At 38.9% G+C, this 57,671-nt stretch carries 58 protein-coding genes (1 of these 58 running past the window's edge); 23 read left to right on the forward strand and 35 right to left on the reverse strand.

The features are described 5' to 3' along the window. Positions 1–278: 278 nt before the first annotated feature. Positions 279–1,361, forward strand: coding sequence for a hypothetical protein (locus WIW52_RS05045; protein WP_337709026.1), 1,083 nt, complete (start codon positions 279–281; stop codon positions 1,359–1,361). 698 nt (positions 1,362–2,059) lie between these two features. Here the strand turns inward: WIW52_RS05045 and WIW52_RS05050 are convergent. From WIW52_RS05050 to WIW52_RS05070, 5 genes are all read right to left on the reverse strand, one after another. After that, entirely contained in the window at positions 2,060–4,207 is a 2,148-nt protein-coding gene (locus WIW52_RS05050) for a fibronectin type III domain-containing protein (protein WP_337709027.1), read from the reverse strand. Between the two features lie 92 nt (positions 4,208–4,299). Further along, positions 4,300–5,046, reverse strand: a complete 747-nt coding sequence (locus WIW52_RS05055; protein WP_337709028.1) for an SDR family NAD(P)-dependent oxidoreductase — start codon at positions 5,044–5,046, stop codon at positions 4,300–4,302. Between the two features lie 36 nt (positions 5,047–5,082). Further along, complete coding sequence (locus WIW52_RS05060) at positions 5,083–5,784, reverse strand: TatD family hydrolase (protein ID WP_337709030.1); 702 nt, start codon at positions 5,782–5,784, stop codon at positions 5,083–5,085. Between the two features lie 31 nt (positions 5,785–5,815). Next, positions 5,816–6,289 carry a hypothetical protein gene (locus tag WIW52_RS05065; protein WP_337700015.1) on the reverse strand — a complete coding sequence of 158 codons (474 nt, stop codon included), beginning with the start codon at positions 6,287–6,289 and terminating at the stop codon, positions 5,816–5,818. Positions 6,290–6,351: 62 nt separating this feature from the next. Continuing rightward, on the reverse strand, positions 6,352–7,470 hold the full coding sequence (locus tag WIW52_RS05070) for an MFS transporter (RefSeq protein WP_337709032.1): 1,119 nt from the start codon (positions 7,468–7,470) through the stop codon (positions 6,352–6,354). A gap of 133 nt (positions 7,471–7,603) precedes the next feature. Between WIW52_RS05070 and WIW52_RS05075 the strand changes: the two genes are divergently transcribed. Further along, a complete protein-coding gene (locus WIW52_RS05075) occupies positions 7,604–9,259 on the forward strand; it encodes a hypothetical protein (RefSeq protein WP_337709033.1) in 1,656 nt (551 codons plus the stop codon). A 144-nt stretch (positions 9,260–9,403) separates the two neighbouring features. Next, positions 9,404–12,001: a hypothetical protein gene (locus tag WIW52_RS05080; protein WP_337709034.1), complete on the forward strand. Its 2,598-nt coding sequence runs from the start codon at positions 9,404–9,406 to the stop codon at positions 11,999–12,001. Here WIW52_RS05080 and WIW52_RS05085 read toward each other — a convergent pair. Further along, positions 11,990–13,423, reverse strand: a complete 1,434-nt coding sequence (locus WIW52_RS05085; protein ID WP_337709036.1) for an MFS transporter — start codon at positions 13,421–13,423, stop codon at positions 11,990–11,992. The two genes, WIW52_RS05080 and WIW52_RS05085, sit on opposite strands and share 12 nt — an antisense overlap. 51 nt (positions 13,424–13,474) lie before the next feature. After that, positions 13,475–14,245 (reverse strand): MBL fold metallo-hydrolase, encoded by a 771-nt coding sequence (locus tag WIW52_RS05090; RefSeq protein ID WP_337709038.1) that lies wholly within the window; start codon positions 14,243–14,245, stop codon positions 13,475–13,477. Positions 14,246–14,516: 271 nt separating this feature from the next. Here WIW52_RS05090 and WIW52_RS05095 point away from each other — a divergent pair, with 271 nt between their 5' ends. The 4 genes from WIW52_RS05095 (at position 14,517) to WIW52_RS05110 (ending at position 18,838) form a co-directional block, all read left to right on the forward strand. Beyond that, complete coding sequence (locus tag WIW52_RS05095) at positions 14,517–15,251, forward strand: glycosyltransferase (RefSeq protein WP_337709040.1); 735 nt, start codon at positions 14,517–14,519, stop codon at positions 15,249–15,251. 51 nt (positions 15,252–15,302) lie between these two features. Beyond that, positions 15,303–17,366 (forward strand): hypothetical protein, encoded by a 2,064-nt coding sequence (locus tag WIW52_RS05100; RefSeq protein ID WP_337709041.1) that lies wholly within the window; start codon positions 15,303–15,305, stop codon positions 17,364–17,366. A 31-nt stretch (positions 17,367–17,397) separates the two neighbouring features. Then, complete coding sequence (locus WIW52_RS05105; RefSeq protein WP_337700000.1) at positions 17,398–17,739, forward strand: DsrE family protein; 342 nt, start codon at positions 17,398–17,400, stop codon at positions 17,737–17,739. Between the two features lie 67 nt (positions 17,740–17,806). Next, entirely contained in the window at positions 17,807–18,838 is a 1,032-nt protein-coding gene (locus WIW52_RS05110) for a hypothetical protein (RefSeq protein WP_337709042.1), read from the forward strand. A gap of 692 nt (positions 18,839–19,530) precedes the next feature. Here the strand turns inward: WIW52_RS05110 and WIW52_RS05115 are convergent. Together WIW52_RS05115 and WIW52_RS05120 are read right to left on the reverse strand one after the other, a co-directional pair. Further along, on the reverse strand, positions 19,531–20,868 hold the full coding sequence (locus WIW52_RS05115) for a DUF711 family protein (protein ID WP_337709044.1): 1,338 nt from the start codon (positions 20,866–20,868) through the stop codon (positions 19,531–19,533). A gap of 3 nt (positions 20,869–20,871) precedes the next feature. Next, positions 20,872–21,144 carry an ACT domain-containing protein gene (locus WIW52_RS05120; protein ID WP_337699994.1) on the reverse strand — a complete coding sequence of 91 codons (273 nt, stop codon included), beginning with the start codon at positions 21,142–21,144 and terminating at the stop codon, positions 20,872–20,874. A gap of 230 nt (positions 21,145–21,374) precedes the next feature. On the opposite strand from WIW52_RS05120, the gene WIW52_RS05125 reads away from it, so the two are divergent. The 3 genes from WIW52_RS05125 (at position 21,375) to WIW52_RS05135 (ending at position 23,715) form a co-directional block, all read left to right on the forward strand. Continuing rightward, complete coding sequence (locus tag WIW52_RS05125) at positions 21,375–22,469, forward strand: hypothetical protein (protein ID WP_337709045.1); 1,095 nt, start codon at positions 21,375–21,377, stop codon at positions 22,467–22,469. A gap of 180 nt (positions 22,470–22,649) precedes the next feature. Continuing rightward, on the forward strand, positions 22,650–23,201 hold the full coding sequence (locus tag WIW52_RS05130; RefSeq protein ID WP_337709047.1) for a hypothetical protein: 552 nt from the start codon (positions 22,650–22,652) through the stop codon (positions 23,199–23,201). A 34-nt stretch (positions 23,202–23,235) separates the two neighbouring features. Beyond that, positions 23,236–23,715 carry a dCTP deaminase gene (locus WIW52_RS05135; protein ID WP_337709049.1) on the forward strand — a complete coding sequence of 160 codons (480 nt, stop codon included), beginning with the start codon at positions 23,236–23,238 and terminating at the stop codon, positions 23,713–23,715. Between the two features lie 6 nt (positions 23,716–23,721). Here the strand turns inward: WIW52_RS05135 and WIW52_RS05140 are convergent, their stop codons facing one another. Further along, positions 23,722–23,919, reverse strand: a complete 198-nt coding sequence (locus WIW52_RS05140; RefSeq protein WP_337699987.1) for a hypothetical protein — start codon at positions 23,917–23,919, stop codon at positions 23,722–23,724. Between the two features lie 371 nt (positions 23,920–24,290). Further along, entirely contained in the window at positions 24,291–24,446 is a 156-nt protein-coding gene (locus WIW52_RS05145) for a hypothetical protein (RefSeq protein WP_337699985.1), read from the reverse strand. 544 nt (positions 24,447–24,990) lie between these two features. Between WIW52_RS05145 and WIW52_RS05150 the strand changes: the two genes are divergently transcribed. From WIW52_RS05150 to WIW52_RS05170, 5 genes are all read left to right on the forward strand, one after another. Further along, positions 24,991–26,904, forward strand: coding sequence for a hydantoinase/oxoprolinase family protein (locus tag WIW52_RS05150; RefSeq protein ID WP_337709051.1), 1,914 nt, complete (start codon positions 24,991–24,993; stop codon positions 26,902–26,904). 2 nt (positions 26,905–26,906) lie between these two features. Continuing rightward, positions 26,907–28,403 (forward strand): hydantoinase B/oxoprolinase family protein, encoded by a 1,497-nt coding sequence (locus tag WIW52_RS05155; protein WP_337709053.1) that lies wholly within the window; start codon positions 26,907–26,909, stop codon positions 28,401–28,403. 59 nt (positions 28,404–28,462) lie between these two features. Beyond that, on the forward strand, positions 28,463–28,879 hold the full coding sequence (locus WIW52_RS05160) for a hypothetical protein (RefSeq protein WP_337709054.1): 417 nt from the start codon (positions 28,463–28,465) through the stop codon (positions 28,877–28,879). A gap of 229 nt (positions 28,880–29,108) precedes the next feature. Next, complete coding sequence (locus WIW52_RS05165) at positions 29,109–29,633, forward strand: LOG family protein (protein WP_337709055.1); 525 nt, start codon at positions 29,109–29,111, stop codon at positions 29,631–29,633. Positions 29,634–29,668: 35 nt separating this feature from the next. Then, complete coding sequence (locus tag WIW52_RS05170) at positions 29,669–30,085, forward strand: hypothetical protein (protein ID WP_337709056.1); 417 nt, start codon at positions 29,669–29,671, stop codon at positions 30,083–30,085. Between the two features lie 92 nt (positions 30,086–30,177). On the opposite strand, the gene WIW52_RS05175 is transcribed toward WIW52_RS05170, so the two are convergent. From WIW52_RS05175 to WIW52_RS05185, 3 genes are all read right to left on the reverse strand, one after another. After that, positions 30,178–31,410, reverse strand: coding sequence for an amidohydrolase family protein (locus tag WIW52_RS05175; protein WP_337709108.1), 1,233 nt, complete (start codon positions 31,408–31,410; stop codon positions 30,178–30,180). Between the two features lie 51 nt (positions 31,411–31,461). Then, a complete protein-coding gene (locus WIW52_RS05180) occupies positions 31,462–31,665 on the reverse strand; it encodes a hypothetical protein (RefSeq protein WP_337709058.1) in 204 nt (67 codons plus the stop codon). Between the two features lie 166 nt (positions 31,666–31,831). Next, positions 31,832–32,005 (reverse strand): hypothetical protein, encoded by a 174-nt coding sequence (locus WIW52_RS05185; protein WP_337699970.1) that lies wholly within the window; start codon positions 32,003–32,005, stop codon positions 31,832–31,834. Positions 32,006–32,332: 327 nt separating this feature from the next. Here WIW52_RS05185 and WIW52_RS05190 point away from each other — a divergent pair, with 327 nt between their 5' ends. Next, on the forward strand, positions 32,333–33,184 hold the full coding sequence (locus tag WIW52_RS05190) for a sulfite exporter TauE/SafE family protein (protein ID WP_337709060.1): 852 nt from the start codon (positions 32,333–32,335) through the stop codon (positions 33,182–33,184). Here the strand turns inward: WIW52_RS05190 and WIW52_RS05195 are convergent. Further along, positions 33,163–33,936, reverse strand: a complete 774-nt coding sequence (locus WIW52_RS05195) for a hypothetical protein (RefSeq protein ID WP_337709062.1) — start codon at positions 33,934–33,936, stop codon at positions 33,163–33,165. The two genes, WIW52_RS05190 and WIW52_RS05195, sit on opposite strands and share 22 nt — an antisense overlap. A gap of 122 nt (positions 33,937–34,058) precedes the next feature. On the opposite strand from WIW52_RS05195, the gene WIW52_RS05200 reads away from it, so the two are divergent. After that, the gene (locus WIW52_RS05200) at positions 34,059–35,273 is read left to right on the forward strand and encodes an MFS transporter (RefSeq protein ID WP_337709064.1); all 1,215 of its coding nucleotides are present in this window, start codon (positions 34,059–34,061) and stop codon (positions 35,271–35,273) included. Here WIW52_RS05200 and WIW52_RS05205 read toward each other — a convergent pair. The 7 genes from WIW52_RS05205 to WIW52_RS05235 all read right to left on the reverse strand — a co-directional run bounded on the left by WIW52_RS05205 (position 35,259) and on the right by WIW52_RS05235 (position 39,835). After that, on the reverse strand, positions 35,259–35,483 hold the full coding sequence (locus WIW52_RS05205; RefSeq protein WP_337709066.1) for a hypothetical protein: 225 nt from the start codon (positions 35,481–35,483) through the stop codon (positions 35,259–35,261). The two genes, WIW52_RS05200 and WIW52_RS05205, sit on opposite strands and share 15 nt — an antisense overlap. Before the next feature lie 2 nt (positions 35,484–35,485). Continuing rightward, positions 35,486–35,626, reverse strand: coding sequence for a zinc ribbon domain-containing protein (locus WIW52_RS05210; protein WP_337709068.1), 141 nt, complete (start codon positions 35,624–35,626; stop codon positions 35,486–35,488). A 33-nt stretch (positions 35,627–35,659) separates the two neighbouring features. After that, the gene (locus WIW52_RS05215; protein WP_337709069.1) at positions 35,660–37,048 is read right to left on the reverse strand and encodes a SelD-related putative sulfur metabolism protein; all 1,389 of its coding nucleotides are present in this window, start codon (positions 37,046–37,048) and stop codon (positions 35,660–35,662) included. A gap of 101 nt (positions 37,049–37,149) precedes the next feature. Beyond that, positions 37,150–38,046 (reverse strand): DUF1641 domain-containing protein, encoded by an 897-nt coding sequence (locus WIW52_RS05220; protein ID WP_337709070.1) that lies wholly within the window; start codon positions 38,044–38,046, stop codon positions 37,150–37,152. 12 nt (positions 38,047–38,058) lie between these two features. Continuing rightward, positions 38,059–38,436, reverse strand: coding sequence for a DsrE family protein (locus tag WIW52_RS05225; protein WP_337700071.1), 378 nt, complete (start codon positions 38,434–38,436; stop codon positions 38,059–38,061). A gap of 5 nt (positions 38,437–38,441) precedes the next feature. Then, the gene (locus tag WIW52_RS05230) at positions 38,442–39,596 is read right to left on the reverse strand and encodes an NAD(P)/FAD-dependent oxidoreductase (protein WP_337709071.1); all 1,155 of its coding nucleotides are present in this window, start codon (positions 39,594–39,596) and stop codon (positions 38,442–38,444) included. A gap of 5 nt (positions 39,597–39,601) precedes the next feature. Then, entirely contained in the window at positions 39,602–39,835 is a 234-nt protein-coding gene (locus WIW52_RS05235) for a sulfurtransferase TusA family protein (RefSeq protein WP_156004804.1), read from the reverse strand. Between the two features lie 191 nt (positions 39,836–40,026). Between WIW52_RS05235 and WIW52_RS05240 the strand changes: the two genes are divergently transcribed. Then, complete coding sequence (locus WIW52_RS05240) at positions 40,027–40,434, forward strand: rhodanese-like domain-containing protein (protein WP_337709072.1); 408 nt, start codon at positions 40,027–40,029, stop codon at positions 40,432–40,434. 173 nt (positions 40,435–40,607) lie between these two features. Here the strand turns inward: WIW52_RS05240 and WIW52_RS05245 are convergent, their stop codons facing one another. From WIW52_RS05245 to cutA, 11 genes are all read right to left on the reverse strand, one after another. Next, complete coding sequence (locus tag WIW52_RS05245; RefSeq protein ID WP_337699950.1) at positions 40,608–40,877, reverse strand: ferredoxin family protein; 270 nt, start codon at positions 40,875–40,877, stop codon at positions 40,608–40,610. Then, a complete protein-coding gene (locus WIW52_RS05250) occupies positions 40,874–42,088 on the reverse strand; it encodes an FAD-dependent oxidoreductase (protein WP_337709074.1) in 1,215 nt (404 codons plus the stop codon). Before WIW52_RS05250 ends, WIW52_RS05245 begins: the two co-directional genes overlap by 4 nt. After that, positions 42,085–42,936: an electron transfer flavoprotein subunit alpha/FixB family protein gene (locus WIW52_RS05255; protein WP_337709076.1), complete on the reverse strand. Its 852-nt coding sequence runs from the start codon at positions 42,934–42,936 to the stop codon at positions 42,085–42,087. Before WIW52_RS05255 ends, WIW52_RS05250 begins: the two co-directional genes overlap by 4 nt. After that, positions 42,933–43,661 (reverse strand): electron transfer flavoprotein subunit beta/FixA family protein, encoded by a 729-nt coding sequence (locus WIW52_RS05260; RefSeq protein ID WP_337709078.1) that lies wholly within the window; start codon positions 43,659–43,661, stop codon positions 42,933–42,935. Before WIW52_RS05260 ends, WIW52_RS05255 begins: the two co-directional genes overlap by 4 nt. A gap of 149 nt (positions 43,662–43,810) precedes the next feature. Further along, positions 43,811–44,008, reverse strand: a complete 198-nt coding sequence (gene sul7d, locus WIW52_RS05265; protein ID WP_156007647.1) for a Sul7d family chromatin protein — start codon at positions 44,006–44,008, stop codon at positions 43,811–43,813. A gap of 100 nt (positions 44,009–44,108) precedes the next feature. Further along, positions 44,109–45,857, reverse strand: a complete 1,749-nt coding sequence (locus tag WIW52_RS05270) for a molybdopterin-dependent oxidoreductase (protein WP_337709080.1) — start codon at positions 45,855–45,857, stop codon at positions 44,109–44,111. A 36-nt stretch (positions 45,858–45,893) separates the two neighbouring features. Continuing rightward, positions 45,894–47,486: a tetratricopeptide repeat protein gene (locus WIW52_RS05275; protein WP_337709081.1), complete on the reverse strand. Its 1,593-nt coding sequence runs from the start codon at positions 47,484–47,486 to the stop codon at positions 45,894–45,896. 137 nt (positions 47,487–47,623) lie between these two features. After that, the gene (locus WIW52_RS05280) at positions 47,624–48,148 is read right to left on the reverse strand and encodes a DUF1286 domain-containing protein (protein WP_337709082.1); all 525 of its coding nucleotides are present in this window, start codon (positions 48,146–48,148) and stop codon (positions 47,624–47,626) included. A 43-nt stretch (positions 48,149–48,191) separates the two neighbouring features. Then, positions 48,192–49,046: a DUF1641 domain-containing protein gene (locus WIW52_RS05285; RefSeq protein ID WP_337709083.1), complete on the reverse strand. Its 855-nt coding sequence runs from the start codon at positions 49,044–49,046 to the stop codon at positions 48,192–48,194. Continuing rightward, positions 49,046–50,275 (reverse strand): NAD(P)/FAD-dependent oxidoreductase, encoded by a 1,230-nt coding sequence (locus tag WIW52_RS05290; protein WP_337709084.1) that lies wholly within the window; start codon positions 50,273–50,275, stop codon positions 49,046–49,048. Before WIW52_RS05290 ends, WIW52_RS05285 begins: the two co-directional genes overlap by 1 nt. Positions 50,276–50,343: 68 nt before the next feature. Then, entirely contained in the window at positions 50,344–52,533 is a 2,190-nt protein-coding gene (gene cutA / locus WIW52_RS05295) for a glyceraldehyde dehydrogenase subunit alpha (protein ID WP_337709086.1), read from the reverse strand. 145 nt (positions 52,534–52,678) lie between these two features. Here cutA and WIW52_RS05300 point away from each other — a divergent pair, with 145 nt between their 5' ends. Next, positions 52,679–54,181, forward strand: coding sequence for an APC family permease (locus WIW52_RS05300; RefSeq protein ID WP_337709088.1), 1,503 nt, complete (start codon positions 52,679–52,681; stop codon positions 54,179–54,181). 70 nt (positions 54,182–54,251) lie between these two features. On the opposite strand, the gene WIW52_RS05305 is transcribed toward WIW52_RS05300, so the two are convergent. After that, entirely contained in the window at positions 54,252–54,929 is a 678-nt protein-coding gene (locus tag WIW52_RS05305; protein WP_337709090.1) for a hypothetical protein, read from the reverse strand. Between the two features lie 52 nt (positions 54,930–54,981). On the opposite strand from WIW52_RS05305, the gene WIW52_RS05310 reads away from it, so the two are divergent. The 3 genes from WIW52_RS05310 to WIW52_RS05320 are packed head-to-tail and all read left to right on the forward strand — an operon-like array spanning position 54,982 to position 56,626. Next, a complete protein-coding gene (locus WIW52_RS05310; protein WP_337709092.1) occupies positions 54,982–55,935 on the forward strand; it encodes a TIGR00269 family protein in 954 nt (317 codons plus the stop codon). Continuing rightward, entirely contained in the window at positions 55,922–56,389 is a 468-nt protein-coding gene (priX, locus tag WIW52_RS05315; RefSeq protein WP_337709094.1) for a DNA primase noncatalytic subunit PriX, read from the forward strand. Before WIW52_RS05310 ends, priX begins: the two co-directional genes overlap by 14 nt. 9 nt (positions 56,390–56,398) lie before the next feature. Continuing rightward, complete coding sequence (locus WIW52_RS05320; protein ID WP_337709096.1) at positions 56,399–56,626, forward strand: hypothetical protein; 228 nt, start codon at positions 56,399–56,401, stop codon at positions 56,624–56,626. On the opposite strand, the gene WIW52_RS05325 is transcribed toward WIW52_RS05320, so the two are convergent. After that, positions 56,623–57,030 carry a metal-dependent transcriptional regulator gene (locus WIW52_RS05325; RefSeq protein WP_337700069.1) on the reverse strand — a complete coding sequence of 136 codons (408 nt, stop codon included), beginning with the start codon at positions 57,028–57,030 and terminating at the stop codon, positions 56,623–56,625. The genes WIW52_RS05320 and WIW52_RS05325 overlap by 4 nt on opposite strands. Before the next feature lie 49 nt (positions 57,031–57,079). Here WIW52_RS05325 and WIW52_RS05330 point away from each other — a divergent pair, with 49 nt between their 5' ends. Then, on the forward strand, positions 57,080–57,671 hold the 5' portion of the coding sequence (locus WIW52_RS05330) for a dihydrodipicolinate synthase family protein (RefSeq protein WP_337709097.1). Its footprint extends 266 nt past the window's final position; the window shows 592 of its 858 coding nt (coding positions 1–592); its start codon is at positions 57,080–57,082; the stop codon falls past the right edge of the window.

Genomic DNA, 57,671 nt, shown 5'->3' on the forward strand with positions numbered 1-57,671 from the left:
TAACTCGATTTGTCCTTTTCCGTTTGACATCTTTTCAGTATGAAGACGTCTAAAATTAAAAACTTCTCGCTAATACCGACTTCTTGGTATTACCTCCCTAAGATTCCCATAACTGCTGTAAATTTAAAAGAATTAAGTAAAAACGAGAATAATAAGAAATTTGAACCAACTCTAATTCCAAAGACGTGTTCAATGTGACCCAGTATCTGCAGAAGCTGTAGAAACGGGAAGGGGATTATAAAGCATGCAACTAGAATATACGAAAAGGTTAGTAGTAAATGGATTCCCATAAAAACTTCTTCAGATTCATAGCCTCTACTTTAGTAATTAAGGACTTTCTTTTAGGATTTCAGTTCTTAGGCTATCCCTTGTACATGTACTTATTTGGTATAAGTCCTTATGAAATTGGTATAATATATTCGCTCGAGTTTTTATCTAAAATTACATTTATTCCAATTCTTCATTATTTTAAGGGCAAAGAGAGGCTAAGCTATACTTTGTCTTTTTTATTTTCATCCATAGTGTTCCTTAATTTGGCTTTATATCCCTCTCTGTTTACTTTCCTGGCAAATGCTCTACTGATAGGTCTTTCAAGTTCTCTAGGTTCTTCGGTTACTGTATTCTTGGGAGATTTAGATAGATCTAAATTTTCCGCACTAGGTTTTTTGAGGAGAGTATTCGCAGCCCTTGGTTTCCTTGCCTTTTATCTTACTAAGTACATTCCATTCTCTACTTTTTACCTTTCTTTCTCTCTCGTTGCGATCGTTCCTATAGTTCTGTCACAGTTTATTGAAATGAAGCCGGTTGCTGTAAAATACACCCTATCAATTGAGTTTGTTAGGAGAAGTTTGAGGGAGTTTTCTTGGTACTTAACCTATATTATAGGCATCTCACTCTTTACCAACATGATACCGATAGTAATTCACTACTACACCGGTTTATCAGTATATGATGAGGTGTTTTATTTCGTCATTGTATTTGTTATCTCTTCGATAGGTGCTTATTTTTCCAAGTTTATCAAAGGCAGATTACTTATCATGAGCTTTATGCTTTCATTGCTGATTTTGGCTCTCATGGGAACTGGATATTATGGCGGTGTCATGTACATCGCTTATTCTTTTCTCTATGCGATCGTATCCCCTAACGTGTCTTATCTTTACGCCAGGACTATAAATAAGGACATTGATAAAGTGGCTGTAATATCATTAGTCGGCACTATAATTACCGCTCTGGACAACTTTATGGAAGGACTAATTATAAACCTTGGCTTAACGTCTTTAATCTTTCCCTTAGCATCACTTTTAATGTTCCTCGGAGTGTTCAGCAAACTTAAGGGGTTAAGCTCAGAAAATAAACCATAACTTTAGAATTCTGTGTATCTTTTTCCCCATTTAACATTGCAAATTACATTTTGGAGATTCAGGGATCCTTTATGAATTGTAATATCTCAGTTGATTTAGCTTATTCAATGAAGAAATTATTGAATATATTTGATTGTTTGATAAGGAAATAAGGATATATGTAATATTATTACGAAGGATAAGATAGTAGATGAGAGGTTGTAGTTAATAGCTATGGCACGGACGATCTAGTCCTCCACGCGTAGTAGCGATTGCTAACCTACCTTTAGGGACGAGTTGAAGGACTCGGCCGTGAAGAAGAGGAGGTTCAGCATGCCCTTCACTCTACCCTCTATGAGTCCGAGAACGATCATGATCACAGCCTTCCCGCATCCCCTCATCTTTACTTAATTCCCGTTCACAATCAAATACTTGAACTCCCCTCCCCCACCTCCAGATCGGAGTCCAGAGCTTGGCGTTCAGCTTCCCTTTCAGTACCGAGTAATGCGGGAGGAGAGGGTGATGTTCAGGGCCTCCCACCCTGGATAATTCTTCCATCATTCCAGTCCTCAGTCTCTCCCCTGCACAGGACGGGTAACCTTACCATGATCTGCTCCAGCCCGTACATTACGTCCCTAGAGGGAGATGTTGAAACCCTCGGGTGTACTTAGCATAACCCTTCCTCCTCATCTCCTCTCCCTAGCTAGCCAGTTTTTCAATCATTTGGTTCTTTCTAATATCACAAGTACAACCGCTAATGATAGCAAGAATAAACTAATGACAACTATCGCCGTTGTTAAGTTTACACTCACATCCGTTACTGACGTGGTAGGTGGTGTTATACTCTGAATTAACGTGAAGTTACTATTAACATCGGTCGAAGTAACGTTAATTTGAGAAATATCTGCAGAATAGTCTATCTCCTCGACATACGGGGTCGACTCCTCTCCTGCGTTAGCGGCAATTACTTTTATCACTAGATATCCGTCGCTTAATGGTATTAATACCGATGTATTTGTGGTATTTGTTACAAGGGTATTGTTAACATATACCAAGTAGTATTGAGCATATGGTGAGGATGGCCAACTCACGTTTATGTAATTATTCTCAATCGTCACTGTAACGTCTGGTACTGCGGGTTTTATGTAATACGATACCAATGCACTCGTCGTAGTAACGCCAGCTTGGTTTATAGCCTTCAAAGTTACATTATAGACTCCGAAGGGTATCTTAAGTAGCACTGAGTAATTAGTTAACGTAAGGTTTGCAATGACTTTACCTCCTGAGGTCACAGTAAGGATGAACTTTGAGGGTTGGGTTGAATTCCATGATACTAATAAACCTTCAGCTAATTTACTAACTACGAAAAGTACCGATGCTTTCTCGACAGCAACAAATTCTACCTCGGCTTCGCTGCTGTTCCCTATCTGATTATAGGCTATGACCCCGACAGTGTAAGTCTTACCCGGAGTTAAATTAGTGAAAATATAAGACGTTATATTCCCTAAGTTTTTAGCAAACGTAATATTTCCTCCCTTCATGAACAGATAATATCCAAGGATGGGTAACCCACCGTTAAAAGTTGTTTTCCATGATACTGTAGCATTTTTATCTCCTAACTTTACGTGAAGTATTGGAGGGTTTGGAACTGAAAATGGAGTCAAGACTATTATCTGTGAGGGTGTACCGTTACCTTGTTGGTTGAAAGGGATTATTTGGAAATAGTATTTTACCCCGTCAGTTAGATTAGTGAATGTATAAGAAGTAGAATAGGTCATAACAGAGCCCTTCTGACCGTCGCTGCTCCAATAATTTATGTAGTAACCAGTAGAAGCGTTATCAGACCATACGATCGTCGCTGTTTCGTTTCCTGCTGAGAAATACACTATTTTAGGGGCTGGAGGTGGTAATATTATTTTCACAGACTGAAACACGTCCGTAGGTACTTGTGATGGTAATAAAGCTCCTCCTACTATATACAACGTATTGCCTAATTGTACGTAACCGCTGGACTCAGTAGGAACATTTTCAGTATACGTTGTGTAATGCCATGTATTGTTGTACAAATATGCAATAACGCCGGGTTGTATAATGCCGTAACTAAAATAATAACCTCCTACAAAAAATAACGTACCTTCGTAATAACCTACAGCTTCTCCCTCAATACCTGAAGCCAATGAAGGTAATGATACCCATGAATTATTGGAGGGGAAATACTCGTAAACTGATGCAGTAGTTGAGGCATACCCAATATATCCTCCTATTACGAACAATACTGACCCGTTGAAGTAATAACCAAAGTTAGAGAGGGGCTGGGGTGTCTTTCCTATTATTTTCCAACTTCCGTCTGAAAACGAGTAGACTTGTATTAGGTTTGAGGGAGGAGCTAAGTCAAGCCCGGTGAAATTAGCTCCTCCTATTACATAGAGCTGATTATCATAAACAAAGACTCCCTCGTCATAAACCGGTCGTGGCATAGAGTTAGAGACTATTACCCACTGATCTCCCTGAAGTTTCAATATGCCCCCGAATATCCCAGATATGTTAAGCCCTCCTACTACATAAATACTTCCGTTATATACTACAGCCCTAGCACCTATTAAAGGGAAAGGTAGACTAGGACCTTGAGTCCACCTCCCGTGCGAGTAAATAAATACCGCTGAAGAGTATGAGGGACCTTGCGCCATTCCTCCTATAACATATATTGAATTATTGAAGTAAACCACGGCCGGATCTTGAACTGCAATAGGCAAGCTAGGGAGGTCTTGGCACCTAAAGCCCACGTCAGAATGGGTTATAATAACCATATATATTGTTGGTATCAACAGTGAGAGAATTAAAAGAAAGGTTACTTGTCGTTTCCGCATTACTCGTTATATATTACCATGCTAATAATAAAATCACCCGTAAATTCCTGAGTTAAAACATATAATAAAGAGAATTTAGGTCTTACTCAAGCTTAAAAGATTTTAGAAATGATATAGTAAGTTAAGTTCTGCATTACCATTGCTAATTTTAGGAAATAAGGATCCATCATCAATTTAGAAGAGACATATATTTCCCTCTTTCCAGTTCTGATGGCTTTAACAACGGCGTTTGCTACTTTTTCCGGTTCGACTGCATATTTATCGAATATTGTCTCCTTAACATTCTTAAACGAAGGGTGAGAAGTGAAATTCGTTTTCACTGGCCCAGGGTACACACCACTCACCTTAACGTTATACTTCCTCATGTCAGCCCATAAGGCATTCGTGAAATGGGCTAGAGCCGCTTTAGATGCGGAATAAACTATGAGTTTAGGAGAGGCAACGTAAGCCGCCTCCGACACTATATTTACGATTGCTCCTCCTCTCCTCTTAACCATATCCGGTAGAACTGCCTTTGTAAAATAAAGAGGGGCAAGAAATAAGGTTCTGACCATATATTCCTCTTCCTCTAAAGAGGTCTCCAAGAAAGAACCATAAACCCCAAAACCAGCATTGTTTACTAGAACGTCTATTTTCCCGAACTTCTCCTTTACTTCTTTGACGACCCTAAAGTCTTCATCCTTATTGCTCACATCTATTTGGTATTTCACATCACCTACATCTGGTTGACTTCTAGATACGGAGATAACAGTATAACCTAGTTGCTTTAGTTTAATTGCAGTAGCCTTACCTATTCCCTTACTTGCCCCCGTAACGATCGCTATTTTCCGTTCTTCCACACTGATACTTTGAAGGTTAAGATGAAAAACTTTTACCTAAATTTTCAAGTTGAACGCATTCCTGAAGTTATTCTGTATAATTTTTGATAACTCCTCTACATCTATATCCTTAAGCTGTGCCACGAATGGGATAGTGTTAATTATATCAGTAGGCTCTAGGAGCTTACCCCTATATTCATAACCGCCATCGCTTTCCGTTAGTAAGATCTCCACTGGAGCTTTTTCTATAAGCCTTCTGTGCTTCTGTTGAAACGTCACCGACGGGTTAACGGTTATGTAGAAACCAGCACCTTCAATGTCTTTTAGTAAGTCCTCGGGTCCTGAATACCAGTGGAAGATTGCCCTCTTAACGCCTCCATTAATTAGTACGTTGAATGCGTCCCTCCATGCGTCTAAAGCATGAACGTTAATCAACATATCATTCTCAGCTGCCTTTCTCACAAAGAAAGTAAAATAGGAGAGCTGTAACTCCTTGTTCGCTTTCGCAAATCTGTAGTCCAACCCTACCTCTCCTATAAAATCTGCTTTACCTATTAATTCTTCTATTTTCTCTAACTTCTCTTCATGGACTTTCCAAGGATGGATACCCACTCCAGTGAGTACGTTTTCTGACTTTAACGACAACGTTTCAACGGAAGACGCATAGTCCATAGATACACCTGCAATCACAAAGCCTTCATAATTTTTCTTTAGGTAGGAGTAGTGGCAATGAGCATCATAAAAACGTACTGCCTTCATAATTTAGATTGCGAAGATAAGGGATAAATACCTAACTTGTGCCAGAAAAAGAATACATTGTAACGTTTAGGTCTAGCTCTGAGGAGATGTTGAATATCTCAATCTTTAACGGTGATGAGATGTTGTATGCTCTAAAGTCCGAAAGCTTTACCCCCATCTTGTTGTAAATTACCTCTCCGTCACTTATGTTTATTATCTCAATAGAGAAAGGCTCCTGAGAGTATGAGCGGATCTCTACGTTATACACTCCTGATAATGGGTTTACTTTGTATACGTATGTGAAATTGGAAGAGTTCGAGTACAACAAGAGGGTCGAACTCTTCTCGAGGAAGTGTGAATACTTGACTTCCGTTAAATTGTTAACAATTGTCATATACGTAGACACCTTTGAAGGTAGTGATATGACTAGTTTATCTCCAATTACTTTTATGAAATGAAAGTATATACCAAAAGCCGTTAGCGAGGTTAAAATAACTAAAGTTATTCCAATTACTTTTCCTATCATGAAAAAATTGGTTAGACATGAACAGTTTATAAGTTAGACTTCACCTTATTACCAGCTTGATGTCATGTAATTAAAGTAAGGAAAACGATTAATAAAGTTGCATATCCCATTATCATTCCCCACTGGGACGTAGACCTTATTCCGTATAAAGTGACCAAGTATCCCATAGTAATACTACCTATTCCACCTATTATGCTACCCAGATTGTATGCGAGGCCTGTCATTGCACCTCTGGCTTCGATCGGAACCGACTCAACAATTAGTAACGGTGCCAAAGGCCAAAACCCGGTAGATATCGTGTAAATCATTAAACCTAACGCTACATAGCCGTGAATTATATCTAACATTAAAGGTAAACCTATCATTTCGCCTATAACTCCGACAATAATCAACGACCTTTTACTGATAACGTCCGAAGCCCTACCGAATACTATAAATGAAATACCTAAGGCTATGTTAGAGACAGTCATCAAAACCCCTACTAATTTGTCTGAGATACCAATTGATGAGAGGAACTCGGGATATACGGCGAATATTGAGTAATAAGAGAAGAACATTCCTGCTATAACTATCGTGGACCTTATTATGACACTCAGATAGGGCTTTACGGTAATCTTTCTCTTTTTCGTGAATGTAGTCACGTCGCTTACCTTCGTTATTATATACGGTATAAGTATTAAGGGAAGGGCACCCGTAAGTAGGAATAATCTCCAGTCTTCATGCAAATATAAATAGGCTAATCCAGTTAATGCGTAACCTAATCCGTAACCGGCTTGTACTATCCCGTTAATCAACCCCCTCATCGAAGGTGGGGCGTTTTCATAAGCTATCACAGTACCCGCTGTCCATTGTGCACCCATAAAAAGTCCTTGTAAAGCTCTGGCTAAAAGTAATACATAAACATTGGGAGCAAATGCTAACATTGCCTGAAACGAGGCATATCCCGCAGTTCCTACGTTTAACACTATTTTCCTCCCCCTCATATCGGCTATCCTACCGAAAACGTAACCGCCAATTACCCTGAATATCAGACCTAAGGCAAATAATAAAGTCCCCGTCACAGTATTAACTCCGAGGCATGTTGATAAGTCCGTGTAAACGTAAGTGATTATCAGGAGATCGTATATATTACCAGCCCATGCGAATACCGATGCTATTGTTGAGTGAATCCATTTTTGCATGAGTATGCCTTTATTTATTGAAGTATTTTATTTGTAGAACTATAAAAATTGTAAACCGTGTTTAAATATACAATTACACTTAATCTTTCTATTACCGATTAAAGATATATCTGACGAACATAAAATTCGATTCGTGGAAATTGTAAAAAAAGAACCAGCGATAGCCAATATTGCACAATTACTCTTATTCATCGCGATGGAATTTGACGGAAGTAACGCATACCTTGAGTATTATTACACGATTCCAGCACTTATGCTACTATTCCTAAGCGGTGTACTCCTTATTAGTGATCTTAAAATTGATAATAAGGTAGCATATTACCTAGCCATTTCTGAATTATTTGTAGTTCCAGTACTCTATTTTGTAATAACCAGAAATGTAGTGTTCCTCATTCTTTACATACCGTTGCTCATAGGTTTTTATTACAAGTTATTGAAAAAAGTAACTCTCATTCTGTTCTTCGGAATCTCCCTCTTATTTTTACCTGATAGAACTTTCTTCGGTACTGACGAGATTTTGATAGGTTATTATTCAGCTTATTTGTTTATTCATCATCTAAACCCTTATAATTTTTCTCTGACTTCTAACGTATATTCATTCTACAATTTAACCTATGCTAAATATTTAATTGGAACCCCTTATACTACAGGAGGTTTCGTCACCAATTTAAATTACCCTTCACTTTTTTTCCTTATAGAGATTCCGACAGTTATACTAAATATATCACCAAATTATGAAATTCTCATTTTTTACTTGTTAACAGGAGTTTTAATGTATTTAAACACTGATGAACTGACTTTTTTACTTTTTATATCTATATATTTACTAAATTATAACTATCTTTTTTATCCTCTAGGTGGAGTAGACGATACTATCTGGGTATTTTTTGTGTTATTATCTATGACTGTGAAAAACGCGAGGTTGAAAGGAGTTCTTTACGGGTTAGCGATTTCATATAAACAAGATCCATTAATCATACTTCCGTTTTACTTGTTACACCTAGGTAAAGAGAGGATTAAATTCCTATGGTTTACAGGACTTACTTTTCTACTAATTAACGCATATTTCATTTACCTATCTCCATTTTTATTCTTAAACGACTTGTTGACTCCCCTAAAGGGAGGATTGATACAAATCGGTTACGGGATAGACGTTATCTCTATAACTGGGTTATATTACCTCTATCCGGCTTTTTTCACAGTTGCCTCAACTCTGATACTAATTGTTGGGTTATTGACTAATAAAAGATGGTACGGTGTAGTATATTTGTCATTCTTGTTCTTTTATAGGGTCTTATGGAATTACTTAATGTATTGGCCGTTATTTTCTTATGTAGACTCTTTCCAAAATAATAAACTCCTTCCCGTAAATCCGAAAAAAGTCAGAAGATTGCTCTTTGCTTTGACAATTTTAATTTTTCTCACATTAGGTATCTATTTCCATTTTAATTTTCTCAATTACCAAAATTCAATTCACATGAAAGTCATCAAAGTTTTTGAGAAAGACGATTACATATTTGCGTTCCTTATAAACGTATCATTCTACGGTGAGGGATCAGCCCTACCCCACTTCAGGATACTCCAAGACTCTCCTACAATAACTGCCAACGGACTTTTATGGTGTTCTAATTCAACTATTTTGAAGACGGGAGGGTCAGAGATTGTATATGTATATGCCCCATATCATTTTCTCTACATAAACATAAATAATACAAAAATCATTGAAATAAATGCATATTATTCAAATTATCAGGGATACGAACTATTAAACTTTAAAACTTGCTTATAAGTGAAAATTAATTATTGTTATTAATCTACATTTTTATCTTAATTTTTTGCTTAAAATTTCACATTTTATAGCCAGAGAGTGTTGAAAAATCATATATAGTATTATACTATCAACGTTTCATGAGCCGAATTGAACAATAAGACTATGACAACTTTTATGATATTTCTCTCCCTAGGAATGATGGCGCTGAGTGTATTCTTTTACTACAACGTAGGAACATATGCTTACGTAGGAAATTACAATGGTTGGCCGTTATATTGGTACTTCCCGTTCCTGCCTTCAATAGTGTTCTCGATATTAGCATTCTTTATTAGCGTAGCCTTAATTTTCTTGTCTTTAAGGCCTAAAGAAAGCGTGTTTAAACTTTCCATACTCATTACTTTCTTATTTATTCTCTTAAGCTTGTTAATAGCCAGATTCACTTTTGGCTTTACGCAGGAGAAAATTGTGCTAGAACTACCCTCCCCTACAGACGCGCAGTTGATTCAGTTACTTGCAGCTAGGTCATTACTCGAGGGTCATAATCCATATACGCAAGATTATGAACCACAGATGCTTTCCTCCTTAGCCCCTCAACAGTACACGTGGATCTTTAAACAAGGGACTAGTAATTACACACCCTCTACTATAGTCGGTTTTGTCCACAACTTTGACTACCTCCCTTCAGCCGCTCTATATTACCTGCCTGCTGTAGCCTTCGGCATTCCAGCAAACGTGTATAATGCAGGTATCCTAGCCCTTGGTTCCGCTCTAATTTTCCATAAACTGAAAGGAAAAAACAAGATTCTCTTTTCGTTACTAGCCTCATCGTTTATGTTCATGTATTTCGCTCCTCTTCTATTATATAGGAATACTCCAGGCTGGATAGTACCATTTGTGATAGCAATTCTCTTTCCGGAAAACCCCTTACTCTCTGGGATCATGCTAGCTTGGGCATCAACTTATAGGCTTTACGTGTTGATTTTCACCCTATTTTACCTAATCTTAATCTGGAAGGAGGGATATGACGTAAAAAGCGTGGTGAAATATGGTTTAATCACCGCCGTAGTCTTAGATCTTCCCTTTATCCTACTTAATCCTAAGGCATTCTGGAGGGATAACTTACTCCCATTCGTAGCTAATTTTAGGCCTTACGACGGTGGTCCCGGACTAATTTCTTTAACTTATTTAGGAATAGAAGTTGCAAAGACATGGTCGTTTGTCGGCCTAATTATGATTATAGTTATCGGCTTAATCTTATCCTTAAGGTATTATGATACGCTGAGATACGGCATTCTGGCCTTTCCTTTAATATCATTTTTCTTTTATTATAGACCTTTACCATCTTATTATATGTACTTCTTACCGTTGATACTTTTAGTTTACGTATTCGTTGTGGAGAGAGGAGAGCTATCTCTGGACTTATCAGAATCGGCTCTGACAAGAATCTCTGCATATTCTGTCGTATTAGGGTTATTATCTATAGTATACATGTACGGAGTCTACACCTTCGGAGTGATCTCTAACATACAAACTGCTTTTGCCCTTTTTGCCTTATTCATTGTCACTCCCTTCGTGATATATTTCCGAAACCTAGTTTTCAAGATCTCTCCGTATTTATTGTTCGTAATCGTCCTCTCCTTATCGACCCTAGTCTTATTATTCATACCTTCTGAACTTCACGGTACTAATTTTATAGTAATGGGTCACGGCTACATGGCGGACACAATGTTACTCCCTGATCTGGCTTCCCAAAGTATAATAAAAGGTGTAAATCCGTACATTTGTAATTACTCACAAGTAATGAATTCCTTACCGTATTACGGTTCACTTTACGAAATATTTCACTACTCTAACGATGTTATTAACATTTCACAATTTCATGCGTCTAAGGGTTTTACACTCTATTATACACCTAATGGTACTTACTATTATCATGGGCTACCGACAGAAAACATAACTTTTTATGATTACCCTCCGATGAATGCGATATTCTTAGTTCCAGCCCACCTATTTAACATACCTATAAGGTTGTGGGAACTCTTGGTTTACATAATTGTTATTTCCTTAATTTTCTTAAAGTTCATGAGGAGAGGAGATTGGGAGAAAGCATTAGCCTTAACTTTAATCCTAATGTCAGGATATTTCGTCTCATCTTACGGATTCGTATTTCTACTGGACTCTACTTCGTGGATAGTTTTAATAATTCTGGGCTTGACATTTTACGAGTCCCCTCTAATTTTCGGATTGTTGACGGGGATGGCTGTAGACTCAATGCCCCAAGCTATAATACTCTTTCCTTACCTGCTCATCTACTTAAACACTAAATTCGGGGGGAATTACGTTAAGCGCTTTCTAATTACTTCAATCGTTATCTCAATATTAATACTCTTACCTTTCGTTATAACCTATCCTAAGTCACTCTATCTTATGTTGTTTCCAGTTCTTGCTAAATTACCAATGGTTGGCATAGGTATAGTTACGATAATAGGTATTTTCGTCTTTCATACGATCTGGCCCTTAACTCTATTCAAGCCTATACCTTACATTACGTTAGCTTTAACGTTAATAATCACCTACCTTTTTAGGAAGAGGTTAGAGGAGGTCAGCTTAATGATTCCAATATACGTGATACTAACTTTTACTAGGAGTTACCCAGAATATTTAATATATTATCCCTATATTGCATTCCTCGTTTGGCTAACAACTGAGGAAATAACGAGCAAATACAAAATAGAAGTTGGAAAAACTTCAGGTAACTAAGGGCTTTATTTTTTCCCTTCTCTCTACACTGAACTTGTAGTTTTTAGCAAACATAGAACCCAACAATGTAAGCAACATCATCATGAAACCAAATAAGGCAATGTAATTAAATGCGGTGGATGACGGTGCGTATCCCATTACTAGTATCTGATTGTTAACCATGACGATTATAGGGACTTGATATGATTGCATCAAAGCAGTAGCGACGACAGGACCTGCTCCCCCTCCTATTGTCCTCAGTAGAGTGTTCATGCCCATTCCGGTAGTTCTATACTGGTCGGGTAGTGATAAAGCTACCATATTTACTAATGGAAGTATTACCGCTACAAGTCCTAAAGAGGATAAGAAACCGTCAAGTAAAACCTCTTGTGACGTAGCCCTATAAGTCATTAACAAGATGTAAGCTATCATTGTGAGCAAACTACCTGTGACCAATAGAGGTTTGGGACCTATTTTAGGCATCATCCTGCCAAAAATAGGCCCAAATATGACCATACCTAACGCTACCGGAGACATCAATAGACCTGACTGTATTGTTGAAAGACCTAGACCGTAGGGTTGGGGAAGTTGTGCATAATAAACAAGGAATATAAACACAGTGAACATGCCTACACCAGATATCAGGCCCACAATGTTAGCTACAGCGAAATTCCTTATCATAAATAAGTCCAGTCTGAGTAGTGGTTCTTTAGTTCTCCTTTCGTAGAGAATAAAAACTACATAGAGCATGAATGATAATAGAAGAAGTATCAAGTTTTCAGAATTTTCCCATCCCAGTGTAGGTCCCTCAGTTATATATATGAGTAACATTACCGTTCCGAGTCCTATCAGAGATGCTCCTACATAATCAACTGCTTCTTTAACTCTATGCCCAATGTGAGGCAAGTACTTTAATGATATTACAAAGATTATCAGCGACAAAATAGCTGCTGTGTGGAACGCATAAGGCCAACCCAGATCCTCTACTACATAAGACCCTATTAGGAGACCTAGAGCAGGTCCTATACCAATAGTTGCACTTAGAATAGCTTGTGCGAATGCTACCTTTTCTTTAGGGAATAAATCAGTCACTATTGCTATAGCAATGGGGAACATAGAAAACCCGACACCTTGTACAGCTCTAGCCCCTATAAGAACCCAAATATTAGGCGAAAACCCTGCAATCAAAACAGCAACTATGTAGAAACCTATTGCTACTACGTACATTTTCTTCTTCCCGTAAGTATCAGCTAATTTGCCCATTAAGGGAGAAGTGGCTGCGGCAAAGATCATATAAGCAGACGTTATCCAGCCTGCCAGAGTAGTGGAGATAGAGAAATCATTTTCAATAGTGGGCAATGCGGGTATTACCATCGTCTCGACGTAATTAACAACTAACAGCATACTCGATAGAATAAGAAGTGTCTTAGATCTGATGTCCATAAAAGGAAGTCCGAGTGTCAAGATAAAAAAGTTTCGATATATCTTTTTACCTTAACTCCAAAGGTAGTCTACCCCTACTTTATCAAGTGATTTTAACCAATTGATAAACTTCTTCACATTTTCACCTTCAAAAATAGAACCGTGTTGTGGTGCTATGACTTCTATATCAAGTTTCTCCATAATTTCAATAAGGTGATCTAACGCCTTCTTATTTGCTAAATACCTCCTATGAAATCCCTCCATATATTTCACATGTTCTTCGAAATTCTGGACTATAAGGTACCACTTACCTTCGGGGAATACAGCGGCACCGAGGTCACCTGAAAAGTAAACTTTAGACTTCACGTCATAATAATGGAAATTTCCGGGGGAGTGAAGAAAGTGAGCTGGAATAGCTCTAATTTCCGAATTGCCTAGCTTAATAGTGGTTCCCTCGTCTGGTATATCAACTATCCTGCCCTTTACATCAACCCCCAGATGAGGTATGAATCTCTCCCACAAAGCCGATACGTATATGGTAGCGTTAGGAGTCATATCCATCCAGAGGTTGAGAGAACCTATTACGTCTGGGTCTTGATGCGAGAATAGTATATACTTTATATTCTCTGGTTTCACAAACTCGCTAGCATTTTGGAAGACCCTTTCGAACACGAAGTAGCCTCCAGGGTCTAATAGTGCTCCCTGATTCCCGTCTACAATTAAGTATTGGTTAGTCAGAATACCTTTCTCGTAATCCGATTCATCCAAACCTAGCCAAACAAACTTGTGATCTTTTTCCTCGTAGATGACGTAAGGCTTGTGTACCCTTAAATTTTTACTCATTATGAATCAAAGCGTCTAACTTACTATATTAATCTATATGAAACAAACTGTGAATAAATCGCTATGAGTACTTTCTTTTTAACGTTTAAATTATATAAACACGTTTATTTCTTGTGTTAAGCACCGTTTATGCTTGCTTATAATTCATAACTTAAATATGTCAAATATTACTAAAGCTTAAAATAGAGGCATAACCTTAACTGAACCAAACTCAAAGAGAATCAGAAATTCTTATATAGATTGTGAGAACATTGTTTAATTAATACCAGTCATGATCTCCATAGTAATTCCAGCATACAACGAGGAGAAGAGGATAGATAACGCGCTAAAAGAACTTACGTCGAGATTCCCTAACTCCCAGATCATAGTGGTATTTGAAGGTAACGATGGAACACCGGAGATCGTTAAGAGATATAGAAACGCTATCATAGAAATAAATAGAATGAGGCTAGGTAAAGGAGGATCCTTAAAGAAGGGAATACAACTCTCGAACACCGAAAAAGTTTTGCTTATAGATGCTGACATACCAATCCCTTTGTCTAAAATAGATGATATAACTAAGATCAACGCAGACCTCGTGATAATAAACAGAGTGTTTAAAAACCAAACTAAACTAAGGAGGTTCCTTCACAATGGTTTCAAATTCTTGGTAAAATTGTTCTTCCCTTCTCTTCGAGAAATTAAGGACTTCCAAGCCGGAGTGAAATTAGTAAGAAGAGATACAGCATTGAAAGTTTTGGACGAACTAATTATTAACGACTTTTTATTCGATATTAACTTAATTTATGCCTTTAAGAGAAGGGGGTTTAAGATAGTTCAAATAACAGCCGAGTACATTCATGACGAAATTAACAGTAAGATATCTAAGTCGTTATTAAAAGTCATCATATTTATGTTTCTGTCCCTTATTAAGCTGAGGGTTTATTACTCGCCTTTCCGAAAGGTGATTTATACTGAACCGTTCCTACACATACAATCTAAAATTATCGAGTTACTGAGACCGTAAAGGGTAAGAGTGGTAATAATTTTATTATGTAGTTGAAGTCAAGACTTATGTGTGGATATTAGTAAAGTCCAGAAGTTTAAAATTGACACTTATTACTTAATCCTCTTCTTCTGGGATCTATTGTTATCATATATCCTTTTTAGAGGACATGTAATTTACGCTGGGGATCAAGGTTTTATTATCTACCCGCATATTACGTTTAACTACCTAGAATGGGGTGATGTAGTACCCTACACTAACTACCCTTACGGCTTCGTCCCAATAGTCGCTCCAAACTCATGGGTCTATTGGCTCACAGTACCTTTTGAGGTCTTTGGTTCATACGGCGAAGAGATATTTACCCTAGTGCTCATGTATATCGGGACAGTGTTTACTTTCAAACTAGCCCAGATCTACTTCTCCAAAAGAGCGTCATTACTGGGTTCTATGATCTTCCCGTCCTCGTGGTACCTCTTTTCCTCAGGATCCGTTTCCTCTTCTATTTTTTTCAATGATCTCTTTACTTATTTTTCGTTACCAGTTCTCACTTATTTTGTAGTAGCTTTCTCAAAGGGTAAAATCCCATTTTACAAATATTTTTTCGTATTCTCACTAATAGCATTCATAAGCCTTACTGCATCTGCTGACGTGATCCCGTTCGAATTCGTATATCTGGTAATAATCCTTGTGTACTTTATAAGGAAGTTTAACGCTATAATAGCCTCTATCTTGTCAATGATCCTTGGTCAACTTTACTGGCTTCACTTAGCTGTAGCACCTACAGTATCATATTTTAGTGGAATAGCAAACACTTCCTTGTCTATATATACCGGTCTTCAGACGTACACCCCTCTTAGCCTTACGATAAGAAGTCTGGGAGCTGTAAGCATTACTTATATCCCAAGTTACGTTTTACTGTTGTCATTAATTATTCCTCCCGTTTTAACACTACCCCTTCTGAAAAAGAGGAGAGATCTCGCGTTTTTCTACTTTATTTGGATACTAGGGGTTGGTCTACTGTCCTCATATACTACCCCATTTAGACCTTTAATAGAATACGGTATACTTCACAGCGGTTTGTTTGCCCCTTTTAGAGACGCACCGCTCTTTCTATCACCAGTAATTTCACTACCTTATGCACTGTTATTTTCGGCTTTCCTTGAAGAGTTACTTAAGTTCAAAGCCGGGTTAATTGCCTCCCTTATGCTGTTCCTAGTTCTGGGTGTAGTAATCCCTTACCCAGTCATAATATCTTATAACACTGGTAGGATTAGCATACCACAACAGTTCATAAAGACAATTACTTACCTTAATGAGCAAGATGGGGACTTCACTGTCCTACTTTTGCCGTTTCCAGTTTGCGGTTGGTACGGGACGAGTTGGTATTACGGTAATAACATATTCTTGTACTTTCTCAAAAACCCCTTACTCGCAGGAGGTACCTATTCAGGAGGAGAGTTTCGTGAACTTTCAACAAAATTAAACTATCTAATATACATTATTCAAGAGGAGAATAACGTTAGTCCTTCCTTACAGTCTATTAAAAATCTTCTCATGTTATTCAACGTGAAATATATTGTAGTTGAGGAAGATGCGCAGAACGTCGGAATCGTGAATTTAGTGTATCTCCCTCCTCAAAACTACACAGCGTCGCTAGGGATTCTACAAAAATTTGGTATAGTAAATTTAGTAGAAAATTATTCACCTTTCTTAATATACAAAGTTAACTTAAATACGTCCTACGTTTACGAGACTAACAGTAGTAACATAACTCTCAACGAGAATTTGAGCTCTATTCTAAAACCAGTTGAATTTACCTTTAACGGTTATCAAATTACTTTCAACGTGAGTAACTATAGACATATACTTCTGACATTTGCTTATTCTCCTGATTGGAAGATTCAGGGAAAAATGGGTTATAACATATCTGGGTTCATTATGTATAACGTAAGCGGTAACGGAAAAGTAACAATATATAACTCACTTACACCAAAGCTTTATTTGTCTTATGGTATAGCCATAGTATACCTAGTAGTACTGTTCTTATACACCTACATCTTACGTAAGTACGGTTCGTCTCGGGTACTTTTCATCAGAGTTTTAAAGGTTTTCAGAGCTTTTCTTATTAAAAAATAAACTTAAAAAAATTAAAACTTAAAATTTCCTCATGGCAAAATTCCTCATAGTAGTCAAGTCCCAAGACCAGCTTAACGTAAATACTGCGGTAAATGTAGCTCAAGGGTTGAAAATGATGGGAGCACAAGACGTCAAAATAGTGTTTCTAGGTCCCGGAATTACAGCCTTATCAAAGAAGAACAACGTATCAGAAATAGTTTCAAAGGCTACCGAAAACTTAAAGAAAATGAACATAACCGTTTACGCATGCGAAATGGCTATGAAGAATTATAACGTGAGTAAAGAAGACTTAGTATACGTTAATGAAATATCGAGAGGAGCTGATGTAATAGTTAAATTCGCTGACAATGGGTATACTGTGTTAACTTTCTGACCTTTTTAATCTCATCTTCTTTTTGTTTATAACTTACGGATTTAACTTCCTCACGGGAAAATCTATTATGGGCTTACCGCTTGACGAAATATTGAAATATTACCCAGATGAGGATACAGTTAACCTTATAATTAGTACATCATGCGATAAGGTCGATGACTACGTTAAAGACCCCAAGTTTTTCCATAAGTATTCTAAAGTCTTAAACAAGTTATTACCTTGTATTAGAGACGTAAGTGCCCTTTTAGAAAACTTAGATAAGGAACTATATTTAGGAGATAAACTATCATCTTGGAGAGTAATTATATCGGCATTCAAAAAGGGCTTAGTCGATAAAGATTTCATAGATTCACGTAAGAATACATTGAGTCAAGTGCTTACGCAAGCTGAGGGGTGGAAAATAATTCTCGAAATCATAGACCTAGTTAGGGATAAAATAGAGGAGAATAAGAAAAAATTATACGAATTACTGCCTTCACATGAAGAGTTATGGGAAGTCGTATACAAAGGAGGAATTGCAATCCCTTCTCTCGTGCTTGAGGATCCTCATGTTAAGTCTGGCTCAATAAAGTCCAAATACTTCTGGAAATTCTTGCTCACAAGAAGAAAAGATGGAACGGTCAAGCAAATAGTTATTAACGGGCTTAAAAGGGGAAATTTAACAGCGTGGTATTACTCTCCAGAGTTCGTACGATCAGATGTTATCTCAGAAAACGAAATTTACTCTAACTCCGCAGTCCTCCTAAACAAGATAAGGTCTAAGTCTACGTGGATGGTAATCACGAGGATTTCCCCTTTTCTAGAAAAGGATCTCATCTCTCAATACATAAGCATATTTTTCGAGAGACTCTTTGACGGAAAAATTTTCGTAAAACTATTGAAGAGCGGAATACTGACATCCGAGTACAGGGAGTATTACTTAGAGCTCCTTATGTTTGATCACAGAGCGTGGGTTTACGTGGATAAAGCTGTTAAGTATAACCTTGTGAGCAAAGAAGAACTCGAAATATTTAGGGAATATTTCGAATACTTCGTGAAAGTATTTCCAGACCTTAAGAGACATGAGAAAAAGATCAGGCAAGTATTAGGTTGGGCTTGAACGTCATCATCTGACTTCCTTTATATAAAACATATTAGTCAGATCTGGGTAATACAGATCTGACTGGGGTGTAGGCCGTTGACTTCCTTGGGCTTAAAGCCCGGTGGGGAGCTTGGCCGCCTCCAACTCGGACCGGAAGTTGGGCAAAAAGCCCGAATAAAACATAAGGGTGAGTGTGATTGGAGGCACCCAGTTGCAGGAATAGGACGTATCAAAAGATAAATTAATTGTACTAAAATAATCAGTTTAACATTAGTGAGTAAAGCAGGTTCCGTGGCGTAAGTAGTGTGGACTATGCTCAATTTTTAAGGAAAGTTTTTATACCGGAAGCTCCCCGCCAGCGAGAGTTCCCATCTCATCATTCCCACCATCGATTCGGGATTACATCTGGTGAGCAGTCTAGTGGCTCAGAGAACCACTCCCATTTGAAAGGGGGACTTTCATTGCCGAGCTCTAGTCCCTTGAAGGAAGGGAGAGATACTGATTGTTCCTCCCAAAGTCCCATTAAACTAGGGAGGAGCTTCATTAGTGTCACTAAGAGAAATTTTGGCAAAGAAGTATTTAAACACGGGGCTATCAATCCCTTAGCGAGGCTTTTCGCCCCAAACCCTCTTTCTTTGCAAAGGTTTCACTATCGCATTTTAATCCACATCAGTTTTTATAATCGAACCAAGAACCGTCGAGATAGTTCTTTAACCCAACTCGAGCCTCTTGATAGTGCTAGGTACGTAACCGGTGTGGGAAATAAACCCTGAAACGTCTACATCCTTTAATTTCATGACAACGACCTTACCTAACAGTCCTCCTAAGTCCACGTAGGAACCTGGAGGGGAATCTACCGGAATAATCCTCGCCCCGAGAATTTTGTTCAGGGTAATACCCAAGGCTAACACGTCTGATATAAGACCTATGACCTTGTCCATCCCTTGGGACTTACTCACTCCTACCATATCGATCCCGCTATTACAAACCGCTGATAAGGCGATGAGAGTATAATAGTCTATATACCCTTCTAATGCTCTCTCGATCATAACGGAGTCCTCGCTTACCGGTATAAAGGTGCTACTGAGTCCCCCTACCGCCGAGGTAGCCATTGCACCTCCCTTCTTTACCGCATCCATCAATATTGCTAATGCAGCCAAAGATCCGTGACCTCCCATCTTCTCTATGCCCATTGCCTCTATGATCCCAGCAACACTGTCCCCAACTGTCGGAGAGGGAGCTAAGGACAAGTCCACGGTTGTAAAATTTATCCCCATCTTCTCGGCCACGCTCTTTCCTATCAATTCGCCCAGCCTTGTGACCTTAAACGCAGCTCTCTTGATCACGTCATGAAGTTCTTGTAGTGCTTTGGGATTACTCCTCCGTATTGCGCTTTCTATTACACCCGGTCCGCTAACTGCTATGTTAATAGTAGCTTCAGGCATCCCGAGACCGTGATGAGCGGAAGGTACGAAAGGTGAATCAGGAGGTACGTTAGCCATTATCGTTGCCCTAGAAGATGAGGTAGGTGGCATGTTAAAGATTTCATTAACATACAGTTTTATTGCCTCCATATTCATCCCAGCAATAGTAGACGCAGCGTTTATCATGCCTGTAAGTCTGTGAGTATTGTTTAACGCTTTTGCAAAGGTCTTTAGGGTCTTTAGGGCCCCTTTAGTAAACCCTCTGTCAGCAAAGGCTGAATATCCACTTATATAGTCTATTTTGTAAATCTCAGCGAGTTTATCTAAAAATTTAGCTATTTCTATTCCTTCTTCTTCTGCTAAACTTTCTAGGAAGAATTGGATAGGAGACACTGCTACCCTCTTGGTCACTACCCTTATACCGTATTTCCCTGATACTTCATCCACAGCATAAGTGAACTTTTCTAAGGTTTGGTTTAAAGTCTCCAATCTCTTCATGGTTGACTCCAAGTTTCCTGTAAGTGCGAATAGTGTGTTCACACTCAATGTGACAGACCTTATGTCTAATTCTTCTTCTCTCAGCATTCTATAGACTTCGACAATTTCCTCTGCACTGTACCGCATTGTTCACACCCTTTCTATATATCTGAAGACCTCTTCATGGTAGGCTTGCACTTCTACTCCTAGTTCCTTACCCTTCTCTTGCAATTGCTTTCTTAACTCCGCTAGGGACACTTTACACTTCGATATGTCTACTACCATTATCATTGCAAATATTCCTCTGACTACGGTCTGTGAAATGTCTATTATGTTGGCGTTATTTTCCGCGAGCTTAGATGCGATCCCTGCTACTATTCCCGGTTTATCAGCCCCGACCACAATGATTACAGCGTTCTCCATCTGGATTATGTATGAGTAGAGCAATTTAACTCTTGGGATTTTTTCCGTATATTAGTTCTAGAACTTATTTATAATTGTAGATAAATTGTGATATATGCAATATATTGTTAATTACATTTTAAAATTTGATTAAGGGTTCCCACCACCAACTCTGAGCAAAATATTTATACTATCCTGCTATATATATAGTAAGAAAAGTAAGATGAGGGAGACTATAGAGGTGACCGGAATTGCGATTCCTAAAGTATATAGCTATCAGTTGGACTTTATGGGGAGTATCTCTATATTTGTTTTCTCCATACTTAACTATTCTCCTTGAGAGTTCTATATCTTCTCCTTTTCTTATAGACTTAACATATATAATAAGTTCTATTGCTGGAATACTCTTTATAAATCTACTAAAAGTATTTAGAGACGAAAGCATCACTAAGATGTCAATAGTGGTTTCCGGACTAGGTCTCATCATACTCGGGCTGTCAAACAACGCTGTAAGCGCAATATTAGGGTTAATAACATACAACACTTACTGGATCGCCGTACCGTTCTTCTATTACAATTTATCCAGAGCAGAGAAAGAGCAGTTCTCAAAGACTTGGGCAATTTCTATGATACCGGCACTGATATTACCTATTGTTGGAGGCTTAATATCCCTTCATATTGGAATCAGAGCTATCTTCATAATTTCAGGGGTACTGATGATTTTGTCAGCAGTTCCGTTAACGTGGGTAAAGTTTAATATTGAAGGGGAGGGGCGTTCCGAAAATAGGGAGAGTTTAATTCCGCTTATCTTCTCCGTTCTTCCCTTATCTCTAGCCCTCCCCTTCTTATATGAGCTGAGGTCCTTTGAGTTATCAACCGTCTGGCTGACGTACGAGATAGGGGAAGTAGTAGGTATATTGTTAACATGGATATCGTGGAGGAATAATAACTCCTTAGCTGTAGCGCTACTGATCTTTTCAACAGTGATCGTAAACTCCTTTGTAGCATTAGGAGGTTTTTACTATGGGCTATCGGAGGCTGTCCTGAGCTCCGGAGTAGGTAGCGTAAACCCCAGAAGCTTCAAGACTGCCATCAGAGTAGCTACTATGGAGGCTTCGCTATGGACAATAGGATACATCATGTCGTCTTTAGCCTACATAGTTAGCTACTCGCTGCCCTTTGTTTATGCAGGTCTTATAGCACTTCTATTTGCTTTACTGATAATGGCTAGAATTGAAAATAGGAGGGTTAGAATGCCTAGCCTAAGGGAAATCTATCTAAGTGTTTCTCGAAGAGTCAAACACGTGAATTATGAAGGAATAGATCCCTATTTTAAGTTTGCATAGTTTTTAAAGTGAAGGACTGTTTGTAAAGATAGATAATTTTTTCTCCTTCTAAGTTCTACGCTCTCTTGATTCAAATCCTAGAACCTATTGAATCTTTAAGTATAAGAAAAAGTCTAAAGCTCTTGACTTCTTAGTTTTATAAATAACGCTTAAAAGTGTTGAATGAGATGCTCATTGAGTATGAAACTTCAATATGAGATACCGATAGCTATAGGTCTTTGGTGGATACCCGTCATAGGTCCCGCAATATTTGGAGCTGTTGACGCGTTTATAGAGAGAGACTTCAGAAAGGGCATAATATCTACAGCAGTATCTTCAATTTTGGCTTCATCATTTTACATTTGCTTAGCATTTTATGTGATAAGAGCACCTATATTAGGCAATTTACTACCGGTTATTACGGTTGTTATGTCTGCTGTAGGTGTTATAATATCATTAGCCACTGTGTACCTACTATTGTCAAGACTGAGTATTACTTCTGTAAGCGGAAATGGAATTTATACGGAATTTTACTCTTCCAGTGTGGAAGAGGCGAAGAGTAAGGTCGAGAACCTTATATCTAGTTTAGGGATAAATCCCTCAGACTGTCCTAGTCCCTCCCTTGAACTATCGGAAGATAAAATTAGGACTACAATGGCATGCAACGGTCTAAAAATACAGTACGAAGTTACTCAGGAGTTAAGGGGGAAGTATAAAGTAAAGGTGTGGGTAAATAATAGTAATGAAGTGTAACAATTAAATCCGTTTGTCGAAAAATCAATTTATCATGATACTCCCTCATCAAGATATAAGGGAGTTATTAGGAAAAGTGATTTTAAACTATTCAGAGCAAAACGTTAGGGAAAATGGTTACGATCTGAGAATTTGCGGAGATAATTACTACGAAGTACTAGGTAATGCAGAGTTACCAGGGAAGAAAAGCGAGATAAGGTCATTTCAATTTGATGAAGTTGCTAGATTGAAACCATTGAAAACGTATCTTTTTGAGACGTGCGAGGAGTTCAAAATGCCGGATAACTTAGCTGCATTGCTTACGCTAAGGAGCACCATGGCAAGAAACGGTTTTCAAGCCCCACCTACAGTAATAGACGCGGGTTATCAAGGAAAAATCACAGTAGCAATAACCAGCGTGTACGAATCCTCTCTAAGAAAGGGTATGGCCACACATCACGTGATTTTCATGGAGCTAAAAAAACCTACAGAGAAAACTTATCGTGGACAATATCAGTTTGGAAAAATAATTTGATATAGACTAACCGAACCTCTCTAGCCATTTCCTATGATCTTCGTCCTTCTTCATTCTGGCGTGTCTCTTCCAATTACCGAACGTCTTACCCTTAATCTCCGCCTTGCATATTGGGCATACGTCTATTCCGGTCTTCTCAAGATGTATCTTTAAACTCCTCGTGTCCTTGAATTGGTTCCAATCTGGAAAGAATTGACTTGACATTTAGGTCTTTAAGGGAAGCAAAGAGAACCAATAACATCATATTATATTACGAGGAAGGACATTAATAAGTATTTCCTTCCCTTAAAAATTAGGAAAAGACAGATTTTTTATATTAACTAATTGCATTAATTGTGGAAAATTAATCTTTAACTAGCTAGAATTAAACTAATCAGATATTAAAATTAGAGATGGTATTATGGACTTTAAAGAAACCTAATATCGAAGTGAGTATAGTCATCAGTTAACTTATCATCCCCAGCGAATCACAGAAGTCCTTATAATGAGCTGTAGAAGACGTTTTAAATAGGACTATCCCAGGCAAGACGCTTTTGAGTGGAAAGTTAGATAAAAAAAGAGTTGTTACTTTCGATTTAGGTAAAGTCGTGACCTTTTGCGATTTCCTCTAATATTAGCTTCTCGATGATTACATTGAAAGCATCGTCCAGTGATAACCCTTCGCTTAAAGCGTAAAGCTCAACTTGCCTCAAGATTTCTTCGTCCAAGGTAAGTGTAACTTCTGTCCTCATCAAAATTTCTATCGAATTTCATATATAAGGCGTTATCTATCCCTTACTCCTAAAAAAATAGGAATAGTTTTTCATGGGATAAAACTAAGACAAGCCAAAATCTTCTCCCTTAAGTTACCTCTGATCTCTTCCTAAAATCACATATCCGCGGATGATTTTTAAATAATTACTTTGATACATGTATACGTATTACGTCATGTAGTGATTTGAAATTCGGAAGTATTAGTTTAATTTTCGAACCGTATTCATTGCTCTTTTTTCCCTTGTTTTTCAGATAAGAGAACCATGTAGGTAAATAATTAAAGTGATTTATTTTCATTGTTAATTCTAAATCTTGATCACAATATGGACTCTCTCGGAAACTTGTACGCGATTATAGGAATTACTAACCTAACTTCCCTTATGAGATCTACACATGTACCGTAAAGACACTTCGTATGACGACCAGATTTATTTTTGAATAAAAAGTTAAGCGTTAAAAAGTAAAATCTTTTCAATAGTTTACCTGCTAACGTTTAATAATTCTACAATAGCTAATCATATTATGACCCTGGCAGCAGTTGATATCGGAGGAACATTTACCGACATAATCATTCTTGAAGATGACGGTAGTCTGAGATTTTACAAGGGGTTGACAACACCTAAAGAGCCAGAGATAGGTGTCAGAAAAGGTCTAAAAGACCTCGGAGTCAAAAAATTGTCTAAACTCTTCCACGCAACTACTATCGCGACTAACGCACTTTTAGGGCAACTTAACTTAGAGTTACCACGTACTGCCCTTGTTGTAACCAAGGGCTTCAGGGACGTCATAGAAATCGGTAGACAAAACAGACCCGAACTCTACAATCTCTATTTTACTAAACCTAAACCACTAGTATCAAGGGACTCGAGATATGAGGTGGACGAAAGGACAACTCCGGACGGTAAAGTCATGAAGGAACCTAACTTGAGAGATTTGGACTTACTGGTCAAGAAAAATTACGACTCAGTAGCTATTTCTTTTCTCCATTCTTATAGGAATCCCGAAAATGAAAAGAAGGTTAAAGAGTACTTGTCTAAGTTCTTTAAATACGTTGTAGCCTCCCATGAAGTGTCACCCGAACAAAGGGAGTACGAGAGGACTTCTACGACATTAATCAACGCGATGCTTATGCCTATAGTGTCGAGATACGTTGAAGGACTCCGAAGTCTTGCCGAAGAGGTTTACATAATGTCCAGTTCTGGAGGATTGATAACCTTAGAGGAAACGGTGAGGAGACCAGTACAAATTATCGAGAGCGGGCCCTCAGCAGGGCTAATAGGGGCTAAAGTGTTCGCGGAGAAATTGGGGTATAAAGACGTAATAAGTTTCGACATGGGCGGTACTACGGCTAAAGCAGGAGCAATAGTTAACGGTGAAGTCGAGATTACCTCTGAGTACGAAATCGGAGGGAGGACACACCACGGGAGGATTGTAAAAGGCTCTGGCTATCCAGTGAGGTTTCCATTCGTAGATCTTGCCGAAGTCTCAGCGGGTGGAGGTACGATAATATGGGCTGACGAAGGAGGTGCACTTAGAGTTGGTCCCATAAGTGCGGGAGCAGATCCTGGTCCGGTTTGTTACGGTAGGGGAGGCGTATACCCGACACTGACCGACGCTATGGCTATCGAGGGTAAAATAGGAGACTTACTTTCAGGTGAAATGAGGTTAGACGTTAAATCCGCTGAGACTTCACTGTCAAAGCTAGGTGACCCAATGGACGTTGCGGAGGAAGCCATAAAACTCGCAAGTGTGGAAATGGCTAGAGCGATCAGACTTGTTACTGTAGAGAGGGGATTAGACCCGGAAAACTTTACGTTATTTGCCTTTGGAGGAGCGGGTCCCCAATTCGCTCTTGAACTTGCGGATGAAATGGGAATTAGGGAAGTGATTATCCCACCCTATCCCGGATTGTTCAGCGCACTATCTCTATTAACGGCAGACCTGCGTTTCGAGGGTAGAAAAGCATTTCCTAATAACGTTGATAAAGCATTCGAAGAACTTGAGAGTAATATCCACGACGTTGATTACTTCGTAAGGTATATTGATGCTAGGTATAGCGGACAAGGTTGGGAACTAACTGTAAGGGTGGAAAAAGGACAAGACTATCGTAAAGCTTTCGAAGAGAAATACCTCTCGACTTACGGTTATACTTTACCCTATCCAATAGAAGTCGTCTTAGTAAGGGTTTTCGGTGTTAAAAGACTTGTCGACCTCAAGCTCACAGAGCAAACTAGTGGTGAAGTAAAAGTAAGTAAAAGGAAAGTGTATTTAGGAGACTGGACTGAGGTTGAAGTATATAAGAGGGAAACCTTACCCAAGGGGTTTAAGGCAAAGGGACCGGCGATAATAGAGGAGTATAGTTCTACTACAGTGGTAAAGGATGGGTGGGAATTCGAAGTTAGTAAGTTGGGGTCTATTATACTCAGGAGGGTCTGACCATGAAGTGGGAAGTAATTGATAAGGCTACTACTTTCATAGCTGAAGAGATGGGCGTCCTCCTCAAAAGAGCTGCCCTCTCTCCGAACATCAGGGAGAGAATGGATCATAGTTGTGCAATAGTGGATAAGGAGGGTAGAATAGTAGCCCAAGCCGAACACATTCCAGTTCATTTGGGCTCATTTAAAGTTGCTGTGAAAAACGTACTCCCTTATGTTAACTCGGAGACTGTTATATTTAACGATCCTTATATTTCAGGCACGCATTTAAACGACGTAGGAATAATAACACCAGTGTTTTATAGAGGCGATTTAGTCGCATACGTAGTTAATAAGGCTCACCATGTTGATGTAGGAGGCCCCTCTCCGGGGAGTATTAATCCTAATGCATCTACCTTATATGAAGAGGGAGTAGTTATCCCTCCCCTACCGCTTAATGACGAGATCTTGAAGATAATAAAAGAGAACTTTAAGACTCCAGAGATATCCTTGGGAGATATAAAGGCTCAAGTTTCTGCAAACAACATGGGAGTAAAAAGACTGAAGGAGCTCTTTGATAAGTATGGTTTAGAGAACGTCCTTAATGCTTGGGACAAGAGTATAGAACACACTAAATCGTTGTTACCGAGATGGAGGGAAGAAATATATGAAGCTGAAGATTACATAGAGTGGAAGGACTCCTTACTCAAAATTAAGCTCTCATTAATCGTAAAGGAGGATAAGGTGATTGCAGACTTCTCAGGGACACACCCACAAATAAGTGGACCGCTTAACGCAGTAATTGGAGTAACTTATTCATCCGTGTCATTTGCAATAAGGTCTGCAATAAACAAGGAAATACCTACTAATGAAGGTTTTTACTCGTTTATAGAAGTGAAGGCTGAGGAGGGTTCTTTAGTAAACCCAAGAAAACCCGCTGCTGTGGGTGGAGGTAACGTGGAAACAGCACAGAGGATAGCAGACGTTACATTCTTAGCCTTGTCAAAATTTTTACCAATTCCAGCCGCGGGATCAGGGACTATGATGAACGTGATGATGGGAGGCATTCACGATAGTAAATATTGGGCCTATTATGAAACAATAGGTGGTGGTAGTGGGGCGAGACCTAATTCTGACGGTGTCTCGGCTGTTCATGTCAGTATGACGAACACTATGAATACCCCTATTGAGGTTGCAGAGTCTTCCTACCCGATCCTCTTTACTTCATATAAGATTAGAGAAGGTAGCGGAGGAAAGGGAAAGTATAAGGGAGGGGACGGGATTATGAGGAGTTTTATCGCTCTCGATAGAATTAAGTTGTCAATACTGGCTGATAGATTTAAGATAGGCCCTTGGGGATTATACGGAGGAGAGAACGGAAAGCCAGGGGCAGTGACTATAAGGAGAAAGAACGGAAAAGTAGAGGTTATGCCAAGTAAATTTTATACGGAACTCGAAGCAGGGGATGAGGTTATAATAGAGACTCCGGGTGGAGGGGGATACGGGAAACCTGCAGGGTGAACGGAGTATTTGTCTCTAAATGCTTTTTAAAGTCAATATCTATTTCTTACAAACTAAAAATGATATTTGATGATTATTATTCCTATCGTCGTAAATCTTTCTTGAGGTTGTCGATATTAGCGGGTTTTATACCGGTCTTAATACTAGAAATTATGGTCTTTGGTATGTCGTCATATCTGATTGATGTTATCCTTATTTTCGTAACTCTCGTAACTTTGTTCGTTCCTTCCAAGTTATTTTATGCTTACAAGATAGAAAAAGGATCCCTTTATGCTCTAGGTGGAAAAATATTAGACTTAACGGATATAAGAAGTGTGATAATAGAGAATAGACGAATAGAAGGAAGAATATATATGGGTGATTTAATAATTTACACGAAGGATGGGAAAAGAATAACTTTACCTGAGATCCTAAATCCTGACCTTCTCTATTCTACTTTGACCGGAGAGAAAACACTCGATGATAACGAAAAGTAAGCTTTCTTAATTGAAAAAGTTTATAAATATTCTTGATGAGAATACACTATGCAACAAGTAATACAACAGGAAAAACAAGAAAGCAATACAATTAGCAAGATAATGAGTAGTAGGAAGAGGAGAGAAGCTGAAATTATAGAAACTCCTAAAGTTGTAGTAGACTAAATTGAATAGAAAAAATTAAAGTTAATTTTTATGTAAGTTTTTTGTTTATTTCTTCTTGGTACTTATGCAATTAGGAATTGCAGTCCACAGTTCGATACCTTCTAAAGAAGCCGAAGAGAAAGTGAAAAGGTTTATCGAATCGCTAACTTGTAAACCCAGAATATTGCTGGGCGGTTATTGGGGACTAATGAAGGTAATTGCTGATGAGGCAATTTCAAGAGGTTTACAAGTTGTAATGTTCCTACCTGTGGAAAGGGAAGACGTAAAAATCCCATCAGAAGTGATTAGAGTAAATACTGGATGTGAATACAGATGCAGGTCGGTTATGCTTGTCCGTTCATCAGATGTCCTAGTATCGTTAGGCGGAGGAGTAGGTACGCTAATAGAAATCGCAATGGCTTATGCCATGGGAAAGCCCACATTCGTTCTGGTCGACACAAGGATGCCTACGGACGAACTACGGAAGGCTTATCCACGTCACTTCGACGATAGGGCAGTAGTCGATATAAAGTACTTTTCGGAGCCTGACAAGCTAGCTAAAGTTGTGTGTTCTGAAGAGTTTACAACTGTAAAGACTGACTTTGGTTAAACAGGGTATTTAGAACAAACAACTTTATGCTTTGTGTGAGAGTTTATACTATGCCTGACGCTTTTTCCATTATATTAGATGAAATAGCTGAAGACGTCTACAGGCGCTTAGGTAAAAGGTCTAATGCTTCCGTCAAGCTGATTCCCTTTAACCCCACAATACTAGGTTACGTTAAAGCTAATGATTATACTATATATTTAAATTCAATACCATTCGGCTTAGTTAAAAATGACCCCATTAAATCAAGAGAGTATTTATACGTAGTTTTACTCCATGAATACTTACACTTAGTAGGAATTGCCGACGAAAGAGAGGTGAGAAAAATTACTACTGAAATAATAGCCCAAAAGTTCGGCAAGACAAGTTATGCATACTCATTGGCTGAAAAACTGACAGACCCGATAGATTTACACTTGATGAACAAGGGAATCAGGCCGTCAATGTACATGTAGCAAAAAAATTAATTGTTTCCACGTTAGAATAATAAACTTGAATGATGACATCGCCAGTATAAGATTCGGTGACTTCACCTGGCCTTCCTGAGTCATGGTTTCCTTTTCACTTCTTCCCATTTTCCGTTCATAAGTACGTACTTACCCTCCTTGGCTATAATCTCTCCTTCCCTTATTACGTATCTCGGAGGTTCCATGAACCTTAAGAGGTCAATTTCGTCTTCAGCATTAGTGACTAATAAGTTCGCCTTTTTGCCTTCTTCTATACCATATTCCGTTCTCCAGGCTCCAGCTGCGTTGTAAGTTATCAAATTTATCGAATTCCTCAACTCGTCAAAACTTGTAAGTTGATCTAGATGAATTGCCATAAACAGTACTTGTAACATATTACCGCTTCCTAAAGGATACCAAGGATCCATAATACAGTCATGCCCCAAAGCTACGTTCACTCCGTGATCAAGCAGTTCCCTAATAGGCGCCATTCCTCTTCTCTTAGGATATTCATCTAGCCTCCCTTGAAGTACAGCATTTATAAGGGGGTTCGGTATTACTGTAACTCTAGCCTTTGAAACAATGGGTAAAATCCTATACCTATATGCCTTATCCCAGCTATGCATTGCTGTAACGTGTCCTGCAGTGACCCTGTTAAACCAATTGCTCTCTATTGTCTTTTTAGCCACAACCTCTAAATACCTTGAGTTGGGGTCGTCAGTCTCGTCAATGTGACCGTCCACATCTTTGTTAAACTCTTTAGCTATGTTAAAGGCTAGATCTATTGACTTTACTCCGTCTTCTCGTGTTATTTCATTGTGAGGGATCAAACCTACGTTATCCGCACCTAGTTCTACAGCTTTGTAAAGCAGTTCATCGTTACCCTTGTCAGTATATATCCCGTCTTGGGGAAAAGCCGTTATTTGAATGTCCGCTATTTTCTTTAGTTCTTCTCTTACTTTCAATAGAGCTCTTAATATTTTAAACTCCTTTTCCGTTATGTCTGCATGACTCCTGATCCATAAAGTCCCGTAAGCTACCATGAGTTTCACAGCTGTCGTCGCCCTCTTTATCACGTCGTCTTCAGTTAGTTTTCCTTTAATGTCTTTCCATATCCTTATACCCTCCCAAAGAGTCCCGCTAATGTTTTGTACCGGAAGGAAAACACTATCAAGGTGGAAGTGCATGATAAAGTAAGGAGGTATAACTAGCTTACCTCCAGCGTCAACGAGTTCTTCTCCTTTACATTCCCCTACACATGTGATTATCCCGTTCTCAATTCCTATGCTGACTTTTCTACCGTTAAGAAGTTTAGCATTTTTAACGATATGCATCATGAGACATGAGAAAAACGTATATTATAAACGTTATATCTTATCGAACGGTCAGTTTCTCTTTACACTGATTATCCAAATTCCATCTTCTTTAGCCTTCTCAACTTCATACCCCCTGAACAAGTAGGATATATCTACATCACTCATTAGAATAAGAGTTTCATTTCTCTTCAATTTTTTAAGCAACTCTTTAGACTTATTTCTAACTTCCTCTAAGTCTTTTTGACTCATATCTACTACTATTATAGTCTGCATAGTCATGAATATGATAAGGGGATTATAAACGTTTTTCAGAGAGTCTTTGATCACTATTTAATTAACAGTGTTAATCAGCTTAACAAAATTTAAATTACAATATAAATTATAAAAATTACCTTAATTAAATATAAATTGAAAAAATATCAGAACTTTAAAAAGGGAATTAACTTTTAGCAATTTTTGTATAAAAGCTTAAGTCTATCGCAGTCGATAACGAGGATGGTATAGTACAAGCTATAAGCCTGCATTTATCTCCCTCGCACTCGTATAGTCCATACCCAGTACTGCACCAGTCACTTTTCCTTATCGTGTAGTATTTTGAGATATTTGATTTCATAAAATAAATAATCTTAATAAAGTATATAAGACTTAATCTAATTATTTGGATTAAGAGTATTAAAATGCGGACAGTTGTTTAAGCATTTCGAAACTAAAATAAATAATTAGAGTAAAGTAATTTAACTTATTAAAAAATTCAACAACTACTCTAGTTAAAACCTCCTTATGAAAAGTTAAAAATGTTATATTTCAACCTCTACCTTGAATTTAGACTACTTTATGTCTGTTTCACGTCTCCTTTGTCAATCTTTATAATCAAGTTCGATTGAATAGTTGTTTTTGTTTAAACTAAACTTTTTTAACTAAAAAAAATAATAACTCACTTATGCTTGAGCTCACCTTATTCCAATACGTGCTCTCGGTAATCTCAGGATTTCTAGTGGGCTTCAGTTTAGGGCTAATAGGAGGAGGAGGTTCTATACTAGCAATACCCCTACTCCTCTACTTTGTAGGTCTAGCGTATTTACCCGGGGTTAACTCTAACTATATAGACCACGTAGTGATTGGGACTACAGCACTCGCTGTAGGATTAAACGCGTATATAAACGCTTTTATCCACTGGAGAAAGGGAAACGTAAGGATTGTAGAGGGAATAGCGTTTACAATACCGGGAATATTAGGAACTTACACCGGTGCTAAAGTTGGGCTGTTAGTTCACGGAGGGCTCTTGCTTTTCTTATTCGGAATTTTAATGATTGTAATAGCAATAATGGTTTACAAAGGAAAGGATAGATCTAAGAGTGCTAAAGTAATAGAACCTAACGCTAATTCGCAAGGCTTAATTGAATCTTTAAGAAGAGTTAACTTTGCTAGAATTATTCCGGTCGGATTTGCGGTAGGTTTTGCTTCAGGTTTCTTCGGAATAGGCGGAGGATTCTTAATAGTCCCCGGATTACTCTTCAGTACTGGCTTATGCATGATTAAAGCTGTAGGAACTTCACTGATATCTGTAGGAACTTTCGGTGTTACTGGAGCTTTAACTTATGCATTAGCTGGTGAAATAGACCTTGTGATCAGCATACTATATTTGGCTGGAGGTATAGCAGGAGGATTCGTAGGTGCGAAAGTAGCCAGTAGCCTACCAAGGGGGATGTTAAGAAAAGTCTTCGCTGTGATAATAATTATCGTAGCAATTTACTTAATGTACCAAAATGCTTATGCGTTAAAGGCATTTTGAGTTTTTTTATTTAAAACCTTTTGATAATACAAGACCATTCCAGAAAGTATTGCAAGTTCATACAAATAAGGAGTGAAGAACGTAAGGAGTGTTCCTACTACGAGAATAAGGTAAACTATCCTTAGACCCATCTCTTTAGAGTTGAAAAGTCCTATTAAGCACAGACCTAAGGTTATTACAATCGTAGAGTATAGCCAGTACGGAACAGCAAGCAGGATGGGAGGGAATGTGGCGATTCCTATTAGGGGGAAGAGATCTTTTCTAACGTCCCCGTTTCGTATATAATTTATTATATAAAGGGATAACATTTCAGCCATCATAGGATAGAAGAACCAATAAGAGTTAACAGAATAGTTAAACACGTCCAAGGTATTTTCGAAGTACGACCTTCCTAAGTAGGCTAAATTAAAAGTATAACCCATCAGGAATTCATTGATTACTGCTAAAACGGATATGTATATCTCATGCCCACCTGTGTATTCCTTTGAAGCAAGCTTCTTAGCTACTAAAAAGAACGGGACTAGTAACGATACCATATAAATACTATTGGTGATAAAGGCTAAGGCAAGTGACAAAGACGAGGGATAATATAAATAGTAGATGGCACTAAGAAACATTATTGCCATCATGCCGAGAAGGAAATATACAAGATATAGCCCAGCGTAATTTTTCACCCTCTCTGAGATATATAAAATCGCTACTATAACCACTACCATTACCGATGCTATTCCAGAGTATAGTAGCAGACCCACTACCTATTTTCCCTTCCTATCGTTTAAAAGGTTTCCCACATCTAACGTTAGACTCATTTAAGTATTTAACGTAATATATACTTTTATAAAAATTTATTAAATTAACAGAGTTACTAACTATCATGACAGATAAAGCAAACTATTTGGGAGCCTATTTTTCATGGGTAATGGACTCATATGACCTCGGTGCTGTAGTAATAACGGCCTCTATTTTAGAAAAATTATTTTATCCGACACTGGGGCTTTTGGGAGCTGTTTTACCGATAGTCTTCACCGTAGTATCAAGACCTTTAGGTGGGTTCTTGTTCGGTCTCTTTTCAGACCTTAAGGGGAGGAAGGTAATGCTCATCTTTACGGTGTTGGGGTATTCAGCTACAGTCGGTATAACTGGGATTCTCCCTACATATTATCAAATAGGAATTCTAGCCCCAGTTCTACTTTCTCTATTAAGAATCTTTCAAGGGATATTCATAGGTGGTGATGTATCGAGTAGTTTTACATTAGCAATGGAGAGCGTCAGTATAAGGAGAGGACTATTCTCGGGAATAATGCAATCTGGTACTTTAGTAGGTTTTGTGTTAGTCGATTTACTTTTTACTTTACTCGCGCCTAAGCCCTTCTTCATATCTTATGGATGGAGGATAATTTTCTTGACTGCCATAATCCCAGCTGCTCTAGCTGTGATAATAAGATCTAAAATATCAGAGTCCGAGATTTACATGAAAGTAGAAAAGCCAAAAACTACAGACGTTATATACGGGTTAAAGCCGTTAATTCAGACAATACCTGTTATGATAGGATTTTGGATCATGATATATGCAGGTCCCCAATTCGTTCCGATATTGCTGGGTACTATAATGAAACTGCCTCCTTCAGTTTACGGTCCTCTAGCACTATACATGAACCTGATTGGGATTCCATCAATGATACTTTCTGGGTTCGCTGCAGATAAAGTAGGGAGAAAGTCCATGGGTATATTGGGGACTATCGTTTCTTCAGCCGTAGCGTCTATACTGTACTTAGGAGTAAATCATGGTTTTCCGCTACTATATGCGATATTGCTCTTCGGGTTCGGAGTCAACCTTCCCTCAGCTATTACTCCAGCGTATCTCTCAGAGAGGTTCAGAACTATAAGTAGAGCTACCGGGGTCGGATTCTCCTATAACGGTGCGTTCCTCGTAGCCGGGTTCTCCTCAATTTACATATCTCTTTTGAGTAGAACTTTATCACCATATATATCTGCACTTATAGTGTTCGGTATAGGAAGCGTAATTTCGATAATAGGTCTCCTGATGGGCCCGGAAACGTTAAGACAGTCGGAACTAACTACAGAATAAGAACTTATGAATTTTTCTTACTAATTCTTTCTCGTCCATATTAACAGACAACGTCAGAGATCTTGTCCTACCAGAAGTAAGGACTTCAGGTAAGTTAAGACATTCTTCAGTCCTGAACATGTAATCCACGAACTGAGAAAACTTCATCCTTTTTTGTTCCGAGGCCTTGAGCAGTATTTCGTACCATTCCTGAGGTATTTTGACCTTCATTTTTAACCCGTGCTAGTTGTTTTCACCTGGTATTTAATAAAAACGTAACCACAATTAGGGCAAACTTTAGTTATCACGTTTCCGTCTCTCACTACTTTTATTTCCACTACGTTACCGCAATTAGGGCAAGTCCTCTTGGCCATGAATTAGAGGTTTACGTAAAAAGTTTAAAAGGGTCATTCCCTTATCTTAAATTGCTTTAACACACTGTCTCTCCTGATTAGCTTTGTAATGTACGGTGGAACAGTCACAGTACCATTTCCTTTACCTACGACCCTACCTATTACCTGAGGACTTTCGCCTACCTTTTCTAATTCGTCTAGTAGTTGATCAGCTACCTTCTTATTTACAAACATTACTGTCGCTCCATTAGTCCCTATAGTTGAATTGGGTATAATGAAGTTCTCTGTAGCAAACTCACATATGTCACGGTTTATTACGGGGATCGAGTCCAATTCAACGTTAACCTTTGCCTTTTCCGCAAACTCCTTTATAACAAATATACCGGGACCGGTAACGTCCGTGGTCATCGCGATGTGGTCCTCCTTATAAAAGGCTTTTCCGAACTCCGGTAGGTGGTTATAAATTATTTTCGCCACGTGGACATTAGGTCTTGACATTACTCGTAAAGCTTGAATCTTCACCTCCTCAAGTTTCGAGAATGATATCCCCCTGCTTTCCATGAGTTCCACTAGTTCAGGGACTGCCAGAACCCACAAGTGTACGTTTATCGGGGTTAGCTCACCAAAATACCGAGTAGTCACGATGACCATATTTTCGTCTACTTGGTCGTAGAAAGTAGGTAACTCATGATCACTTTTTCCTATTACCGTAGCACCCATCATTAGAGTTTTGGTGGAGGGTTGTACATCGTTCTTAAGTTCCATGTTGTACTTCCGCGTGAAGTTCTCATAGTTCTTTAACAGTTTATCTTTAAGTTCTTCATTAGGTGCGTCTGCAACCGGTATGACCGTGAGGTCTTGGAAGACACCTTTAGCGAAGAGATCATTCAACGAGTTTGATATCGCTACGTCTACTTGAGTCTGAGAGCCAGGATTATCTAAAGGGTCCACTATCTGTATCGTATCATTATTAGCTACCGTATAGGATTTTTCTAACTTGCCCTCGAGTCTAAACAAGTCTAATACCGCTACCTCACCGTCCTTCTTTGTAGTTACTATTGAGTGCCCTTTACCGATTGTTAATTTTCGGTTCGTCTTAATCGAGGTATATGCGTTATAGAGGAAATTAGCAAAAGCTTTTGGGTCTCCAGCAGTCTCTTGGTTAACTTGAATTAAGCTAATAGCCCTATCTGCATCAAATTCCCCTCCGTTTATCAGCCTCCTATGTATGATCTTTTCAGTCGAAATGAAGATGTCTGCGTCCTCTCTAGGTAGTATGTAAATGTTTCTCTTTTCCAGATCCTTCCTGAGTTTTTCAAGTGCGGGATAAACTGTCTCTATAAGGTCTACTTTAACAGCACAACCAGTCGCCAGTGATAAGGGATTTAAACCCATGCTTTTATAAATCTCTAAATTCTCTCTAAACTTAACAAAAATGTCCATCTTGCTAACCACTGAAAAAAAGATTATTTTCGTGTCTTTTAAATTCTTCTAAGAAAAAGAAATAATCCTACTATAATAATATAATGTTTTTAAGATAATTCTCACACTCTATAATTCCGTCCAAATATCTTTAGCATGGTAATAAATATACCTAACCCTCTCTGAACGTCTTCGTCCCTCATCGCAGCAATTAACCCACCTAGTGTTATCTTTGGTGGATTAGAGAGCATCTTTTTAGCCTCGTCTGAAGTTAAGGAAGAGACCATGTTATAAAACACTGGATCCATAGCGTGCTCTAAGAACTCTAAACCTTTTGGTAAGAAATCTAGTGTCAAGGATAATGTTGATGCTATATTACCTAAAGCCTCGTCGTTCAACATATCCTTTAACGTTTTCAGTGCATATAAGCTGTTTAGCCCGACGTCAAGAGCTCCAGATTGATCTAACTCCTTTAATTTAACCATCAGTTTATCTACAACATCCCAGTTTTTCAGGGTATTTGCAATCCCCTTATAATTCTCCGCAAATACATTTGAGAACTCAAGTAACGCTGAGAGTGTGTTTCCTAAATTCACCAACGCGTCGTCGTTTACCATGTCTTTAAATGTCTTCAACGAGTAAAGACCGTTAAGTGCTACATCTAAAGTACCACTCTCCTTCAGCTCACGGAGTTTCTTAGAAACATACGCTAGAGAGTCTAAGTTTTCCATAAGTTCTTTAACCTTATCGTAGTTATCGGCGACGCTCTCCGATAGTTCGAGAATTCCAGACAGCATAGTACCTACGTTAGATAAGGCATCATCGTTAAGCATATCCCTTAACATCTTAGCTGAGTAAGATAAGTTAACAAGAGTGTCCAGTGCACCGCTCTCCTTAAGCTGAGTCACTACCTTTAGAGTCTCATTAAGAGCTGGTAGGTGGTCTATTAGTTCTGCAATCTCGTCCACTTTCTTCTCATCTATCTTACTCATTACTTTTTCTAAGTTAATCTCCTGCATGGTTCCCTCTCCTCACCATACAGATATTATCTGGCCATCTTCAACTTCCATTTGAAAGCTCGTAATCCCTACAATGTCATCAACGACGTCGTTATACTGCTCTTTCTCTATCCCGAACAATTTACTGGCGTAAGAGCATGCGTAAACTTTCAATTTACCGCTCTTCTTAGCCTTTCTGTAAAACCCCATCAAATCTTCATTTGATGCTTTCTTTGACGTTTCATCGCTAATTTTTATTTCTGGGTTTTCCTTTACAAACGCTTTTACGGCATCCATTGTTGCAAATATCACTACTTCATCTCCCATACTAGTTGATATGACACTCCACATCCCGGCAAAAAGTACTTTAGAAAGTTCATTACTTCCAAGAACTATTCCCACCTTTGCCATTATGCTCACACTATCGCCTTCGCTGTTACTGTCCAGTATAGCTTATTGTATAATATCTTACCCCACCAGTGGACATATGAAGGTGGTGGTGGAATCGGTGGGTTATTATAGTTAAACCTTATGTATGTCGCTTGATCTAGTCCGGTAGCAATGTAACAGAATACTGAACCATCATACATCTTCTTCTGTTTAATTCCTCTTATGTCATTTACAATGTTTGCTGTTACCACATAGGATTCGAAGTCCGCAGTAGAACCAGCCTTTGATATGGGAATATCTGTAGTATCACCGATAACGTAGACATTTGAATACCCCTTCATTTGCAGAGTGAACTTGTCGGTCGGTACCCAATTCCTCTTGTCACCGATACCGGAGTCACCTATTACTTTAGCACCTACGTGTGGTGGTACTCCTAACAGTAAGTCGAACTTAAGTTTCTCTCCCTCTTGTGACTCTATTATCTTCTCCTTAGGATCGACTCTGGTTACCGTGAATGGAGATATTATTTCAATTCCTCTCTCTTTGAATATCTTTATCATTAGGTCGTTTGTGGACTTTATGCCGAAGACTCCTTGGATTGGGTAAGTATAGATTATTCTAGTCTTGTCCCTTATTCCTATCCGCCTCGTCCAGTCCTCAAACATTAAAGTCATTTCCAGAGGTCCTACGGGACATTTGTGTGGTAGTCTAGCCACATTAATAACCACTGTACCACCTTGGAATTGCTGGACGGCTTCCCTCATTTTCAAAGCGTCACCATAACTCCACGGAGTGTATTCAGCCTCTCTTAAGCCCGGTATTTCGTCCCAATTTAAATGAGAGCCAGTCGCTATAACTAAGTAGTCGTAAGTGTGTTTCACTCCGTCAGCTGTCACTACCGTGTTATTAGCAGGGTCTATCTTGGTTATTTCTCCCTTCTCGCCGTGAAGGAACTTAACCCTATCATCAAGTAAATCCCTTTCGTTCTTTATTATCTCTGTAGGTTCTACCAGACCCATACCTACGAAGACTTGGCCAGGCTGATACACATGCCTATCGGATTTATCTATGACTACTAATTCTACCTCTCCTTTGCTTATTTCCGGTGATAATGCTTTAACCAGTCTATTGGCTACTATTGTCCCAGCTATTCCTCCACCGGCTATAATTATCCTCTTCATGACCCTCACTTCTGAATAATTAGTTTGAACTTATTTCCCTCTTTCGTTTCACTTACTACCTTGTATCCCTTCTTAGTCACCCATGCAACCACATCTTTCTTTGTTGCTTCATCTCCTAGAATGACTTCTACTGCCTCTCCCACTCCGATTTCATCCATAACTCCAGAAAGTTCCCCTATTGGACCGGCACATGAAGTTCCAGTTAAGTCAAGACTTTTTTGGATTTTGTAGGAGGACATATCCCTCACTATATTGTTAAATATTTTTCGGATATATATGTTTTTATTAAAATTCTTCTTATTTTTAGTAATTTGAAAAGAAACTAACACTTGAATTAACAAAAAGAATGATTAAAAACGGAAAATTTGTGTAAAATTCATTTAGAATAAAAAAATTTAAGCTACTTTAACATAGTTAAAGTGGAGTTAAGATGAGAGTCAATGAGGAGTATTCATCACCGTATTATCCACACATTGTTGATGTATTCCCTTCCGTAGCGAGAAAAATGTGGAAGAAAAACAAAGTGCTAATTCTCGATATAAGGACTCCTATGGAGTATGAAGACCATCACATCCCTGGTGCTTTGCTCGTCCCAATGGATTACCTTGATGTTTTGTTACATAAGATCCCCCACAAAGAGATTGCGGTATTTTGTGAACACGGTAACAGAGCGAGATATGCCACGTACGGAATGCCAGACTTATGGAAAGGTAGAAAGGTATACTACGTCATAGGTGGAATGGCAGGATGGATGGGAATGGGGTACGAGGTTGAAAGCGGAATTGATGAAAATGGAGTCAAATGGCAGAAATGGCTAGAGGAACTTACAAACTCTTGAATTTTAAGAATGTATTTTTAACAAATATTATTTCCATACCTTATTTATATTAAGCATTTTCACAGCTTAATATATAGTTATTTTTTTGATGAATTCAGTTATTCATATTAACATGGATGTAGTATAATCAAATTTAGAACTAAATGATAAAAGTTTAGCCAATTAATTAGAAATCAGCCGTACTTATACTTTATACCACCATTTGGAAACCTGAACTTAATAGCACCATAAGGACAGATAACTAACGCGCCACCACACTCTAAACATCTCTCGTAATGTACTATGATTCCACCTTCTGGTGACGGTTCATATGTACCAGCTGGACAAGATAAGGTACAAGGTTTATCTTTGCAATGGAGACATTTCTCTTGGTCGACCTCTATATGCGGGGTTTTGTCTACATCATAAGTGTTAAGCCCTAAACGCTTCAATAAGGGAATCATAACATCACCTTCCTCAAGTCGTCTACAACTTTACCTAGAGAAACACCCTTCTCTTTCAGCCTAATTAGAGCGTCTGTGATCAACATCCTTCTCTCCTCACTGACAGTAAACATGTCAGATAGAACATTACATAGTATTTCAGGATAGATAGACAACGACGAGTTTATCACGCTAAACCTATTATAAGCTAATCTCAGATGCTTTAAGATGAAACTCTCCTCTAACATTTTGTAGTAAATCTCTGTGTCCTCGTAGGTCTTACTCTCGACGATCTTCTTAGAGGCAATACCTGCAATAATACCAGAGCCTATAGCTAGATCCATACCCCTGATAGTAAAGCCGTCATTGATTAGGAAACCTCCAGCATCACCTACGGCGATTACATTCTTTGTATATAAAGGAGGGAGATTATTATAGCCGTAATAAGGGATCGCATGAGCTGAATACTCTAATACCTCTCCCTTAATTCCCATTCTTTCTCTAAAAGCCTCTATTAGGTCTTTAGCCTGAACTTCGCCTTTCGGTAGCGAATCGAAAGTCGCTGTGAACCCTATTGATAATGTGTCCTTATTGGTGTATACGAATCCTCCTCCTTTAACTCCTTTTATTGCATTGACGACAGTTATTGCCTCTCCCTCTTGTCCTTCCTGCAAATCAGCTTTTACGATCTCCTTAACTCCTAGCATCCACTTGTCTGCTGTAAACCTCCTTAAACCCAAGCTCCTGAACACTACTGACGTAACTCCGGATGCGTCGATCACTAGAGGTGCTCTTAATGAACCTTTGTCAGTCTCCAATGTGATTCCTCCCCCTTCCCTATAGGCGTTGTAAACGTTGGTAGAGTAGGAAATTAATAAACCTAGATTTTCAGCCTCACTCGCCAACCATCTATCGAACTTAGCCCTAAGAACGCTGTAACTATTCCTTTTACCTCTTTCCTCAAAACTAAACGTTATCTTTCGGTTATTCTCGCAGAATATGTAGTAAGTTTCCTTAGTTATTGGTCTTTCCAGGGGAGCCCTCTCCAAAGCGTCTGGTATAAGCTTAAGTAATGAGTGGATATACATTCTTCCTCCAGACACGTTCTTAGCCCCGCTGTATTCCCCTCTCTCAAGAAGGATTACGTTGAGTCCCTCCCTTACAGCAGTTATACCGGCAGATAAACCCGAGAGCCCTCCGCCCACAATTATCAAGTCGGCGTCAAAGCTCATTTGTTCCTCACCTTTTCAGTGAGTATCTTACAAAATTCTACCGCGTCCCCGACGATTATGTAGTCCGCATTATTTACGATCGGAGCGTTTTTATCTTTATTTACAGCAACAATAACCTTTGCGTCCTTTATACCAGCTAAGTGTTGAGGCTGTCCCGAGATTCCTAAGGCGATGTAAAGTTTAGGCTTTACTTTCTGTCCAGACAAGCCTATTTGTCTGTCTTCGGGGAGCCACCCTAACTCAGCTGTAACAGGTCTGCTTCCGCCTAACGTCCCTCCTAATGCATCCGCTAACTCCTCAGCATATTTAATGTTTTCCTTAGAGCCTATACCTCTTCCCACGCTTACAATGATCTGAGCACTTGACAAATCAACATTACCACCCTCCTTACGTTTTTCCTCCAAAATTCTGACCTTTTCGGTGCCTGGTAGGTCGGCCTTAAAGACTTTACAATTTTGGTTTACTTTCACTTCCACGTTTTTCTTAATGACCGTTATCACAATAGGTAAGGTGAACTCGAGTTCTGCAATACCCATACCGCTATAAACTATCCTCTTAGCCTTATTATCAAAAAGCTCGATCACCTCGGGAATTATGGGTACTCTTAGAGCACCAGCAACAAGTCCGGCAACAGTCTTATCTCTTTTAGTGCTCCCCGTTATTGTCAATTCCGGTCTTAAACCTACTATGTACTCCGCGATCTTCTCCTCCTTAGCTTCTTGTCCGATAACGTGGTTCTCCTCACCGAGTTTTACCTCGCTCTTAGAGACGACTATTACTTTTTCTCCTACCATACTTAATGCTGTCTTTATAAAGTCTAAGTCCTCCGAATAGACTACTGTGGTCATAACGCGTTTTCCTCCTTTAAGTATTTTATGAGTTTCTCCACGGCTTCTTCCATCTTTCCCTCTATGATTACCTTCTTCCTCTGAATCACGTAAGGGGTCAGGGAGACTATTTTGATCTTAGAAGACGAGTTACATTGGACTGTCCTTATCGGTTTTTTCTGAGATTCGAGAATTTGCTTAACGCTAGGGATCCTGGGTGTATTGATCTCTCCTACCACCGAGATTATGGCAGGTAAGTCGCTTTCGACGATTTGAGAAAAAGATGTCAAGTTTCTCTCAGCCCTTACCTTATTTTCGATAAGCGTAAGAGATCTCACGTAAGTAATCGCAGGGTATCCCAAAAGTGAAGCTAAGTAAGGTATAAATACACCTCCACTACTATCGGTCGTGGTTTCTCCTCCGATTACTAACTTGAAGTTAACGCCTTTTATCTGCTCAGCTACATTTTCAGCAACGGACTGTACGTCCATTTCCCTCATTTCCAGTGAGATCACTTCGTCTAGTCCCATAGCTAGGGCTTCCCTTATGCTCTTTCTATCAGTGATCCCTGCTGTAATGCCTATAGCCTTAAATCCGTACTTTTCTTTTATCCTTACGGCTTCTTCGATTGCGTTTTTATCATACGTACTGATCTTAAGGGGTACGTTTAAGTCGATACCGTTAGGCGTTATCCTTATCAGGGTGTCGTCTGGCACAATTTTGAAGAGAGCAACTACTGTAGTCATAATTATAAATTAGTTTTAATACTTATACGTTTGACTAATGTTAATAAGTTAATAATTTTGAATAATTAAGAAATTTTTAGAGTCTAAGAAGTAGAAGAAGAAAAACAAAAAGATGCCATGTAAAATTACTTGGTTTATCTTAAAATCTTTTACTTTCCTTTCTCGGCTTTTGCTAACATGTCTAATAGCTCTTTGGGAGCGTCTTTCTCGCTTACAGCCCCCCTACCAGTCTTTCCGTTGTCGTCATAAGTGAAGGATATCATTTTTCCTACTCTCCAAACCTTCTTTATCTTTGAAGTATCTACTTCTTTCTCTTCTCCCTTATACTTGAACTTTACCTTTGCCATTTTTTCTCGATCCTCTCTATGTAGATTGTCTTTTATTAATATTTTCGTTACATATGAGGTATTACATTTAATCCAAATAGCATTAGTAACACGTTACAATTTATTTCATTATTAGCCTCACTTTTCCATTTAATACCGGCGTTCCTCCATAATCGTTCATATCAGCGGGGACTATAGCGTTTAACAACGCCTTGTCGGAGACTAAAAAGGACTTGTAGGTAAATAGAATACCTTTGGGTAAACTCTCGTCTTTCAACATTTTAACCTCGACCTTCACGTCGTTTCCCTCAAGTATTCCGTAACCTTCATAACAGCAGTTATAGACTTCAAGTTCTCTACCCCCATAAACCTCTTTAAATTGACTGTTTGTGTAGTTGGGGTGGGAGGAGAAGACTAAATAATAACCTTCAGGTGGTCTAACAAGCTCCGGTAATGGTTCGACCTTGACTTTCTTTACCTCCCTTTTGACCTCGACTTTCACTATCTTTTCCCTCTTCAACCTATCCACTGTTACACCAGTATTCCTGAGCGCGTAGTTCAAAGCACTCCACTCGTCCTCCTCTATGAGGGGATGAGAAATACTGAGTTCTTTTGCTATCATCCTCATTAACCTAATTTCGTCGATACCTTTCGCGGGTCTTATCGGTTCGTTATAAACCAGCAAGTTATGCCAATAACTATATACTACATCATGCTTTTCCAAGAACGTGGGCGCTGGGATAACTATATCGGCTACTTTTGCTGTATCGCTCAAAAAGGGATCGTGTACGATAAGCTTAACTCTCCCTTCCTTTACGGCTTTAAGAATCTTATGACTCTTAGGCAGTGAGTGTAACGGATTGGAGTTCCAAACATACAAAACCTCTATCTTTCCCTCCTCCACATAATCTCCTACCTTAGCCATTGGCACTATATTCCCCGGTCTAGAATAGTGCAGACCCCTCAAATACTCAAAGTCGATTCCCAAGCCTTGACTGTTTGAATAGTAAAAACCGTAAGGTATTCCGAGAAGTGCTGGGATTAACGAAATGAGAGCTATAGCGTAACCACCATGATATGTCCTTCCGAGGGCAAAACCGATTATGGTAAGCGGTCTTTTTTCTATATAAATCTCAGCTATTTCCTCGATTTCAACTCTGCTCAATCCAGTTGTTTCTTCGATTTCAGCCCACGTATAGTTGTCAACATACCATCTTAACTTTTCAGGATCGTCTAACAGAGGGTTTAGTGAATTCAAATAGTTCATGAGATGTTTCAGTATACCTACTGCTAAGAAAGAATCACTAGAAGGCTTTATCACATATCTCTTGTCACTTCTTTTCGCTGTTTCACTTAACCTAACGTCTATAGCAACCTTAAACTTATTCCTCACCAAAGCCCATCCATGAATAAATGAGAAAACCGCTTCACTTCCCCAGAACACGATAGAGTCGAACTTTTCGAAGTCCTCAGGTAGTGCACCTAGTGAAGAACCATAATGAAGCTTTATCGCTTCATGACCCTCTCTAGAGCATATTGAGTAATCGGTTGATAGTGTACCTAAAGCATTCCACAGCCTAGCCGGGAAGTACCAAGTCAACAAACCCTGATTTCCGTCGTAGTCTACGTGGAGTATTTTATCTTTCGGAGTGTTCTTTACAATGTCCGCAACTTTCCTCACTGCCTCTTTCAACTCCACCTCCCTACCTTCAATTAGAGGATGTAAGACCCTATTGATTTCGTTTCTCTTTAGGTCTGTCCTACCCCTTGAACATGTAAAGCCGTTTACGGGAAAAATGTTAAGGGGTTTATAATTTTCACCAGAGAAAACACAAGTGTCATAACAGTCTCTAGTACACGCTATTACCATGAGGACAACTGTGGGAGTAAGTTTAAAAAATTACCGTTAAACTCTGCTTAACCATTCCTTCACGGTAGTCATGTTCGGTCTTTGCCTCGGGTCTGGATGAACCAACCATAATAAGACCCTCTCTAAAGCATTACAGTTTTGACCCCTCATATTGCAATCGTTCACTAACCCATTGAAGTAATTGTAGTATTTGCTTACCACATCGGGATAGCTTGAGTTGGCTATCTCTGGAGGGTTAAAACCGTGAACTCCTTTGTATAGAGAGTATAAGGATGCTCCTAAGGAGAATACGTCCATCTTTGGGTCTGCAAGCGAATTAACGTTGAATTGTTCTGGAGGAGCGTATAAGGGGGAAATCTCCGTCACCCTCTGCCCTATCTTTTTAGCCGCCCCTAAATCACCCAACTTTACGATTACACTACCGTTTATAAACTGGTTAAGGATATCTTGAGTGGTCGAAAAGTTTATCTTCTTGCTCAAGAAGAAGTTCTCCGGTTTAACGTCTAGGTGTACATAACCTTCCTTGTGGACGACTTCTAAGGCACTTGCTATCTGATAGCCTATTAACGCGACTACTTTATACCACAAGGAAGAATATACCGTACGGTCATTTACAACCGCCCTAATGTCACCTCCTTCCATGTATTCCATCACTATTGCTGGGGGGCTCTGAGTATACTCCCTTAAATTGCCTTGAACAACGTTCCTTAACTTATTGGAGTCTATGTAGATAGCAAATATCTCTACGAGGTGTGGTGACTTCTTTGATAAGTTAATTAGATTAGCGGACTCCGTCTGAAGATCCTGGAATACGTCTAAGGCTATTTGTGTTAAGTCGTTTGGTGTAGTTTGGGAATACGAGATTTTTCTTATTTTCATTGCATAGTACTTCCCACCATAACTGACAAGAAAAACTACGCCGAACCCTCCCTCCCCCAGAATACCCTCTACCTTATAACCGTAAATTTTCCTACCTACCCACTTACTGTAATCAATGTCGTTAGCCTGCCTTTTAGCCTTCTGTTGCCTCGGTCTTGTAGGTTGTTGTAACAATTTCTGTTTAGCCTCTTCGAGCTTCCTGATCGCTTCGAAGAGAGTCGGCTCTAAGGTAACAGCTATATCGAACTCCTCTATAGCTTTTTTATAATTACCCATTGCGAAGTACACTAAGCCCTTATTGTAATGAATAGCGGCGTTCTTAGGGTCGAGCTTTAAAGCTTCATTATATTGCCTTATTGCTGCCTCATACTTTCCCATCTTGTAGTATACTTGCCCTTTGAGGTTATGTACCTCAATGGAGTTAGGGTTCTTTCTAGAGACCTTATTCAGCTCCTTGAGAGCCTCGTCGTACTTGCCCTTATTTAGGTAAACCACTCCTAAACCTAGATGGGCAACCAAGTTGTGGGGGTCGAGCTTAATCGCGTCCTCGAACACTTTCTGGGCCTCGTCGTATCTGCTGAGACCTATCAAAGATAGACCTTTGTAGTTAAGGGCTTCTACGTTTACTGGATCTACTTTCAACGCCATCTCGAACATTCCAAGGGCATCGTCGTACAACCCTTGACTATAGTATGTAATTCCCTTATGAAGATAAACATCAGAGTCCTTAATGTTATACCAAAGTGACAATTCTATCACCTTATCGAGAAAGACTAAAATATGTATTTAGGTGTAAGACCTTAAATACTTGATCACAAAATGAAGAGAGAATGATGAGAGCGACCGTAGCGGAACGATGAAGTAATTCCTTTAAGCTGAGTTCTCTACTAATAATGATAATAGTAGTAGTGATTATAACCTCCTATGTAGTAGGAAGTAAATAACATCAGTATTCCAAACAGAATTGCAATCCAGTTTACTGCAGGGTTGTTGTAAGAGAAGTGGGCTAATGCAAATCTTTTCCACTTCCCGTTCCTCTTTACGTATATCCCTCTTTCAGTAAACACGTCCAATAACATGTGTGATGGTCCGTTCAACAAACTAACTAGAGTTAAAAACACTAGTTCTTTGCTTAGATAGTTATACACGTAATAGTAAAGTAGTGTTAGTACTAATGCTGGAATAAAACCCCAAACCGCACTCCTCGGCAGAGTGTGAGTGAGGGGAGTCCTCCTGACTATTTCCCTCCCGTAAACACTCCTTATTTCATGACCAAACCTATCTATTAACGTATTACCTAATATAGCGACCACTCCTGAAAAAAAGAGTGAAGTATAAAAGTGATGAGTCAAGAGAGTGCCAAAAAAAGTAAGTAAACCCGTAGAGAAAACGTAATGTGTCTGGAGTTTCACAAAGGTATAACTTAAAAAGAAGGTATAAAAAATTCTTTCTTTTTTATTGTTTATGATTACCATTTACTACGTATTGCATGTGATATCTTCCTATATGCTTTAAGATCGCTATTACTACTCCAAGTCCCACTCTAACCTCTGGATCTTTAAACATATTTAGTAAGTCCCACCAATGATCTATCTTCATTATCTTCTGCTCCTTTAATGCTTCTCCAGTCTCGTTAACTAGTAACGTGTAATACTTGAAGTTCGTTAAGTCTATTTTCGATAGGTCTTTCACCATCGCGCTCCAATTAGACATCAAGTTAAAAGTAAAGTCATTCACTATCCCTGACATAACCTTACCTATAGTCTCCTCATCGTCAAGCATTCCTTTAATCACGTCTATCAACCCTAATTTCTTGATCTTACTATACAACTCTATTACGTCGTTGAGGGTGGTAAGTGTGTCTTCCTTAGTGGCGAACTCCATTAACTTTACTATATTACCCCAATTACTTATGACGTTAAGAGTGCTGTCGTTAACTATAGCTGAAAGTATTTTACCGAGTGTTTCTTCGTCTTGTAATAGTCCCTTTATCGGGTCTAATATACCGGTCTTGTTGAGAATTCCTACCAAATCGAGTACAGCATTTAAATTCTCGATTGTTGATTCATCAGCAAACATATCAGCCAACTTCATTAAATTGTTCCACTTAGTCATCAAGTCCAGGGTCTGATCGTTGATGATAGAAGATAGTACCTTTCCTAACATCTCTTCGTCTGATAAAAATCCTTGAATCGCTGAAAGAAGACCGTACTTATTTTCGGCTGTAGATAAAATATCTACTAATTTTGTAATTGATGAAAGTTTCTCATCGGAAAGAAGAGATTCCAGTTGGAGATCCGCGGACATCATCACCAGCTCGCTAAGAACTTCTCTAGAGCCATATCTCCTTTAGTCCACATGAAGTACTTCGTGAATAACTCCTTCTTTAAATGGTTTGCAGGTGAAGGTATTGCTTCTGAGACTTGGCCGCCATACCAAGTATCATCTTTTACAGCTATAGCAAAGTTCTCATATGGATTATCAGCTACACAAACTATAGTAGGATAGTATTTGTCTACTTTTACGCTAACTCCTAATCTATTAGCCAGATGCTGTGCAGCAATTCTTCCCGTCTGTACAGCTAAATAGCCTAGTTTAGGAACTGTTAAAGAATTTGCATCTCCTACTGCATATACATTATCATACTTTATGGATACCATATTTAGATCGGTTGGAATAAATCCTCCATCGTCAATCAGATCGGGTGTGGAGTTCTTCAACGCAGGATTTCCGGCGTATGGTGGAATTAATACGGTTAAGTCAGAGGGTATGGTCTTACCATCCTCGCTTACTATTTCATGCTCTTTTATCTCCTTTATCTTAAAGTTATGAACTAGCTCAATTCCCATAGATTTATAGATCTCAGCTACAGCTTTTCTTGAATTTGGTGATAGGTCTGATAAGTACTCACCAGGTGAGAAAACTGTGATCTTTGTCTTGTTCCATACTCCTCTTTTCTTTAAATATCCCGATAGCATTAATGACATTTCGAAAACTGGCCCTTCACACGCTGCATCTGAATTAGGCACGTAATTCTTAGGAACGTTAGGAGCTGGGTTGTGGCCCTGATAGAAGAAACCGGAACCAATTGCTATATTTCCTCCTTCAAAGGTTAGTAATTTATCTCTAAGCTTTACAGCATATTCCGGTTCACAAACACTGTATCCATATTTGTCCCAACCCTTAACCAGATCTGTAGCTAAGTGAGCACCTAATGCAACTATAACGTAGTCATATTCCTCTTCTGTTTCAGCTCCAGATGGAGTTTTATAAATAACTTTGTTACTCTTTGCATCTATCTTAGTTACTGTTCCCTCTTGGAACTGAATACCTTTCTCAGGTAGTGCTTGAGCTAGGTCAATCTTTAACTGTTCGACATCCATATAATTTATCGCTACGTGAGGTAACGCAGGTCTAAAGTAGCTAAACCTGCTTTTATTAATCACTTTTATATCAGCCGCTTTACCTACTAATCTCTTTAATGTGTATGCAGCTGTTAACCCACCAAATCTAGCTCCTAACACAAGGACTTTTGGCATAATTAACAATGTGAAACCGTGGGTTAAATATTTTTGTGAGAAAGTTTTTTTAATAAAAATCTTAAAAACTAAATCAATTCTTCCATTCTGACTGGAATTTTCGCAAATTTCTTACCGACAGCTTTTTCTAACGCTCTAATTATTGCTGGGGGTGCACCTATAGTAGCGCCTTCACCTATTCCCTTTGCGGGGAGCGGAGCATTAGACTTACCTTCCTCTGAGTATATCCACTTCATATTATAGGACTCAACTGAACTTGGTATAGCATATTCCGAAAAGTTAGTAGTCAACGGATTACCGTCCTTATTATATACTATTTCCTCCAAGAGAGCCTCCCCGAATCCCTGAATAACTCCCCCGTGTACTTGTCCCTCAGCTAACATCGGATTTACTACTAAACCTATATCGTCGAGGGCAATGTAATTTAACACTTTAACTTTACCGGTTTCATCTACCTCAACCATTGCAATATGACTACCGTATGGGAAAGTATAATTGTCTAAACCGAAAGAAGCAGTAACTTCCAGCGTTGGCTCCGCCTTATACCTCCAGACTCCTCCTAAGTTTGCCGTTGCTTTTCTGGCTATTTCTTTCAGGGTCATTTCCTTGCCGGACTTAGGATTATATACCTTGCCGTCTTTGTATTGTAATTCTTCGATATCACTCTTAAGAAAAGACGCTGCTAACTTCATTATGTTATCTTTCAGCCTCCTAGCTGCTAGCAATGCAGCATTACCTGCTAAAGTTAAACTCCTACTACCGTAAGTTCCGAAAGCGTTGGAGATCTTGTCAGTATCGCCCCAAACAACTTCCACGTCATCTATACTTATTTGAAGTTCATCGGCTACTATCTGAGCTATACCAGTAGCGGTTCCTTGTCCATGGGGAGCGGCCCCAATTATTACCTCCACTTTACCGTCAGCTAATAGTCTAACGGACGCACTTTCCCAGGGACCAAAATTATTCTGCTCGACGTAGAAAGATAGACCTACCCCTACTCTTTTACCTTCTTTTCGTAATTTTTCCGCCTCTTGTTCCATCTCTCTGTAGAACCTCTCCGCCTTTAATATCAAGTTCATATAGTTACCGTTGTCGTATTTCAGTCCGAAGGGGTTAGTATAAGGAGTTGACTGGATAACGTTTTTCTTCCTGATCTCTATAGGGTCTAATCCGAGCTCATCGGACAATATATCCATTATTCTCTCATATACAAAGGCTGCCTCAGGTCTACCAGCACCTCTATACTGGTCTAGAGGTACTTTATTCGTCAGTACTCCATATACGTTGACTAAAGCGTTTTTAATGTCATAAGGACCGGTTACTAACGTCGCAGCAATATCTGCCAAATAAGTACCGTGCCATGCGGCACCTAAATCAATTATTACATCATCAATAACCGTGTTAACTCTACCGTCTTTGTTTGCCCCTACCTTAACTTTATGTATCTGCCCTCTTGCGTGATAAGTTGACAAAACGTCCTCACTTCTGGTGAGGACTAGCTTTACGGGCTTTCTCGTAATTAGTGAGGCATAGACAGCGATATAATCTTCTGGATACGGGAATAACTTCGATCCGAAAGCTCCTCCTACATCAGCCTGAATTACTCTAATGTCTTTTATCATACTTGAAAAAGAGGCTAGTAAGTACGACCTCATGAAGTGGGGTGATTGTGTTGAGGCATAGACAGTTAGTCTATCCTGCTGATAATCAACTACTAATCCTCTGGGCTCCATTGCTGCGGGATGAACTCTGGATATGTAAATTTTTTCCTCGATCTTAACTTGGCTTTGCTCGTAAGCCTTTTCTGGGTCTCCTCCTTTGTATGTCTTCTTATAAGCAATGTTATCCCTACCTTCAACGGCTTTCACTTCATTTTTCATTGCTTCTTCAGGGTCTACGACAGCAGGTAATTCCTCATAATCGTAAGTAATTGCTTCAAGAGCGTCATACGCCGCGTATCTATCTGTTGCAATAACGGCAGCTATTGGCTGCCCCACGAAGATAATTTCGTCCTTAGCCATAGGGAAATTTCTGGGCCTGTTATCTACTTGTAGATTCAGCCCGGTAATAACGTTCACTACTCCAGGTAGCTTTAATGCCTCTTGATAATCTACATTCTTCAGTTTTGCGTGAGGTACTGTGCTCCTTAATACAGCTACGTAGAGCATGCCGTTTAATTGTATGTCGTCAACGTATCTTCCGGTCCCAGTTATTAACTTCAAGTCTTCTTTCCTTTTTACTCTTTGTCCAACGTACACATGCTTACTTAGACAAAAATTTTATTTAAGTTTTGGGTTTTTACTTGACCAAGTAAATTCAAAAAGTAAATGATTCTGAGTTACTTTACATAAATAATGTAAACTTTATTAGATAGTACGCGCAATAGTTCAAAACGGATACTAAATGGAGAAAAGCAACGTTTTTGTAAGGGAGTCTTCTGGTCTAATTAAACAAGTGAATATGTTAGACGTCGTTATGCTAAACGTCGGGAACATGTCTGCGGGTCTAGCCCTTTATAGTTCAATTACACCTTATGTTCAGCCTGGTTCTAACTTGCTCGTGGCTACACTAATCGGTTTTATCCTAGCGATCCCTCAAGCTCTCATATATACTTACTTTATAAGAAAAGTACCAAGGACGGGTGGAGATTACGTATGGATCTCACGAACCCTACACGGAAGTATAGGAGTCATCATGGCGTTGTCTCTAATGATTGAGTCCGTAGCATATTTCGCTCTAACGGCATTTTTTGCATCGTCAGCAATTCAGTCAGTTCTTAACGAAATAGGTAGCTTAAACGGACAGACATCAATGGTAAACCTAGGTAATTACTTAGCCTCGCCAATACCTTCCTTTATACTCGCTTTTGCTGTAATGGCAGTAATAATTGCTATAAATATTATTAAGGCAAAATGGGGTTATTCATTAATAACGATTCTAGGTCTGTTCTCCCTTTTTACTACGATCCTTGCTATGGGAGTTTTAGCTGTGAATGCAGGAGACTTCTCCATAAAGATACAGCCAGTTCTCAAAGCATTAAATATCACCTATGCGACTTATAACGGACCCTCTTTCGACTGGAATGCGACGTTATTCATGTTACCTTTCTTAGCACTTTATACTTTCCCGTGGATGCAAGCAGGTCCAGCTGTAGCTGCTGAAATAAAAGGAAAGAATGCATTAAAATACAACGTGTTCATAAGCCTCATCCTCACTTTCATCATAGTTCAGGCAGGTTACGGGTTAATGTATTATGTGGGTGGTTACGGATTTACAACTGCAGAATATATGCAGAACGGGTTCGTTTATACTTTCTGGAACGTTGCTATAGGTCTTACTAATAACGTAGTTTTAGAATGGATAATAGGACTGGGACTAATAGCCTGGGAGTTCTTCATATTAGCATACGGTGTAATAGTCTTCTCTAGATATATGTTCGCAATGGCTTTTGACAGAGTGCTTCCCTCGATATTTGCTTCGGTGAGCAAGAACGGAAGTCCGGTTTACACACACTTACTAGATTTAGGATTAGTCACAATGTTCTTAGCCGTAATATTCTTCTTAGGTTCTTCTAATGCTGTATCTTTATATGGTGCAACTATATTAGGTGCATTATACTTCCTCGTAGTTTCAATAGCTGGGTTAATACACGGTATTAAAAATAAAGTTAGTATATTAATCCCTGCGTCAGTAGTCTCTATAGGCTATTTCGCGTACTTGACCTATGTATCCGGAACAAACCCTGACTTTGGGTTTATGACAAGTACTGGAGTTGACTTCATCACTTTAGTTTTCGTTCTGGGGACTCTTATAGGATCAGCTATAGTTTACGCAGTTTCTTACATGCATAACAAGAGTAAAGGAGTTGACTTAAACCTAGTATATAAGGAGATACCTCCAGAGTAAGGAGGTTTAGGTTTTAAAATCACTTTTTTACCCTTTAACCTCTTCTCACCCTTTCTCTTTCCTTTGTTTTTTAGATCTTCTTCTGAAGTTGTAATAAAGCATCATAGTCTCCTAAGGCTGATAATAAAACCCCTACAACACCCTTTCTCTTTAAAGTTTGTATGAAGTCTTGCGCCTTGTCAACATCAACTGTGGGCTGGTTAAGGACTTTAGCCAACTCCTTATTCTTCTCGGTTTTCACTATTACGTAAGGGATTAGGGCAGATGTATTGAGCCTATCGAGCTGGTCAGGGTCTTCTAGCCTTAAAACCAAATAGAAATCGGCATTCGTGACCTTTAACCTGTTCTCGATTTCATCTCTGCTCTTTCTCATGCTGATCATCAACCCTGCGTTTACTCCATACTCCTTAGCAATCTTGACCGCTTCTTCAGGTGTAACATAACCGACTTCCCTGCCTATTTTAGGCTTATCTCCTCTAGTGAATGTTATATCGAAGTTCATCATTTTGCTCGTTATAGATAGAGAGTGGAGAAAAAGCTCGTTAGTGTCTAAGGTTCTTTGGTTTATTATAACCCTCTTGTCCTCAAAATTATACCTGATGAGCGTCCCAACTACTGAGGGCAAGGGTGAAGGCATTCCTAAAGGTGAGTCTGGAATGTCAAACCCATCAAAGGACTCCAATTGTGATATTATTTTCATCAACTTTTCCAACTTATGCTTAGGATGAACTTCTGCTAGAATTTGCATTGGTTTATGCTTTACAGTCTGGTTTATATGTTTTAATGCTAAAATTAGGATCATGAAATGTGCTAAGTGCGATGATAAGGCTATTATAAAAATACCTTACGCTAACATAGCTCTATGTAAAATACACTTCTCAGAGTGGCTCGAACACAGATTTGAGAAGATAATCAAAAAATATCACATGTTAGATGGGATAGAAAGAGTAGGAGTAGCTGTATCAGGGGGTAAGGATAGCACTACCCTACTTCATTTAATGTATAAGCTGTCAAAGATTTATGGCTTTGAATTAGTCGGAATAAACATTGATCTCGGAATAGACATGGGAAAAGCATACTCTACCAAAAGTAGTGAGTTTGCAGTGAAAAACTTCGAAATGTTGGGAGTCAAGTACAAAGTGATCAGGATAAAAGACGAATACGGTTTCACCATAGACGAGGCTAAGAAAAAAATTAGGAGACCAGTGTGTAGTACGTGTGGGTTAGTCAAAAGGTACACATTAAACGATATAGCTGAAAGGGAAGGGTTAGACGCAATTGCAACTGGACACAACTTAAACGACATGGCTCAGTTTGTACTATCCGGTTATTTTAGCGGAGACGTGCTAGACCTTTCTAGGTTAAAGCCGGTCTCTCAGCCTGAGAAGGGTTACAAAGTGAAAAAGATCAAACCACTTTTTCTAATATATGAAAAGGAAGTACTGACTTACGCCATCATTAATAGAATCCCGTTCCTATACGATTCGTGCCCACATACCTTTAGGGTAGGCGGAGCGACGCAGGACAAGATAAGGAGGAAATTAGAAGAGTTAGAGGACGAAATCCCGGGTTTCATGATGATGTTAGTTCAAAACTTTGTGGACAAGATCCAAGGCCCCCTTGAAAAGGAATACGTAAAAGAAGAAGATATATCAAGGTGTAAAATCTGCGGTAGACCAACCTCTAAGGGAAGGGAGATCTGTTCGTTCTGTGCTGCCAGAATTTCAATGGGGGTACTGAATGAAGCAAGGTGAGGACGAAAAGAGCAAAGTCGTAAGATACACGCTGAATTACCCAGATGGTTCCTATGCGGGTTACGTTGTATTTGATGGTAAGTACTCCAAAGTGTACAACGAGAAAGGAGAAATTCTATTTGAAGTAGAGGGTCTCTTTCCTCCGAGAAGGAGGAAGGTGAACTACCAGTGGATAGAAAAAGTTCTGGAAAAAGGAATGCATGACTGTAGAAAGAGGTTTATACTTTACGTAGCCAGCCGGTATTTGGTAAACGTTAAAGGTTTGGATGAGAACGAAGCTGTAAAACAGTTAGAGGAGTTTTACTCTAAGAGCGGAGGCAAAGTCTATGAATCTTGGTTAAAATCCGTCGTACGGGGGGTAAAGACCAAGAAATTACTCCCATGGTCACTAAAGAGGATCGAGGAAAAAGATAAAGAGATGTTCGAAATAATTACAAAAATTTTAAACGAATGAATTTATACTGTGAAGTTAGATGACACTTTTATGAGCAAGAAGTGGAGCGCAATCACTTGGTTTGTAGTTCTTGGTCCCCTTGCAGTATTTCTTGTATTGACTATATGGGTAGCTAATGTACTAGAGAGAGTTCCAGGTTGGCAACTCGTTCCTTACATAGTAGTACCGATAGCTGTAATATTCTTAATAATAGGAGCCCTATTCAGGTATAAATGGGGAAAATTCATATTTGGTTAAGAATTAGTTAAGGGAATTACTTCTCCATGAGGACATTTTTTAGGTTCTCCAAGGTACTTGTGGAGTTTTTCAATAATTTCCTCGGGGACTGCGAAGTCGAACTGCGTAGAGTACTTACAAGCATCATCAGGAGAAAATCCTATCTCCACCAATAAGGACTCTATAACCCTATGTGCTTTTATTAAATTATCTATGGCTTTCCTACCCTCACTTGTTATTTCTATCCCACTTCTAGTCTTCTTTATATAGCCCTTACCTTCTAAATGCTCCAGCTCCTCGTAAGCACTTGCTGGAGATATGCTTAGCTGTTTTGCTATCCAACTTAACTTAGCAAGTTGTCCTTGGTCATTATACTTCTTAATGACAAGGAGGTACGAGAGCTCTCTTCTTGAGATACTCACAATCAATTAATTCCTAACTAAATATTTAAACTATTATACGATTAAACACTTCGTGGAAGGAATTATACCTGCAATAATAACACCATTTGCACAAGATGAAGGACTAGACGAGAACTCATTGAAAAATTACCTAGATTTCCTAAAGAGAAATGGAATACAGACTGTGTTCGCTTTAGGAACTACAGGGGAATTTAACATGTTAAGTATGGAAGAAAAAGAGAAATTTATAAAGGCACTGAGACTATCCACTAACTTGAAGGTTATAATAAATGTAACAGAAAACTCCACTTTAAACGCTCTTAAGTTAGCTAAACTAGCTGTTGAAGTGGGAGCTGATGGGATAGCCTCTTTACCTCCGATATATCATAAACCCTCAGAGAAGGGGATTATAGGTTACTTTGAATCGCTCTCGAAGTTTGGAATACCTCTTTACTTGTACAATTATGATGGAAGGGCATATATAGAGTTAGATTTAGTGAGGAGGTTAGTAAGCGAGGGAATTATAGACGGAGTTAAATTAACTACGGAAAAACTTCCGTTACTACAACGGTATTTAGAGCTAAAGCAAGAAGGAAATCCATTCTACGTAACTATAGGTAACGACGAATTGATATACTATGCAGTGATGTCAGGAGCTGACGGTG

Source organism: Stygiolobus sp. RP850M (assembly GCF_037389295.1).
In the GTDB taxonomy this organism is placed as follows: Archaea; Thermoproteota; Thermoprotei_A; order Sulfolobales; family Sulfolobaceae; genus Stygiolobus.

Excerpts from the sequence above, each read along its gene's own strand:
- WIW52_RS05205 (WP_337709066.1), bottom strand. The coding sequence starts at position 35,483 with ATGAAGGTCAAAATACCTCAGGAATGGTACGAAATACTGCTCAAGGCC.
- WIW52_RS05260 (WP_337709078.1), bottom strand. The coding sequence starts at position 43,661 with ATGACTACAGTAGTTGCTCTCTTCAAAATTGTGCCAGACGACACCCTG.
- WIW52_RS05095 (WP_337709040.1), top strand. The coding sequence starts at position 14,517 with ATGATCTCCATAGTAATTCCAGCATACAACGAGGAGAAGAGGATAGAT.
- WIW52_RS05225 (WP_337700071.1), bottom strand. The coding sequence starts at position 38,436 with ATGGCAAAGGTGGGAATAGTTCTTGGAAGTAATGAACTTTCTAAAGTA.
- WIW52_RS05210 (WP_337709068.1), bottom strand. The coding sequence starts at position 35,626 with ATGGCCAAGAGGACTTGCCCTAATTGCGGTAACGTAGTGGAAATAAAA.
- priX (WP_337709094.1), top strand. The coding sequence starts at position 55,922 with ATGAAGCAAGGTGAGGACGAAAAGAGCAAAGTCGTAAGATACACGCTG.
- WIW52_RS05200 (WP_337709064.1), top strand. The coding sequence starts at position 34,059 with ATGACAGATAAAGCAAACTATTTGGGAGCCTATTTTTCATGGGTAATG.
- sul7d (WP_156007647.1), bottom strand. The coding sequence starts at position 44,008 with ATGGCAAAGGTAAAGTTCAAGTATAAGGGAGAAGAGAAAGAAGTAGAT.
- WIW52_RS05310 (WP_337709092.1), top strand. The coding sequence starts at position 54,982 with ATGAAATGTGCTAAGTGCGATGATAAGGCTATTATAAAAATACCTTAC.
- WIW52_RS05115 (WP_337709044.1), bottom strand. The coding sequence starts at position 20,868 with ATGCGGTACAGTGCAGAGGAAATTGTCGAAGTCTATAGAATGCTGAGA.
- WIW52_RS05175 (WP_337709108.1), bottom strand. The coding sequence starts at position 31,410 with ATGCATATCGTTAAAAATGCTAAACTTCTTAACGGTAGAAAAGTCAGC.
- WIW52_RS05120 (WP_337699994.1), bottom strand. The coding sequence starts at position 21,144 with ATGGAGAACGCTGTAATCATTGTGGTCGGGGCTGATAAACCGGGAATA.
- WIW52_RS05185 (WP_337699970.1), bottom strand. The coding sequence starts at position 32,005 with ATGAAATCAAATATCTCAAAATACTACACGATAAGGAAAAGTGACTGG.
- WIW52_RS05300 (WP_337709088.1), top strand. The coding sequence starts at position 52,679 with ATGGAGAAAAGCAACGTTTTTGTAAGGGAGTCTTCTGGTCTAATTAAA.
- WIW52_RS05065 (WP_337700015.1), bottom strand. The coding sequence starts at position 6,289 with ATGATAGGAAAAGTAATTGGAATAACTTTAGTTATTTTAACCTCGCTA.
- WIW52_RS05305 (WP_337709090.1), bottom strand. The coding sequence starts at position 54,929 with ATGCAAATTCTAGCAGAAGTTCATCCTAAGCATAAGTTGGAAAAGTTG.
- WIW52_RS05145 (WP_337699985.1), bottom strand. The coding sequence starts at position 24,446 with ATGAGGACAGAAGTTACACTTACCTTGGACGAAGAAATCTTGAGGCAA.
- WIW52_RS05165 (WP_337709055.1), top strand. The coding sequence starts at position 29,109 with ATGCAATTAGGAATTGCAGTCCACAGTTCGATACCTTCTAAAGAAGCC.
- WIW52_RS05050 (WP_337709027.1), bottom strand. The coding sequence starts at position 4,207 with ATGCGGAAACGACAAGTAACCTTTCTTTTAATTCTCTCACTGTTGATA.
- WIW52_RS05180 (WP_337709058.1), bottom strand. The coding sequence starts at position 31,665 with ATGCAGACTATAATAGTAGTAGATATGAGTCAAAAAGACTTAGAGGAA.
- WIW52_RS05270 (WP_337709080.1), bottom strand. The coding sequence starts at position 45,857 with ATGGTAATAGCGTGTACTAGAGACTGTTATGACACTTGTGTTTTCTCT.
- WIW52_RS05130 (WP_337709047.1), top strand. The coding sequence starts at position 22,650 with ATGAAACTTCAATATGAGATACCGATAGCTATAGGTCTTTGGTGGATA.
- WIW52_RS05090 (WP_337709038.1), bottom strand. The coding sequence starts at position 14,245 with ATGAGTAAAAATTTAAGGGTACACAAGCCTTACGTCATCTACGAGGAA.
- WIW52_RS05290 (WP_337709084.1), bottom strand. The coding sequence starts at position 50,275 with ATGCCAAAAGTCCTTGTGTTAGGAGCTAGATTTGGTGGGTTAACAGCT.
- WIW52_RS05240 (WP_337709072.1), top strand. The coding sequence starts at position 40,027 with ATGAGAGTCAATGAGGAGTATTCATCACCGTATTATCCACACATTGTT.
- WIW52_RS05245 (WP_337699950.1), bottom strand. The coding sequence starts at position 40,877 with ATGATTCCCTTATTGAAGCGTTTAGGGCTTAACACTTATGATGTAGAC.
- WIW52_RS05105 (WP_337700000.1), top strand. The coding sequence starts at position 17,398 with ATGGCAAAATTCCTCATAGTAGTCAAGTCCCAAGACCAGCTTAACGTA.
- WIW52_RS05250 (WP_337709074.1), bottom strand. The coding sequence starts at position 42,088 with ATGAGCTTTGACGCCGACTTGATAATTGTGGGCGGAGGGCTCTCGGGT.
- WIW52_RS05285 (WP_337709083.1), bottom strand. The coding sequence starts at position 49,046 with ATGATGTCCGCGGATCTCCAACTGGAATCTCTTCTTTCCGATGAGAAA.
- WIW52_RS05110 (WP_337709042.1), top strand. The coding sequence starts at position 17,807 with ATGGGCTTACCGCTTGACGAAATATTGAAATATTACCCAGATGAGGAT.
- WIW52_RS05220 (WP_337709070.1), bottom strand. The coding sequence starts at position 38,046 with ATGCAGGAGATTAACTTAGAAAAAGTAATGAGTAAGATAGATGAGAAG.
- WIW52_RS05160 (WP_337709054.1), top strand. The coding sequence starts at position 28,463 with ATGATATTTGATGATTATTATTCCTATCGTCGTAAATCTTTCTTGAGG.
- WIW52_RS05150 (WP_337709051.1), top strand. The coding sequence starts at position 24,991 with ATGACCCTGGCAGCAGTTGATATCGGAGGAACATTTACCGACATAATC.
- WIW52_RS05140 (WP_337699987.1), bottom strand. The coding sequence starts at position 23,919 with ATGTCAAGTCAATTCTTTCCAGATTGGAACCAATTCAAGGACACGAGG.
- WIW52_RS05230 (WP_337709071.1), bottom strand. The coding sequence starts at position 39,596 with ATGAAGAGGATAATTATAGCCGGTGGAGGAATAGCTGGGACAATAGTA.
- WIW52_RS05255 (WP_337709076.1), bottom strand. The coding sequence starts at position 42,936 with ATGACCACAGTAGTCTATTCGGAGGACTTAGACTTTATAAAGACAGCA.
- WIW52_RS05060 (WP_337709030.1), bottom strand. The coding sequence starts at position 5,784 with ATGAAGGCAGTACGTTTTTATGATGCTCATTGCCACTACTCCTACCTA.
- WIW52_RS05155 (WP_337709053.1), top strand. The coding sequence starts at position 26,907 with ATGAAGTGGGAAGTAATTGATAAGGCTACTACTTTCATAGCTGAAGAG.
- WIW52_RS05045 (WP_337709026.1), top strand. The coding sequence starts at position 279 with ATGGATTCCCATAAAAACTTCTTCAGATTCATAGCCTCTACTTTAGTA.
- WIW52_RS05070 (WP_337709032.1), bottom strand. The coding sequence starts at position 7,470 with ATGCAAAAATGGATTCACTCAACAATAGCATCGGTATTCGCATGGGCT.
- WIW52_RS05080 (WP_337709034.1), top strand. The coding sequence starts at position 9,404 with ATGACAACTTTTATGATATTTCTCTCCCTAGGAATGATGGCGCTGAGT.
- WIW52_RS05235 (WP_156004804.1), bottom strand. The coding sequence starts at position 39,835 with ATGTCCTCCTACAAAATCCAAAAAAGTCTTGACTTAACTGGAACTTCA.
- WIW52_RS05085 (WP_337709036.1), bottom strand. The coding sequence starts at position 13,423 with ATGGACATCAGATCTAAGACACTTCTTATTCTATCGAGTATGCTGTTA.
- WIW52_RS05215 (WP_337709069.1), bottom strand. The coding sequence starts at position 37,048 with ATGGACATTTTTGTTAAGTTTAGAGAGAATTTAGAGATTTATAAAAGC.
- WIW52_RS05190 (WP_337709060.1), top strand. The coding sequence starts at position 32,333 with ATGCTTGAGCTCACCTTATTCCAATACGTGCTCTCGGTAATCTCAGGA.
- WIW52_RS05135 (WP_337709049.1), top strand. The coding sequence starts at position 23,236 with ATGATACTCCCTCATCAAGATATAAGGGAGTTATTAGGAAAAGTGATT.